54 protein-coding genes, 1 tRNA gene and 4 pseudogenes (1 of these 59 running past the window's edge) are annotated in these 57,671 nt (G+C 40.7%); 32 read left to right on the top strand and 27 right to left on the bottom strand.

Going from position 1 to position 57,671, the window contains the following annotated elements; translation table 11 throughout:
• The 4 genes in view from AAC855_RS17810 to AAC855_RS17795 are tightly spaced (at most 4 nt apart) and all read left to right on the top strand, a layout consistent with a single transcriptional unit that may run on beyond the window.
• Positions 1-335, top strand: partial view of an amidohydrolase family protein gene (locus AAC855_RS17810; protein WP_340611364.1) — the final stretch only. 634 nt of this gene lie to the left of the window's left edge; only the last 335 of its 969 coding nucleotides appear in the window; its start codon lies off the left edge, out of view; its stop codon occupies positions 333-335.
• Positions 283-1,311 carry an ABC transporter ATP-binding protein gene (locus AAC855_RS17805; protein ID WP_340611363.1) on the top strand — a complete coding sequence of 343 codons (1,029 nt, stop codon included), beginning with the start codon at positions 283-285 and terminating at the stop codon, positions 1,309-1,311. The genes AAC855_RS17810 and AAC855_RS17805 overlap by 53 nt, the downstream gene beginning before the upstream one ends.
• Entirely contained in the window at positions 1,295-2,101 is an 807-nt protein-coding gene (locus tag AAC855_RS17800) for an ABC transporter permease (RefSeq protein WP_340611362.1), read from the top strand. The genes AAC855_RS17805 and AAC855_RS17800 overlap by 17 nt, the downstream gene beginning before the upstream one ends.
• 4 nt (positions 2,102-2,105) lie before the next feature.
• Positions 2,106-2,888 carry an ABC transporter permease gene (locus AAC855_RS17795; RefSeq protein WP_340611361.1) on the top strand — a complete coding sequence of 261 codons (783 nt, stop codon included), beginning with the start codon at positions 2,106-2,108 and terminating at the stop codon, positions 2,886-2,888.
• A 275-nt stretch (positions 2,889-3,163) separates the two neighbouring features.
• Here AAC855_RS17795 and AAC855_RS17790 read toward each other — a convergent pair whose 3' ends face one another.
• From AAC855_RS17790 to AAC855_RS17775, 4 genes are all read right to left on the bottom strand, one after another.
• Positions 3,164-4,624, bottom strand: coding sequence for a carboxypeptidase M32 (locus AAC855_RS17790; RefSeq protein WP_340611360.1), 1,461 nt, complete (start codon positions 4,622-4,624; stop codon positions 3,164-3,166).
• A complete protein-coding gene (locus AAC855_RS17785) occupies positions 4,625-5,770 on the bottom strand; it encodes an outer membrane protein assembly factor BamB family protein (protein ID WP_340611358.1) in 1,146 nt (381 codons plus the stop codon).
• A 65-nt stretch (positions 5,771-5,835) separates the two neighbouring features.
• The gene (arsH, locus tag AAC855_RS17780) at positions 5,836-6,507 is read right to left on the bottom strand and encodes an arsenical resistance protein ArsH (RefSeq protein WP_340611357.1); all 672 of its coding nucleotides are present in this window, start codon (positions 6,505-6,507) and stop codon (positions 5,836-5,838) included.
• Positions 6,508-6,534: 27 nt separating this feature from the next.
• On the bottom strand, positions 6,535-7,914 hold the full coding sequence (locus tag AAC855_RS17775) for an amidase (protein ID WP_340611355.1): 1,380 nt from the start codon (positions 7,912-7,914) through the stop codon (positions 6,535-6,537).
• Between the two features lie 436 nt (positions 7,915-8,350).
• Here AAC855_RS17775 and AAC855_RS17770 point away from each other — a divergent pair, with 436 nt between their 5' ends.
• On the top strand, positions 8,351-9,535 hold the full coding sequence (locus AAC855_RS17770) for a Tle-like phospholipase domain-containing protein (protein WP_340611354.1): 1,185 nt from the start codon (positions 8,351-8,353) through the stop codon (positions 9,533-9,535).
• Positions 9,536-9,619: 84 nt separating this feature from the next.
• Here AAC855_RS17770 and srmB read toward each other — a convergent pair whose 3' ends face one another.
• A complete protein-coding gene (gene srmB / locus AAC855_RS17765; protein WP_340611384.1) occupies positions 9,620-10,960 on the bottom strand; it encodes an ATP-dependent RNA helicase SrmB in 1,341 nt (446 codons plus the stop codon).
• A gap of 160 nt (positions 10,961-11,120) precedes the next feature.
• Between srmB and trmN the strand changes: the two genes are divergently transcribed.
• From trmN to acpS, 12 genes are all read left to right on the top strand, one after another.
• Positions 11,121-11,861, top strand: coding sequence for a tRNA(1)(Val) (adenine(37)-N(6))-methyltransferase TrmN (trmN, locus tag AAC855_RS17760; RefSeq protein WP_340611352.1), 741 nt, complete (start codon positions 11,121-11,123; stop codon positions 11,859-11,861).
• A 289-nt stretch (positions 11,862-12,150) separates the two neighbouring features.
• Complete coding sequence (gene rpoE, locus AAC855_RS17755; RefSeq protein ID WP_099110645.1) at positions 12,151-12,726, top strand: RNA polymerase sigma factor RpoE; 576 nt, start codon at positions 12,151-12,153, stop codon at positions 12,724-12,726.
• A gap of 70 nt (positions 12,727-12,796) precedes the next feature.
• Positions 12,797-13,450 (top strand): anti-sigma-E factor RseA, encoded by a 654-nt coding sequence (gene rseA / locus AAC855_RS17750; protein WP_340611351.1) that lies wholly within the window; start codon positions 12,797-12,799, stop codon positions 13,448-13,450.
• Between the two features lie 4 nt (positions 13,451-13,454).
• Positions 13,455-14,411 (top strand): sigma-E factor regulatory protein RseB, encoded by a 957-nt coding sequence (gene rseB, locus AAC855_RS17745; protein WP_340611350.1) that lies wholly within the window; start codon positions 13,455-13,457, stop codon positions 14,409-14,411.
• Positions 14,411-14,875: a SoxR-reducing system protein RseC gene (gene rseC, locus AAC855_RS17740; protein ID WP_340611349.1), complete on the top strand. Its 465-nt coding sequence runs from the start codon at positions 14,411-14,413 to the stop codon at positions 14,873-14,875. Before rseB ends, rseC begins: the two co-directional genes overlap by 1 nt.
• Before the next feature lie 358 nt (positions 14,876-15,233).
• Entirely contained in the window at positions 15,234-17,027 is a 1,794-nt protein-coding gene (gene lepA, locus AAC855_RS17735; protein ID WP_340611348.1) for a translation elongation factor 4, read from the top strand.
• 24 nt (positions 17,028-17,051) lie between these two features.
• The gene (lepB, locus tag AAC855_RS17730; protein WP_340611346.1) at positions 17,052-18,026 is read left to right on the top strand and encodes a signal peptidase I; all 975 of its coding nucleotides are present in this window, start codon (positions 17,052-17,054) and stop codon (positions 18,024-18,026) included.
• A 335-nt stretch (positions 18,027-18,361) separates the two neighbouring features.
• Complete coding sequence (rnc, locus tag AAC855_RS17725; protein ID WP_340611344.1) at positions 18,362-19,042, top strand: ribonuclease III; 681 nt, start codon at positions 18,362-18,364, stop codon at positions 19,040-19,042.
• Positions 19,039-19,944, top strand: coding sequence for a GTPase Era (gene era / locus AAC855_RS17720; RefSeq protein WP_099121890.1), 906 nt, complete (start codon positions 19,039-19,041; stop codon positions 19,942-19,944). The genes rnc and era overlap by 4 nt, the downstream gene beginning before the upstream one ends.
• An 8-nt stretch (positions 19,945-19,952) precedes the next feature.
• On the top strand, positions 19,953-20,684 hold the full coding sequence (recO, locus tag AAC855_RS17715; RefSeq protein ID WP_340611342.1) for a DNA repair protein RecO: 732 nt from the start codon (positions 19,953-19,955) through the stop codon (positions 20,682-20,684).
• A 70-nt stretch (positions 20,685-20,754) separates the two neighbouring features.
• Positions 20,755-21,486 carry a pyridoxine 5'-phosphate synthase gene (pdxJ, locus tag AAC855_RS17710; RefSeq protein WP_340611341.1) on the top strand — a complete coding sequence of 244 codons (732 nt, stop codon included), beginning with the start codon at positions 20,755-20,757 and terminating at the stop codon, positions 21,484-21,486.
• Positions 21,486-21,866 carry a holo-ACP synthase gene (gene acpS / locus AAC855_RS17705; RefSeq protein ID WP_340611340.1) on the top strand — a complete coding sequence of 127 codons (381 nt, stop codon included), beginning with the start codon at positions 21,486-21,488 and terminating at the stop codon, positions 21,864-21,866. Before pdxJ ends, acpS begins: the two co-directional genes overlap by 1 nt.
• A gap of 80 nt (positions 21,867-21,946) precedes the next feature.
• Here acpS and AAC855_RS17700 read toward each other — a convergent pair whose 3' ends face one another.
• On the bottom strand, positions 21,947-22,207 hold the full coding sequence (locus AAC855_RS17700; protein WP_340611339.1) for a YfhL family 4Fe-4S dicluster ferredoxin: 261 nt from the start codon (positions 22,205-22,207) through the stop codon (positions 21,947-21,949).
• Positions 22,208-22,421: 214 nt separating this feature from the next.
• Here AAC855_RS17700 and AAC855_RS17695 point away from each other — a divergent pair, with 214 nt between their 5' ends.
• Both AAC855_RS17695 and AAC855_RS17690 read left to right on the top strand, forming a co-directional pair.
• Positions 22,422-23,819, top strand: coding sequence for a recombinase (locus AAC855_RS17695; RefSeq protein ID WP_340611338.1), 1,398 nt, complete (start codon positions 22,422-22,424; stop codon positions 23,817-23,819).
• 110 nt (positions 23,820-23,929) lie between these two features.
• The gene (locus AAC855_RS17690) at positions 23,930-24,970 is read left to right on the top strand and encodes an IS481 family transposase (RefSeq protein WP_340611337.1); all 1,041 of its coding nucleotides are present in this window, start codon (positions 23,930-23,932) and stop codon (positions 24,968-24,970) included.
• A gap of 197 nt (positions 24,971-25,167) precedes the next feature.
• Here the strand turns inward: AAC855_RS17690 and AAC855_RS17685 are convergent, their stop codons facing one another.
• The 8 genes and pseudogenes from AAC855_RS17685 to AAC855_RS17650 form a co-directional block, all read right to left on the bottom strand.
• A complete protein-coding gene (locus AAC855_RS17685; protein WP_340611336.1) occupies positions 25,168-25,374 on the bottom strand; it encodes a phage tail fiber protein in 207 nt (68 codons plus the stop codon).
• A 43-nt stretch (positions 25,375-25,417) separates the two neighbouring features.
• Positions 25,418-25,783, bottom strand: a pseudogene (locus AAC855_RS17680) (IS1 family transposase); the annotation flags it as partial.
• 230 nt (positions 25,784-26,013) lie between these two features.
• Positions 26,014-27,047, bottom strand: a pseudogene (locus AAC855_RS17675) (IS110 family RNA-guided transposase).
• Between the two features lie 88 nt (positions 27,048-27,135).
• A pseudogene (locus AAC855_RS17670) lies at positions 27,136-27,494 on the bottom strand (IS1-like element transposase); the annotation flags it as partial.
• A 44-nt stretch (positions 27,495-27,538) separates the two neighbouring features.
• Positions 27,539-28,722, bottom strand: a pseudogene (locus tag AAC855_RS17665) (tyrosine-type recombinase/integrase).
• A 150-nt stretch (positions 28,723-28,872) separates the two neighbouring features.
• Positions 28,873-28,947 (bottom strand) — tRNA-Arg (locus tag AAC855_RS17660).
• 301 nt (positions 28,948-29,248) lie between these two features.
• Entirely contained in the window at positions 29,249-29,797 is a 549-nt protein-coding gene (locus AAC855_RS17655) for a DUF7823 domain-containing protein (protein WP_340611335.1), read from the bottom strand.
• Positions 29,798-29,885: 88 nt separating this feature from the next.
• Positions 29,886-30,440, bottom strand: coding sequence for an AidA/PixA family protein (locus tag AAC855_RS17650; RefSeq protein WP_340611334.1), 555 nt, complete (start codon positions 30,438-30,440; stop codon positions 29,886-29,888).
• A gap of 597 nt (positions 30,441-31,037) precedes the next feature.
• Here AAC855_RS17650 and AAC855_RS17645 point away from each other — a divergent pair.
• The gene (locus AAC855_RS17645; protein ID WP_340611333.1) at positions 31,038-31,385 is read left to right on the top strand and encodes an SH3 domain-containing protein; all 348 of its coding nucleotides are present in this window, start codon (positions 31,038-31,040) and stop codon (positions 31,383-31,385) included.
• A gap of 3 nt (positions 31,386-31,388) precedes the next feature.
• A complete protein-coding gene (locus AAC855_RS17640) occupies positions 31,389-32,354 on the top strand; it encodes a threo-3-hydroxy-L-aspartate ammonia-lyase (RefSeq protein ID WP_340611331.1) in 966 nt (321 codons plus the stop codon).
• Positions 32,355-32,365: 11 nt separating this feature from the next.
• Here the strand turns inward: AAC855_RS17640 and prpR are convergent, their stop codons facing one another.
• A complete protein-coding gene (prpR, locus tag AAC855_RS17635) occupies positions 32,366-34,069 on the bottom strand; it encodes a propionate catabolism operon regulatory protein PrpR (RefSeq protein WP_340611330.1) in 1,704 nt (567 codons plus the stop codon).
• Between the two features lie 285 nt (positions 34,070-34,354).
• Between prpR and prpB the strand changes: the two genes are divergently transcribed.
• The 4 genes from prpB (at position 34,355) to AAC855_RS17615 (ending at position 39,896) form a co-directional block, all read left to right on the top strand.
• Positions 34,355-35,260 (top strand): methylisocitrate lyase, encoded by a 906-nt coding sequence (gene prpB / locus AAC855_RS17630; RefSeq protein ID WP_340611328.1) that lies wholly within the window; start codon positions 34,355-34,357, stop codon positions 35,258-35,260.
• Positions 35,253-36,401 carry a bifunctional 2-methylcitrate synthase/citrate synthase gene (prpC, locus tag AAC855_RS17625; protein ID WP_340611326.1) on the top strand — a complete coding sequence of 383 codons (1,149 nt, stop codon included), beginning with the start codon at positions 35,253-35,255 and terminating at the stop codon, positions 36,399-36,401. The genes prpB and prpC overlap by 8 nt, the downstream gene beginning before the upstream one ends.
• A gap of 89 nt (positions 36,402-36,490) precedes the next feature.
• On the top strand, positions 36,491-37,939 hold the full coding sequence (locus tag AAC855_RS17620) for a bifunctional 2-methylcitrate dehydratase/aconitate hydratase (RefSeq protein ID WP_340611383.1): 1,449 nt from the start codon (positions 36,491-36,493) through the stop codon (positions 37,937-37,939).
• A gap of 67 nt (positions 37,940-38,006) precedes the next feature.
• Entirely contained in the window at positions 38,007-39,896 is a 1,890-nt protein-coding gene (locus tag AAC855_RS17615; RefSeq protein ID WP_340611324.1) for a propionate--CoA ligase, read from the top strand.
• Positions 39,897-40,131: 235 nt separating this feature from the next.
• Here the strand turns inward: AAC855_RS17615 and AAC855_RS17610 are convergent, their stop codons facing one another.
• The gene (locus tag AAC855_RS17610; RefSeq protein WP_340611322.1) at positions 40,132-40,761 is read right to left on the bottom strand and encodes a glutathione S-transferase family protein; all 630 of its coding nucleotides are present in this window, start codon (positions 40,759-40,761) and stop codon (positions 40,132-40,134) included.
• Between the two features lie 326 nt (positions 40,762-41,087).
• Here AAC855_RS17610 and AAC855_RS17605 point away from each other — a divergent pair, with 326 nt between their 5' ends.
• From AAC855_RS17605 to AAC855_RS17585, 5 genes are all read left to right on the top strand, one after another.
• Positions 41,088-42,638 carry an AbgT family transporter gene (locus tag AAC855_RS17605; RefSeq protein ID WP_340611320.1) on the top strand — a complete coding sequence of 517 codons (1,551 nt, stop codon included), beginning with the start codon at positions 41,088-41,090 and terminating at the stop codon, positions 42,636-42,638.
• 34 nt (positions 42,639-42,672) lie between these two features.
• Complete coding sequence (gene pepT, locus AAC855_RS17600) at positions 42,673-43,905, top strand: peptidase T (RefSeq protein ID WP_340611318.1); 1,233 nt, start codon at positions 42,673-42,675, stop codon at positions 43,903-43,905.
• 558 nt (positions 43,906-44,463) lie between these two features.
• A complete protein-coding gene (locus AAC855_RS17595; RefSeq protein ID WP_340611316.1) occupies positions 44,464-45,024 on the top strand; it encodes a cytochrome b in 561 nt (186 codons plus the stop codon).
• A 16-nt stretch (positions 45,025-45,040) separates the two neighbouring features.
• Positions 45,041-45,616 (top strand): YceI family protein, encoded by a 576-nt coding sequence (locus AAC855_RS17590; RefSeq protein WP_340611315.1) that lies wholly within the window; start codon positions 45,041-45,043, stop codon positions 45,614-45,616.
• Between the two features lie 284 nt (positions 45,617-45,900).
• A complete protein-coding gene (locus AAC855_RS17585) occupies positions 45,901-46,488 on the top strand; it encodes an ATP-dependent Clp protease proteolytic subunit (protein WP_340611314.1) in 588 nt (195 codons plus the stop codon).
• Positions 46,489-46,527: 39 nt separating this feature from the next.
• Here the strand turns inward: AAC855_RS17585 and AAC855_RS17580 are convergent, their stop codons facing one another.
• Entirely contained in the window at positions 46,528-46,833 is a 306-nt protein-coding gene (locus AAC855_RS17580; RefSeq protein WP_340611313.1) for an antibiotic biosynthesis monooxygenase family protein, read from the bottom strand.
• 213 nt (positions 46,834-47,046) lie between these two features.
• On the opposite strand from AAC855_RS17580, the gene sigJ reads away from it, so the two are divergent.
• Positions 47,047-47,973, top strand: coding sequence for an RNA polymerase sigma factor SigJ (sigJ, locus tag AAC855_RS17575; RefSeq protein ID WP_340611312.1), 927 nt, complete (start codon positions 47,047-47,049; stop codon positions 47,971-47,973).
• A gap of 22 nt (positions 47,974-47,995) precedes the next feature.
• Here sigJ and AAC855_RS17570 read toward each other — a convergent pair whose 3' ends face one another.
• The 6 genes from AAC855_RS17570 to eco all read right to left on the bottom strand — a co-directional run bounded on the left by AAC855_RS17570 (position 47,996) and on the right by eco (position 52,993).
• Positions 47,996-48,433 (bottom strand): GNAT family N-acetyltransferase, encoded by a 438-nt coding sequence (locus AAC855_RS17570; RefSeq protein WP_340611311.1) that lies wholly within the window; start codon positions 48,431-48,433, stop codon positions 47,996-47,998.
• A gap of 25 nt (positions 48,434-48,458) precedes the next feature.
• Complete coding sequence (locus tag AAC855_RS17565; RefSeq protein ID WP_340611310.1) at positions 48,459-49,364, bottom strand: glycosyltransferase family 2 protein; 906 nt, start codon at positions 49,362-49,364, stop codon at positions 48,459-48,461.
• Between the two features lie 96 nt (positions 49,365-49,460).
• The gene (locus AAC855_RS17560; protein WP_340611309.1) at positions 49,461-50,459 is read right to left on the bottom strand and encodes a glycosyltransferase; all 999 of its coding nucleotides are present in this window, start codon (positions 50,457-50,459) and stop codon (positions 49,461-49,463) included.
• A 41-nt stretch (positions 50,460-50,500) separates the two neighbouring features.
• Positions 50,501-51,406 (bottom strand): ATP-grasp fold amidoligase family protein, encoded by a 906-nt coding sequence (locus AAC855_RS17555; RefSeq protein ID WP_340611307.1) that lies wholly within the window; start codon positions 51,404-51,406, stop codon positions 50,501-50,503.
• Positions 51,407-51,601: 195 nt separating this feature from the next.
• Positions 51,602-52,297, bottom strand: a complete 696-nt coding sequence (aqpZ, locus tag AAC855_RS17550) for an aquaporin Z (RefSeq protein WP_340611306.1) — start codon at positions 52,295-52,297, stop codon at positions 51,602-51,604.
• Positions 52,298-52,519: 222 nt separating this feature from the next.
• Positions 52,520-52,993 (bottom strand): serine protease inhibitor ecotin, encoded by a 474-nt coding sequence (gene eco, locus AAC855_RS17545; protein ID WP_340611305.1) that lies wholly within the window; start codon positions 52,991-52,993, stop codon positions 52,520-52,522.
• Positions 52,994-53,264: 271 nt separating this feature from the next.
• Here eco and AAC855_RS17540 point away from each other — a divergent pair, with 271 nt between their 5' ends.
• Positions 53,265-53,492: an HP1242/YdcH family protein gene (locus AAC855_RS17540; RefSeq protein ID WP_099121944.1), complete on the top strand. Its 228-nt coding sequence runs from the start codon at positions 53,265-53,267 to the stop codon at positions 53,490-53,492.
• A gap of 175 nt (positions 53,493-53,667) precedes the next feature.
• On the opposite strand, the gene AAC855_RS17535 is transcribed toward AAC855_RS17540, so the two are convergent.
• The 4 genes from AAC855_RS17535 to AAC855_RS17520 all read right to left on the bottom strand — a co-directional run.
• Positions 53,668-53,916 (bottom strand): ogr/Delta-like zinc finger family protein, encoded by a 249-nt coding sequence (locus AAC855_RS17535; protein ID WP_099121945.1) that lies wholly within the window; start codon positions 53,914-53,916, stop codon positions 53,668-53,670.
• A 99-nt stretch (positions 53,917-54,015) separates the two neighbouring features.
• Positions 54,016-55,473, bottom strand: coding sequence for a phage late control D family protein (locus AAC855_RS17530; RefSeq protein WP_340611304.1), 1,458 nt, complete (start codon positions 55,471-55,473; stop codon positions 54,016-54,018).
• Positions 55,470-55,976, bottom strand: coding sequence for a phage tail protein (locus tag AAC855_RS17525; protein ID WP_099121947.1), 507 nt, complete (start codon positions 55,974-55,976; stop codon positions 55,470-55,472). Before AAC855_RS17525 ends, AAC855_RS17530 begins: the two co-directional genes overlap by 4 nt.
• A partial coding sequence (locus AAC855_RS17520; RefSeq protein WP_479715143.1) for a phage tail protein occupies positions 55,976-57,671 on the bottom strand: 1,696 nt, incomplete at its 5' end. The genes AAC855_RS17520 and AAC855_RS17525, both read right to left, overlap by 1 nt.

The following is a 57,671-nucleotide window of genomic DNA, read 5'->3' as shown; positions in this document are numbered from 1 at the left end:
TTTTTCTGGAAGGTTCATCTTTGATTGACGGTGATACAAGAGCTTGTTCTGATGAACGGGCAAAAAGATTAATCTCAAATCCATTATCTTGGATCATAGATTATCTTGGCTCTTCAGAAAAATTACTTTTTGGTTCTGGTTGGCCTATGGTAGATTTAAAATCTTATATCGATATTTTCCGCCAGGGAATTCCTGAACAAGCTTGGAAAGATGTTTTTTGTGATAATGCCCTCAAATTATATGGATTGGTCATGGAAAAAGAATCTGATGGGAAATTAATATGTGTACCAAAATGCCAACGGAAAAATTCAAACAATGTCCATTGTTCAAGTTAATAATTTATGTAAGTCCTATGAGGTTTATACTAAAAACCCCGGGTTATTAGGTAGTCTTAAATCATTCATTAAAAGAGAATATGCAATAGTTGAAGCAGTGAAATCAGTCAATTTTTCCATTGAAGAAGGAGAGGTTGTGGGGTTCCTTGGCGCTAATGGGGCAGGTAAAACAACCACAATGAAAATGTTAACTGGTATTATTAAACCCTCTTCAGGAAGTGTTAATGTATTGGGTTATACGCCTTATGAACGTAAGAGCGAATATTTAAAGTCCATATCATTTGTGGCAGGGCAAAAACAGCAATTGGCGTGGGATCTCACCCCTAATGATTCTTTTATACTACATAAAGTTATTTATTCTATTAATGAAAAAGATTTTTTAAAATATCGTGACCAACTTGTGGAAATGCTTTGTCTTCATTCCATTATTGACAGGCCGGTTCGTCATTTATCATTAGGAGAAAGGATGAAATGTGAACTTGCTCTGTCATTATTACATAAACCATCCGTATTATTCTTAGATGAACCGACCATTGGTCTGGATGTCAATATGCAGCGTTCGGTTAGGGAATTTATCGCATATTATAATAAGGTAAATAATGCCACTATTCTTTTGACATCACATTATATGGCAGATGTTGAAGCGCTTGCTAAGCGGGTTATTATTATTAACTCTGGTGAGATTGTATACGATGGAAAACTATCACATTTAATAAAAAAACGATCACCCAAGAAAATTCTGAAGGCAACCATCTCTGGACCAATAAAACCAGAGTTAAGATCTTTGATTAATTCATCTTCCGATGATGGTCAGAACATTGAGTTAACGGTAGAACGTGATTTGCTGCCTTCTGTGGTTGGTAAACTGATGGAAGAAAAAGTAATACTTGATATTTCTATTCATGATGAACCAATCGAAAAAGTTTTAGCAAGATATTTATCTTCATACGGTGAAAATCATGTTGATGCGTGTTAGGAGAAGCCTGTTGTTATGGCGGGTACTTATTGGGCAGTCTTTTTCAAGAGTTATTGCATATCGTGCCCAATCCATCATTTGGTTATTAGGCGGTATTATGCCTATAGCTGTGATGTTTGTTTGGCTGGGTCTGGCAAAAGAGGGAGAGGTTGGAGGTTATACTGCAAGTGATTTTGCGGTTTATTTTCTTTCAATCTATCTTGTGCGCCAGCTTACGGCCATTTGGGTAATGCGACGTTTGGACAGTGACATCCGCAGAGGGGAATTATCGATGCTGTTGTTACGGCCGGTCTCTCCTCTCTATAGCTATATTTCTGATCATACAGGAGAAATGATGGTCAGAGGGCCGATTATTTCACTAGTTTTTATATCAGGTATTTTGCTAACAGGTAATTTTCATCGTTTAGATATTGGAAATTTACTGGTTTTTATCCCTGCACTTATTTTGGCGTGGATTATTATATTCCACCTTTATTATTGTCTTGGATTACTGGCATTTTGGATCAATAACTCGATGGCATTCGATCCATTGCTTTGGGCACTTTATACCATTTTAGGCGGCGTATTAATTCCACTCGATCTGTATCCGGAAAGCCTCGCCTCGTGGTTGAAGTTATTACCTTTTGCTTCAGCATTAGATTTTCCGGTTCAGATAATATTAGGAAAACTGAATAGTGTTCTCCTGCTGGTTGGATTTGGAGTGCAGCTATTCTGGGTGATTTTACTGACACTCATCAGGATATTATTATGGAATGCAGGATTAAAAAGGTATTCAGCATCTGGAGCTTAATGTAATGAGATACGTTTTATTATTTTTAGTCTTATTAAGACATTCTTTTTTATTGGAGTTTGAATTTCGTTTAAATGCGATAGTAAATTTAATTAACTCCAGCCTTTCTTGCCTGCTGGCACTATTAGTGCTGACTGGTTTTTTTGGGCAGGTATCTCAGGTCGGAGGCTGGACTTACTATCAGATGGTCGCTTTGTTGGGAGTGACACTTATTATCGAATCTTTTATTGATAGTTGGCTATTCCCAAGTGTTCATTCACTTTCTGAATATATCAGGCGCGGGGATCTGGACCTAATTATTATTCGTCCTGTTGATACTCAGTTTTTTATTAGTTTTCATCGTTTTAATGTTTGGGATGGCGCTAATTTTATTGTTGGTTATATAGTTGTGTTATTCGCAATGTATCAGCAGGATGCATTAACTGGATGGAATTTTTTACAATTTAATCTTGCTCTTCTATTAGGCTCTTGTGTTTTTTATTCCCTGTTTATGTGTTCAAATCTGATTGCTTTTTGGTTCACTAAAGTGTCAGATGTATGGGTTATTTGTTATTCACTAATGGATGTTGGGCGTTTTCCTGTCACTGCGTATCCAGGGGCTTTGCGATTTGCATTAAGTTTTTTATTGCCCGTTTTTTTTGTTAGTAATGTGCCTGCTCAGGCTGCATTAGGAATGTTAGACATGAAAACGTTATTGTTGGCATTTGTATATGCTATAGGTGCACTTATTTTTACTCGCTTATTCTGGCTGAAAGCCATTTCAAAATATAGTAGCGCAAGTAGTTAGTGTAATGATTGTTCTATACACTTCGCCTTTCAAGTTGCCTCTTTGTTGGCTGCACTCGTTCACTCCAGTCACATAGTTATCTATGCTCCTGAGAATGAACTCCCTTGCTGCCGCGTTGCATCTTGAAATCCATTATGTATATATAAAATGTCATGTTATTTTTAATATCACCCTGAAATAAAGTTAGGGTGATATTATATAATTTCTGACATTCTTATATGCTATTCACGTAAAAATAATTTATATAAAAAGTTATTTTGGTAAGTTATTTCACTTCATTCTAATCTTTTCTTTAAACTATTAATGAAGTCATCAGCATTTAATGGTTTCCCACAACTTGATATAATAAGATCTTCAAATTCAAAATAAGAGCTTTTTTTGTATATTTTATGGTTAAGCCATTTTTGTACCTTTTTAAACTTACCTTGGTTTATTTCATCTTTAATGAAAATTTCTTCTTGTGCTTTATTAAATAATTGAGAGGCAATCACGCTCCCAACTAAATAACATGGGAAATAGCCAAAATAGCCTATTACCCAGTGGATATCTTGCCAGGGGCCTTCATGAATAGATGGTGTTATTCCAAGATATAAGTTATATAATTCGCACCATCTATTATTTAAGTCTTTTACCGATAACTCACCGGAAATTAACGATTTTTCTATCTTATATCTAATAAGAATATGTGCTGGGTAAGTAAAATCGTCAGCGCTAACGCGTATGCCACTTCTTTTTATTGTATTGAAGTAACGAAGCAAATTTTCTTTATTGAAATGATTAAAATACCCAAATTGTTTTGTGAGTTTTTTTGATAGATACTCCAGATATTCGGTTGAATGACCAATTTGTTTTTCAAATAAAAGAGCAATCCCTTCGTGAATACACATTCCTCTTGAATCACTTACCGGCTGACCACTAAATTGTTTTGGTAACCGGCTTTCATAAGAGGCATGCCCCACTTCATGCATAATTGCTGAAATACTCAAGATAATATTATCTGGTTTGAAATAACTACCAATTCTAATATCACCGGCTATTCCTCCAGTAAAAGGATGGATGCTTTCATCAAATCTTCCTGTAGTGAAATCAAATTCCATTTCTGACATTAGCTGTTTTGCAAATTTTTTTTGCTGATCTTTAGGTATTTTCGGCCAGCTGTTTTTTTCATCTTTCAGGTTATTTCTTATCGATGTTAGATCGGTTGTGAATGATTCTATTTGATTGAATATAGGTTTAATTGAGTGATCTCTGAGCCCTGGCTGGTGTTGTTCTAACAGCGCATCATAAGCGCTTATACCTAAATTATCTCCAAGTGAATATGCCATTTCTCTTGTCAGTGAAATTAATTCTGCAAAGCTTTTTTCAAGAGATTTCTGCTCAGTCTGATTAGCTTGGGTATACCAAGCTTTTTCACATTTAATGGTTGCCTGTGCAAGCTGATTAACTAAGTTTACCGGTACTTTTGTTGCCATAGTGTGTAATCGGCATATTTCTCTTATATTGGCTTTTTGCCAATCATTAAGCATATTGGTATCAATGTAATTTAGCAGTTCAGTGATTTCCTCGCTTGCCAATATTTCATGTTGCATAGTACTGAGTAGCGATATTTGCTCTGCTCTTAATAGATGGCTGTGTTTAGGCATCATTGTTCTGCTATCCCAATGGAGGATCATGCTGGTGCCATACAGTAAGCTCCATTTTTCCATTAACTTTTCTAATTTTTTATAATATTTCATTTAGACATTATCCCATTTATATATATATACCTTGTTCCAATGCGAACCGGCAATTAAATATCTTTCTTCAATAATTAGTGGTGATGAATGTATTCCTGTGGGAGCTGTAATTTTCCAGCGGAACTCTCCATTTTGATAATTATGGCAATGTATTGATTCAGAAAAATGGTCAGGGTCTTCAGTCGTTCCCATAAATATCGGATCCCCATTGGGAAGAGAAGAAAACGGAGTATACACAAAACGAGTTCCTACATGGTATTTCCATAAAACTTCAGTGGTTAAAAGATCAATGCCATAAATATTTTTATCATCACTGCCTATTGTTGCTATATGATGATATCCAATAGACGGACAGGAAACGACAAATCCTCCTGTTTGATGTGTTGCGCGTATTTCACCTGTTGTAATATCAAAAATGATAATCTGACCATTTTCTTCCGTGCCTATGATACCTGTGTTAATGCTGTAATCTAGGGCTGCGCTACCTTCAAATCGTCCTTCATTAACAATTTCCCAAACGGTATTTCCGTATTGATCAAGGCAAATTAATGTCTTGTTAGTTCCAAAAATAATATTTCCTTCAGCATCTAAAGCCGGCGAACTATAAATATCATCAATAACGTCTTGTTCAAAATCTCGTTTCCATATTAATTCACCATTATTGATATCGATAGCATACATAGAATGATCATAACTTCCAGCATAAACAAGGCCATTTTTTTCATCTATTGTCGGTGTAGAATGAAAAGAATCATAAGCATTGAATTGCCATAGATAATCCCCGTAAGCGGAGATCATTTTCAAAGTAGAATCTTCTCCTCCGATAATAAAATCCCCGTCTTTTGTTACTGCCGGGGAACTATAAATAGGGGCATTTGTTTTTAATCGCCAAACCTGTTGTAATGTTTTTAGGTGATAACAATAAATATATCCGTCATAACAACTGACGATGAAATTATTATTTCCAACATCACCAGGTATGCTCCATATTCGTTCATTAAAATTTAACTCACCGCATAATTTAGGTGGCTTTGTATAATCATATAGGATGGCTGACCATTTTTTTTTAACACTCCTTAATGATTGTTTGTTTTTATACCATGTATTTTTTAGATGGAAGTTGAATTCAGTGTGGTTATATATCATTATTTTTCCTTATATGAGGATATTAACCTTATTCAAAGGGGATGGTGCTAAGTAATAATGCTTTATTATTTATAGCGTTCTGAATATCTATCTAAAAAATATTGACGTTTATCACGCAGTATTAAAGTAAATTTGAGTAGCTCTTCCATAACATCGACAAGCCTATCATAGTAAGGCGACGCTCTCATGCGGCTATTTTCTTCAAATTCTGAAAAAGCCTGAGGTACAGATAGATGATTAGGAATAGTAAACATTTTCATATATCTACCTATCGTTCTTAATTGATTAACCACGTTGAAAGATTGAGCTCCCCCGTTCACTTGCAGTACTGCTAATGTCTTACCTTGTGTGGGGCATAAAAGAGTTTCTTCCAGCGTTATCCAGTCTAATTGTGATTTGAATACGGCGCTGATAGAGCCATGATGTTCTGGAGAGCACCAGACTTGACCTTCTGACCATTGCATTAATTTTTGTAATTCAACGACCTTATAGTAGGAGTCAGTCGTCGTGTCAGGTAAGGGAAGGTGGTAGGGGGTAAAAATTTTGGTTTCTGCTCCCAGAGAATCGAGTAAAAGAGCTGCTTCCTGAATAAGTAAGCGACTGAAAGAAGGTGTTCTATTAGAGCCATATAGAAGTAAAATACGTGCTTTATGTGAAAATTTTTTTTGTTTATCCGAGAAAGATAAAGATGTGATATCGGGTAACTCATGGGTTAAACTTGGTAAAATATTTTCCATGTAATTTTTCCAAAAAATTTGATTGAATTAAATTTGTGGATTGAGCCTGTGCCAGTGAGTAACTTGCTGATAAGCCCAGCCAGCTTGTATCATCGTCATTTCATCAAAATGTGGCGCAACGATTTGAAACGCAACCGGCGTACCGAGTTCCGTTCTTCCGCAGGGTAATGTGATGGAAGGATGGCCGGTCAAATTGAATACACTGGTATAACGGGACATATCATCCCCTTGCCCTAAGATTTTCATTGTTTCACAGGTCAGCTCCGCAATTGCTATTACGGGCGAGAAGATAACGTCAACAGATTCGAAAATACCGTTGATATTTCCTCTAAGGTTTGCTCTATTCAGTCTCAATTTTTGATAATCCAGTGCATGAACACGGTGCCCCAGATCTAATAACTCCGCTAGGCCGGAGCCATGCTGCATTCTCATGGACGGAAAGGTTTTTTCATGGGCCACAACCGCTTCAATTGCACACATTGGATTCCAGTCATGTGCAACTTGATTAGTATCCGGCATTCTGATATTTACGATTTCCGCACCCAGTTCGGTAAAGTGGTTAAGTGCTTTGGTCAGCGCTATGCGGGTTGGGTTATCAATTTGGTCGAGAGCCCAGCGAGTATCGATGCCGATGCGCATGTTACGCACACCCCGGGTCATTAGTGCCAGATAATCTGGTACAGGGAGGGTACTGGATGTTGGATCTTTCGGATCACGTCCTGCAATAGCCTGTAGCATAGCGGCTGCATCGGCTACATTCCTGGTCATTGGACCAATGCTGTCCATCGAAGCAGCCAATTCAACTGCGCCATAACGACTGACGCGCCCCCAAGTGGGTTTTATGCCTGTAATGCCGTTGATAGCGGAAGGGAAACGAATGGAGCCCCCCGTATCCGTCCCGATAGAGCCATAGCAAAGCCCTGCCGCAGTTGCAACACCTGAACCACTGGAAGAAGCTCCGGACCAGAGTTGTTTGTTCCACGGATTAATGGGCGGCGTCACTTGTACATGGTGATCGAAAAGTGCGCCTTCAGTTTGAATAAGTTTGCCAAGCAGTACAGCCCCTGCCGTATGCAATCGTTCAACTACAGTGGCATTTTCCTTTGGGATAAATGGATTGAAAGGCATGCCGTTTGTGACTACTACATCTTTAGTCCATAGTAGATCCTTTACTGCAATGGGAACTCCGTGAAGTGGCCCACGAAACTCGCCGCGCGCAATTTCTTCGTCGGCAGTTTGCGCTTCCATTAGCGCGGATTCTTCCATCACAATAAAGTAACTATGAAGAGATTGATCAATATGAGTAATACGCTTAAGCAGTTTCCGCGTGACCTCTTTTGAAGAAACCTCTCGTGATTGAATACGTCGGCCTATTGTCAGTAGATCCTGGTAATGCAATTCATCCATATTAGATTCCTGTCTGATAGCTGCATTTTTATTTGTTTACTTTATTTATTCATTTTAGTTGCGTTAAGATTGACGGATAGCAGATCACATTAATTAATTTAAAGAATAATGCTAATTTTTCACGGTGAGACTGAGACAACCTGTAGTTCGATATATAGAAAAGGTGGTTGAAATACCATCATTTTTTTTATAATGGGGTATGTAAGATATGACAAATTGCATAAAACAAATACCCTCTAAGCATATCAGGACAGCCATTTTAGATTTTTAGTGGCGGAAGATATGATTGGACTGTGATTTTATGAAAGGATGCGATATAGAATAATCAATCAATTGTTAATAAAAAGATAATTTTGATATAAAAATGTTAATCATTCTGCCGATAGATGATCTAGGTCAGTCTGTTATGTCTAACTTAAATCGGTAGGAGTATTTTATGACTTTGGTGACAAATATCAGTTTATTGAGCAAGTTGGGGGCTATCCCTCTACAGGGAAATCAGGCAACTCTTCAGTCAACCTCTGCTGGCAGTACACTTCTGGATAAAGATAAACAACTTTCTTCCGCTATAACTTCCCGTTCAGAAAATACCAAACAAGCTGATTCGCTCTACCAATCATTGATAACGGCTTCTCAAAACAGAGTTATGGATACACCTGAATTAAAAGCTAATGATATTGCAGGAAAATATTCGAAACGGATTGATTATGAACTGGCTCAGGTGACTCGCGATGTTTACCGTCGAAATAGTTTTGGCATTGGGGACTATGTGCACGTGTCAGATGAAGAGCTGGTTAAGGCGGGTATTGATCCTGATACTTTGGATGATCGTTCCACCGGGTTTCAGGCAGGGGTCTACCGAAATAAGGGGTTGTATATTGTGTCATTTACCGGCTCAAACGAAATAAAGGATTTTATGGCGAGTATTCGTCAGGGGCTTGGATACAATGAAGCACAATATAATCAGGCGGTAGATCTGGCAAAATCAGCATTAAAAGCATTTGGTGAGAATGTTATTTTTACCGGGCATTCCATGGGGGGAGGGCTGGCATCAATGGCCGCACTGACAACAGGAAAGCCTGCGGTTACCTTTAATTCTGCCGGTGTTTCAGACTGGACATTGAAACGAATGGGGTGGTCGCCGGGAGCGGGTCGTGAAATAGCAGAACAGGGATTAATCCGGAATTATATTGTTGAACATGACTGGTTGGATAATTTACAAAAAGCACTACCCATTCCTCAGCCCATGGGAAATCAGATCCTTCTTGAATATGAATACGAGCCGGAAAATTTCATCGATTCGATTGTGCGCTATAGTTATGCGTTACATTCATTCAAGGCTCATTTTTTGGAAGCCGTACAGGAATTAATGGTTATTCATCAGCCGTGGCAAGGGAAAGAAGATAATAAAGAATATGGGAAAGAAAGTGTGATGATGGCTGCTGCGGGTAACGATATCAAAGATAATATCATCGCTTCAAATAACGCGTCATCACTGCAAACTTGGGCGGTAGATATGAGTGATGATGAACTGGGTGTTTTATTCAGCCAATCCTACCAACACACTAATTTACAGCCGCAATTAAATAAGGAAAAAGTGGAAAAATATTATTCAGCTTAATTGTTTGTCTTTTTATTAAGAATTAATGCGTTGAGAACAATATTGATAACAAGCGGGCAAATAGCCCGCTTATACCAAGATAGGTTAATTGTCAGTGGATTCTGGCAATTCTGGTCTCGGGTTTCCTGAAGGAGCGCGGCGTTTTCCGATGTTTTTGCTGTCACGATGACGCACTTTTACCCGGCTTTTCTTCGACTCTTCTGTTTTTTTCTTTTCTTTACGCTTTGCCAGTACTTTCTTGGATGGCTTATAGCTTTTACTCTCACTTGGCGCTTTGGTTTGTGGACGAAGTTCGTCAACAACCCGTACTTTCAGTGGCTCCTGAAGATAGCGACTGATTTTTCCAAGTAATGGATGGTCATGGGACTCAATCAGCGCAATTGCGGTTCCTTTGCGGCCAGCACGGGCAGTCCGGCCAATCCGGTGCAGGTAAACATCCGCTGTGCGTGGTAAATCAAAGTTAAAAACGTGGCTGATGTTTTCGATATCCAGCCCGCGGGAAGCAACATCGGTTGCAACCAGTACCTTAACCCGGCCATCATTCAGGCGCTTCACGGCGTCTGTTCGTTTAGCCTGAACCATTTCGCCTTCAAGGAAGCTGGACTGAATACCGGCCTGATGCAGCCATTCAACCAATTCGCGGACACGCTCCCGTTTACGCACAAAAACAATTGATTTTGTCACGTCTTCTTGTTTCAGCAGGTGGCATAACAAGGCTGTTTTGTGTGCCAGATTGTCAGCACGATAATAAAATTGCTGGATTTTCTTACGCTCACGACGTGAAGGTTCTGCATCGATCTCAACAGGATCTGTCAGCAGGCGTACCGCAAAATCACGAATACTTTCACCTTCCAGTGTTGCGGAAAATAACATGGTTTGTTTACGCCAGCGGGTTTCTCCGGCAATCGTCTCAACGTCATTGGCAAAACCCATATCCAACATGCGATCGGCTTCATCAAGGATGAGAGTTTCTACTGCACGACAGTCAAAGTTTTCTTCTTTGATATATTGCAGCAGACGCCCTGTAGTTGCGACGACAATGTCCTGATTCTCACTGAACACTTCTGCATGATTCATGTAGGCTACACCACCAGTGATTGTGGCAATATCCAGATGAGTATGCGCAGCCATCTCTTTGGCTTGTTCTGCAACCTGCATCGCCAGTTCACGGGTTGGTGTTAAAATCAAAATACGTGGTGGCCCTGATTTCTTACGTGGGAAATCCAGCAAATGCTGTATAGCCGGTAGCAGGTAGGCAGCTGTTTTGCCTGTCCCCGTTGGTGCAGAACCTAATACATCCCGCCCGTCCATGGCCGCAGGAATGGCTGCCGCCTGAATTGCGGTCGGGCGTTCATAGCCTTTATCATTTAATGCATCAAGCAGGCATTCATCAAGTTCGAATTCGGAAAAGTTTGTCGCAGTCATCATATACCTCTGTTTGGGGCGCTGATTATAAACAGGTTAGGCTGATTCTTCACCCTATAACATGCATCAGTGATAAAAGTATCAGGCGTGCGTGTGGCTTTTATCCTCGAGTCATAAGATTTATGCTATGAAGAACTTTGGTTTTCAATAGATATAATTCATGACGTTAATACACAAAACTACATTGCGGCGCGGTGGTTTCACATTCAAACAATTTTTTGTCGGGCATGATAAATGTGCCATGAAAGTCGGGACTGATGGCGTGTTACTGGGGGCATGGGCACCGGTAGATAATAGAAAAAATTGTCTGGATATCGGGTGTGGCAGTGGACTGATTGCACTGATGATAGCTCAGAGAGCCGGAAACGATACAGTTATTGATGCTGTGGAGCTGGACGAAGATGCTGCAATGCAGGCTATTGAAAATATCGATCAATCCCCGTGGCCTGACCGCATCAGGGTGTGGCGGCAGGATATTCATGATTTCGCTGAGAACAGTGAGCGCCGGTATGACTTGATTGTGAGTAACCCTCCCTATTTCGAACCTGCAATTGCCTGTCGTAATGAGGCCCGTAATCAGGCGCGTTATACCGAAGCACTGACTCATCAAGGGTTATTGGACTGTGTTGAACAACTAATTACCCCCGAAGGGTTATTTTGTGTAGTGCTTCCTTACGGGATTGGCGAGATCTTCGAAAAAATGGCGATAGAATGTGGTTGGTTTCCCCATTATCGGCTCAATATTCGTGATAGGCTGGATAAGCCGTTACATCGTTTATTGTTGGGATTATCCCGGCAGAGGCAGGAAGTACAGGTTAGTGAACTGATGATCCGTGCTGCTGATGGCGCATATTCAAACGAATTTCAGCAGTTAGTGAAAGATTTTTATCTTTATTATTGATAGGGTTATCGTTAATAAAAACCTTAAATTTTTTACGGAAGATTGGGATAAATCTTTCTGTTTTTCATAATCTAAAATCGAGTGAGCCACTGAATAGAGGCTATGATTTGTACTATAAATAAAAAGTGCAATGCAGAATAATCGGTGGTTGTAACACAAAATTACAATCAAAGTTGAACTTCACATGTAATGAACACTCAAAGGTGATGCTTGTTCGAGTAGCAAAGTGTCATGACTGGTGTAATGTAAGTGTAAATGTGGAGTTTTACCTCAGGAGAGTGAGCCTCGGATGAGCGAGCAGTTAACGGATCAAATGCTGGTCGAGCGAGTACAAAAAGGCGACCAAAAAGCGTTTAATTTGCTGGTAATCAGATACCAGCACAAAGTGGCGAGCTTAATTGCCCGTTACGTACCTCAAGGCGATGTTCCTGATGTTGCACAAGAGGTATTTATCAAAACCTATCGGGCACTGTCTTCTTTTCGGGGTGATAGTGCTTTTTATACGTGGTTGTACCGTATTGCCGTTAATACTGCGAAGAATTATTTAGTTGCTCAGGGGCGTCGTCCACCATCCAATGATCTGGATGCTAATGATGCAGAAAATTACGATACGTCAAGTTCATTAAAAGAAATTTCGAACCCTGAGAACTTAATGTTGTCTGAAGAATTAAAGAAAGTGGTATTTCGTACCATTGAATCACTGCCAGAAGATTTACGGATAGCAATTACGCTTCGGGAACTTGATGGCCTGAGCTATGAGGAAATAGCCGTCATTATGGATTGTCCTGTGGGTACTGTTCGTTCGCGAATCTTTCGTGCAAGGGAAGCCATCGACAATAAAGTTCAACCCCTGATCCAGCAGTAAGCAGTAGTGGAAGCACCAGCAGCAGTGGAAACAGTAGTAGTGGAACAAAATAATATTGAAGGGTACTGGCATGCAAAGAGAGAAACTTTCCGCGTTAATGGATGGAGAAGCTCTTGATAGTGAAATCGTTCGTTTAATCTCTGAAGATGCTGAAATGCAGAAACAGTGGGAAAGATATCACCTCATCCGGGATACATTACATGGTGATGTAGGTGAGGTGTTACATTTGGATATCGCTAGTCAAGTGGCACAGGCGCTTGAAAAAGAACCTGTCCATATCAATCCAGCAGCTGTTCCGGAATCTCAGCCAAAACCTGATACGTGGCAGAAATTGCCGTTCTGGCATAAACTCCGCCCGTTAGTGACCCGGCCTTGGGCTAGTCAGATCACTCAGGTTGGTGTTGCGGCTTGTGTGTCAATGGCAGTTATCATCGGTGTTCAGCAATATAATGGGTCTGACATTGATGCTCAGCTTGATAACCCGGTCTTCAATACATTACCGGTGATGGGTTCTGCTTCACCTGTTGGGTTATCGGTTCCCGCTGAACATGATGCTTTTGGTGGTGACTTGAGTACGCAGGTGCGGGAAAGTAATAAGCGTATTGATGCAATGTTGCAGCAATATGAACTTTTCCGGCGTATTAATGCAGAAAATGAACAAGGGTTGCCGGAGGTTAACGCAACACATTCAGGAGAACAAAGACCTGTAATCTCAAATAAGTAATAAAATGAAATACACTGTTTTTTTCATTTTCTTATTCGGGAGCTTCCTGAATTCCTCAAAAGCCTCGGTTCAGCAAAACAGCACCGAGGCTTTGTTACAGGGTATGGGGCATTCCGTACAGACTTTGCCTTATGAACTCGCTTTTATTAACCTGAGCCAACAATTTATTATTCCTCTGCGTTATCGTCACGTGATCATTGGTGATCAGCCCATCGCACAACTTATTCAAATGGATAATACGCGCCGTGAGATTATTCAGCGTGGTGATCAGATAAGCTATTACGAATCAGGTTTAGATTCATTTAGCTTGCGTGGTGATCATATCGTGGATTACCTGCCACCGATCATTTTTGCTGATTTTTCTCAAATACAGAAATTCTATAATTTCATTGATGCAGGTTCGACTCATGTTGGTGATCGTCCTGTCTATTTCGTGCGTATAATATCCAAAGATAACGATCGTTATAATTATAATTTATTGATAGACAAAAAAAGTTATCTGCCTTTGCTGATTGAGTTATTTGATCAGGAAAAAATGGTGGTTGTTGAACAGTTCCGTGTTATATCCTCAAGGGTGAATAACGATATAAAGCAGGAATTGAATGCCATTGTAGATTTGAAATTGCCACCGATGTTAGTTATTCCAAAAGCTGAAAAAGTGGAATTTAACTGGAAAGTTAGTAAGTTGCCTGAAGGTTTTCGGGAAGTTTCCCGTAACCGGAGTCGATTATCAAAGACAGAATTATTGGAATCCATTATGTACAGTGATGGGTTATTTAGTTTTTCTGTAAATGTGGTAAATACTGGCGTAAAAGCCGCTGATGAACCACTGTATCGACAGGGGCGACGAACAGTTTATACTGTGTCGAATGGCAGGCACTGCATTTCTGTTATTGGCGAATTACCCTTCGCCACAATTAAACAGATTGCCGGAAGTGTCACATTTACGGGGGATAACTGATGGTTAAAGAATGGGCAACGGTTGTCCGTTGGCAGCAAGGCCGGGCAGTATTGCGTTATGGCTCCTCTTCGGGTTGTGGCAGCTGTCAGGCAAAAACAGCTTGTGGGTCGTATTTGCTGGAAAAACTGGGGCCGGAAAATATCCACCAACTGGAGTTGGAGGTTGCTCAACCACTTCAGCCGGGGCAAAAAGTCGAAGTTGGTATTCCGGAAAGTAGTTTATTACGTTCCGCTATGCTGGTTTATTTAACCCCATTATTAGGTCTGTTTTTAGGTGGGTTGTTCTGTCAATACTGGACGGCTGAGCAGTTATGGGTATGTGTAGGTGGTATTGCTGGTGGTTTAGCCGGTTTTGCTTTCGCCCGTAAAATTGCTGCATATTGGGATAATCAGCAGGCGTATCAACCCGTTGTGTTACAAATTGGTTTACCTCCCGATACGATTAAGGTTCTACATCAGGAATAATCTGTTTTACCATAATCGCTTTCACGATTTATTACGAATATTTTCACTTTCTGGTCATACTGTATGGGTTATACCCAATAGATTTCAAGTTACATCGCGGCAGCAAGAGAATGAATCCTCAGAAGTATAGACAACTATATGACTGGGATGAATGAGCGTAGCCAACAAAGAGGCGGCTTGAAAGATGAAGGGTATAGGTTGAAAACCGTAGGCATGACTAGGTTTTCATAGTGTTGACATGTAGAATACGGCTTTTCAGGCCAATGGCCAAACCCGTATCTAATAAACGTCGCTTTATGTCCATCAGTGTGTCCATAGGCGAATGATTCAGAAATATTAAGGCAAAAAAGATTTAATAATGAAGCAAATAAGAAATTTCTCCATTATCGCCCACATTGACCATGGTAAGTCCACGCTATCTGACCGGATTATTCAAATCTGTGGTGGGTTATCAGACCGCGAAATGGCAGCGCAAGTACTGGATTCAATGGATCTTGAACGTGAGCGTGGTATCACTATTAAGGCGCAGAGTGTGACCCTTGATTATAAGGCACATGACGGAAACGTTTATCAATTAAACTTTATCGACACCCCGGGGCATGTTGACTTCTCCTATGAAGTTTCCCGCTCTTTGGCTGCCTGTGAAGGTGCTTTGCTGGTTGTGGATGCAGGGCAGGGTGTTGAAGCTCAGACGTTGGCTAACTGCTATACTGCGATGGAAATGGATCTGGAAGTGGTTCCGGTTCTGAACAAAATTGACCTGCCAGCCGCAGAGCCAGAGCGTGTGGCAGAAGAAATTGAAGATATCGTTGGCATTGATGCAACAGATGCCGTTCGTTGTTCTGCAAAAACCGGTGTGGGTGTACAGGATGTTATTGAGCGTTTGGTCAAGGAGATTCCAGCACCTGAAGGTGATCCTGAAGCCCCATTACAGGCATTGATTATCGACTCATGGTTCGATAACTATCTGGGCGTTGTCTCACTTGTGCGTATTAAGAATGGTACGCTGCGTAAAGGCGACAAAATCAAAGTAATGAGCACAGGTCAGGTTTATAACGCTGATCGTTTAGGTATTTTCACACCGAAGCGTATTGACCGTGATGTATTAAATTGCGGCGAAGTAGGCTGGTTGGTCTGTGCGATTAAAGATATCCTTGGTGCACCTGTCGGTGATACGTTAACAACCGCGCGTCATCCGGCAGAAAAAGCATTACCGGGTTTCAAAAAAGTCAAACCTCAGGTTTATGCGGGATTGTTCCCTATCAGCTCTGACGACTATGAAGCATTCCGGGATGCTTTGGGTAAACTGAGTCTGAACGATGCTTCTTTATTCTATGAGCCAGAAAGCTCTACTGCTTTGGGCTTTGGCTTCCGTTGTGGTTTCCTCGGCTTGTTGCACATGGAGATCATTCAGGAGCGTCTGGAGCGTGAATATAATCTGGATTTGATCACTACTGCACCAACAGTTGTTTATGAAGTCGAGACAACCAGTGATGAAGTCATTTATGTGGATAGCCCATCCAAGTTACCGCCATTAAACAATATTAAAGAACTGCGTGAACCTATTGCAGAATGTCACATGCTGTTGCCACAGGAATATCTCGGTAATGTCATTACACTCTGTATAGAAAAACGTGGTGTTCAGACCAATATGGTTTATCACGGTAATCAGGTTGCGCTGACATATGAAATCCCAATGGCTGAAGTCGTGCTGGATTTCTTTGACCGCCTGAAATCGACCTCACGTGGTTATGCGTCGCTGGACTATAACTTTGTTCGTTTCCAACATTCTGACATGGTACGTGTGGATGTGTTGATTAACGGTGAGCGTGTCGATGCTCTGGCGTTGATCACTCACCGTGATAACTCGCAATACCGTGGTCGTGAGCTGGTGGAAAAAATGAAGGAATTGATCCCTCGCCAGCAATTTGATATTGCAATTCAGGCAGCCATCGGCACCCATATTATCGCTCGTTCGACGGTTAAACAGTTACGTAAAAACGTATTGGCGAAATGTTATGGTGGTGATGTCAGCCGTAAGAAAAAGCTGTTGCAGAAACAGAAAGAAGGTAAAAAACGCATGAAGCAGGTTGGTAACGTTGAACTTCCTCAGGAAGCCTTCTTAGCAATTCTGCATGTCGGAAAAGATTAATTAACAAGGTCGTAAGGAGTCTAAATGGCTAACACTTTTGCCTTGATCTTAACGTTTGCAACGTTAATCACCGGGATTATCTGGTGTATAGATCGCTTTAAACTCGCCCCTGAGCGTAAGAGAAAACTGGCTCAGGCTCAGAAACAGGCTGCGGGCAACGAATCTCAGGAAGCTGCAATTAAAGAAATAAATAAGCCTACATGGGCTGAGACATTTGCATCTGTTTTTCCGGTGTTAGCCATTGTTTGGATCCTACGTTCATTTGTGTATGAACCTTTCCAGATCCCTTCCGGTTCAATGATGCCTACCCTGTTGATCGGGGATTTCATTCTGGTAGAAAAATTTGCCTATGGTTTGAAAGATCCGATCACACAAACCACCCTGATTAAAACCGGTGAGCCTAAACGTGGTGATATTGCTGTTTTCAAATATCCCGTAAACCCAAGTATCGATTTTGTAAAACGGGTGATTGGCTTACCCGGGGATAAGATTGTTTACAACTATTGGGATAAAGAACTTCAGATTTATCCCGGTTGTGGTTACGCTCAGAACTGTAAAGATATTCTCCCTATTACTTATGGGGATGTGTATCTCAGTGACTGGACTATCTCAGAAACGATAAAGAAAGACGGTACGATCGCTAATGAAGTGCATCAAATTCCTGTTGGGCAAACATTAGGCCCTCGCACTTTACGTCAAGGGGAGCGGGTTGAAACGTTGGGTGATGTTTCACACCATATTTTAACGCTTCCGCCACAACGTGAGCCGGAGTTTGTTCAGGAAGGTCAACCGGTAGGTACTTGGGTCGTCCCTAAAGGAGAGTATTTCATGATGGGTGATAATCGTGATAATAGCTCTGATAGCCGTTTCTGGGGATTTGTTCCGGAGAAGAATCTGGTCGGACGTGCAACCGCTATCTGGATTAGCTTTAATAAACAGGAAGGCGAGTGGCCAGACTGGCCGTGGGTACGTTTCAGCCGAATAGGCGGAATTCACTAATATTTATATATTAGCGAAGCATTAATTAATCTCTCAGTGTAGAATATTCTCTCAAACGAGATGACTGGCTTTCTGAAATGATTAACATTTTAGGAAGCCAGTGCAAACGCAACAGTTTTGTAAGGCATATCATTAAGATAGAAATCAAGTATACACAATGGATTTCAAGATACGTCGCGGCGGCAAGGGAGTAAATCCCCATGAGCATAGATAACTATGTGATTGAGGTAAACGAGCGCAGCCAACAAAGAGGCAACTTGAAAGACGCAGTGTATAGCCTCACAGGTCTGTTGCGTGTGCTTTTATTTGACGGATTCTAACTGAATTGGTAGCACATGAACTCCATAATAATGAACAGGTTACAGCGTAAGCTGGGATATACCTTTAAGCAGAATGATTTATTGCTTCAGGCGTTAACTCACCGTAGTGCCAGCAGTAAGCATAATGAACGTTTGGAATTTCTTGGCGACTCAATCCTGAGTTTTGTCATTGCTAACGCGCTTTATCACCGTTTTCCCCGGGTTGACGAAGGCGATATGAGCCGGATGCGTGCCACATTGGTGCGAGGTAATACACTGGCGGAACTTGCCAGAGAATTTGAACTGGGTGAATGTCTGCGTTTAGGGCCGGGCGAGTTAAAAAGTGGTGGTCATCGCCGTGAATCTATTTTAGCGGATAGCATTGAAGCCTTGATTGGCGGTATTTTTTTGGACAGCGATATTCAGACGGTTGAACAAATTGTACTGAATTGGTACGAAATTCGTCTGAATGAAATTAGTCCGGGTGATAAACAGAAAGATCCCAAAACGCGTTTACAGGAATATTTGCAAGGGCGCCATCTGCCGTTGCCATCATATCTGGTTGTTCAGGTTCGTGGGGAAGCACACGATCAGGAATTTACAATTCACTGTCAGGTCAGTGGATTTGAGCAGCCTGTCAGAGGAATAGGTTCCAGCCGTCGCAAGGCAGAACAGGCGGCTGCGGAACAAGCATTAAAACAACTGGAGCTTGAATGAGCAAAGAAAAAAACTATTGCGGATTCGTTGCAATAGTCGGACGACCCAACGTCGGTAAATCGACTTTATTGAATCAGTTACTGGGTCAAAAAGTCTCCATTACTTCCCGTAAACCTCAGACGACACGCCATCGTATTATGGGGATCCATACGGAAGGGGCTTATCAGACTATTTATGTTGATACCCCCGGTCTTCATATCGAAGAAAAGCGAGCAATTAACCGCCTGATGAACCGTGCTGCAAGCAGTTCAATCGGTGATGTAGAACTGGTCATTTTTGTTGTGGAAGGTACTCACTGGACACCGGATGACGAAATGGTTGTGAATAAACTGCGTGACCTGCGCTGCCCGGTTATGCTGGTTATCAATAAAGTGGATAACGTTACGGATAAAACCATTTTACTTCCGCATATCGGTTTTCTCAGTCAGCAAATGAATTTCATTGATGTTGTACCGATTAGTGCAGAAAAAGGCACGAATGTTGATACCATCGCTAAAATTGTGCGTGAGCGCATGCCGGAAGCGGAACACCATTTCCCCGAAGATTACATTACTGATCGCTCACAGCGTTTCATGGCATCCGAAATTATCCGTGAAAAACTGATGCGTTTTCTGGGTGAGGAATTGCCTTATTCCGTTACAGTTGAAATTGAACAATTTGTCACTAATGAGCGTGGAGGTTATACGATCCACGGCCTGATTCTGGTAGAGCGTGATGGCCAGAAAAAAATGGTCATTGGTAACAAAGGCAGCAAAATCAAAACAATCGGAACAGAAGCCCGTCAGGATATGGAAAAGCTGTTTGATGTTAAAGTGCATTTAGAACTTTGGGTCAAAGTGAAAGCGGGTTGGGCAGATGATGAGCGTGCTCTGCGTAGCCTTGGCTATATTGACGATTTATAAGGTTAATTGTGGACGGCTGGCAGAGAGCCTTCGTGCTTCATGGGCGCCCTTACAGTGAGACCAGTTTATTACTGGATTTTTTTACTGAACATGAAGGTCGAGTGCGTGTTTTAGCAAAGGGAGCACGTAGCCGCCGTTCTAATCTTAAAGGTTGTCTTCAGCCTTTTACCCCGCTACTGGTTCGCTGGAGTGGGCGGGGTGAAATCAAAACATTACGGGATGCCGAACCCGTCTCGTTAGCTCTTCCTTTAACCGGTAGCGTGTTATACAGCGGCCTGTACGTTAATGAGCTCTTATCCAGAGTCCTTGAACAGGGAACCGCCTATCCTGCTCTTTTCTTTGACTATCTCCAATGCTTGCAAGTCCTAGCTGCAAGTGAATTCACACCCGAATACGCCCTGCGCCGTTTTGAATTATCGGTGCTCAATAACATGGGGTATGGCGTGGATTACCTCCATTGTGCCGGCAGCGGTGAGCCTGTCACAGACACGATGACATACCGCTATCGAGAAGAAAAAGGGTTTATTGCCAGTCTGGTTGTTGATCACTACAGCTTTACTGGCAATGAATTAAAGGCACTGGCTGCGCGTGAATTTCCTGATCCGGCTACATTGAAGGCCGCCAAGCGATTTACTCGCATTGCCTTACAGCCTTATCTCGGGGGAAAACCGTTAAAGAGCCGTGAATTATTTCATCAATTTGTGCGCAGAAATACAGGTAACACAAACCAGAAAAATTAAAATGGGTTCGCTCTCAATAATGGGGAGTGAGTACGTTGTTTTATCTAATATATAATTGCAGGAGCTAAAAATGGCTGAGGTATTGTTAGGCATCAACATTGACCATATTGCAACAGTGCGTAATGCCCGCGGAACGCAATATCCTGATCCTGTACAGGCTGCATTTGTTGCTGAACAGGCTGGTGCTGATGGGATAACAGTTCACTTGCGTGAAGATCGTCGCCACATTACAGACAGAGATGTTCAGTTATTAGCAAAAACCATCCAGACACGTATGAATCTGGAAATGGCTGTGACTGATGAGATGGTAGATATAGCCTGCCAAATCAAACCTGCTTTTTGTTGTTTAGTCCCTGAAAAGCGTGAAGAAGTCACAACAGAAGGGGGATTGGATGTCTTCGGGCAGAAAGCACATGTTGGCGCAGCCGTTAAGCGTTTATCAGATGCGGGTATTCTTGTTTCCCTGTTTATTGATGCCGATCATCAACAGATTGATGCTGCGGCTGAAGTGGGAGCACCTTATATTGAAATCCATACTGGTGCGTATGCTGATGCAGAAAATGATGCGCAACAGGAAAAAGAATTTCAGCGTATTAAAGACGCTGTAACTTATGCTGCCGCTAAAGGTATAAAAGTTAACGCAGGCCACGGGCTGACTTATCACAATGTACAGCGCATTGCAGCATTACCGGAGATCTATGAACTGAATATCGGCCATGCCATTATCGGGCGGGCATTATTTAGTGGTTTATCTGCTGCGGTTTCTGATATGAAAACCTTGTTGCGTGAAGCCCGCCGTTAATGGCCATTATCGGATTGGGCACAGATATTGTTGAAATTCTCCGTATAGAGGAGATTGTCGGGCGTTCTGGCGAACGCCTGGCAAAACGTATCCTGAGTGATAATGAGTGGCAACAATATCAGCAGCATAACCAGCCAATTCGTTTTCTGGCAAAACGCTTTGCTGTCAAAGAAGCCGCTGCTAAGGCACTCGGAACAGGTATCCGTAACGGATTAGCGTTTAATCAGTTTGAAGTGATTAATGATGCTCTAGGGAAACCAACATTAAAACTTCATGGCGAAGCAAAAACACTAGCGAGCCAACTGTATGTGAAATCCATGCATGTCACACTGGCAGATGAACGGCGTTATGCCTGTGCAACGGTGATATTGGAGAGTTAGAAAAAATATTATGAACCCTCGTTCTATGTGGACGAGGTATCCGTAGAAAAGCTATTTTGAATGCCATGAACAATCTGAACTCAAATTTTATCAGCATGATGTAAGAGCACAAATTTATCCCATAGCTGCTCTTCTGTTTCTTTATGCTCGGGGTCGATAATAATAGTGTTTGTTATCGGGCAAACAGACTGGCAGGTCGGTTTTTCATAATGCCCTATGCACTCAGTACAGCGCTCCGGAGCAATTTCATAGATTTCAGCCCCCATTGTAATGGCCTGATTAGGGCATTCAGGTTCACACATATCACAATTGATGCAGCGTTTGGTAATTAGTAGTGACATTTCAATCTCTTGTAAATATTTTATCTAAAAATCAATCTATTAACTAAATTCCGTATTCGTTACTTTTAGCCGTTTCTTGTATTTTTGTACAGTGTGTTTTACATTTAAAAACGATATTCCGTAACACAAAACCGCAACACATAGCTATTTTATGCATCTAAAATATAGTAATGTGTGAGCTAAATATCAACGTTATGATATACGGTGGTTTTTAATGAAAAGCATAGCAACACAATCAATTAATGAGCCTAAAACAGACGGCTATTTAGCTGCATTGACTAACTGGGAGTCTTGTAAGCCCCCTTACACTAGCTCACACATGAAGGTCTGTGTTACGGCGGCAAAAATTATATTAAAACATTTAGGGAAGCCGCGTCGATCTAAGTATGAAAAAGAAAACTACTTGAGGTTAGATTTTAGCAAGGCAGGTAAGGTTACTATATATGCTGAATACCCTAAAAGCATGGGGCTAAAAGGACGCAAGTTGGGCGAGTGGCCGGAACTGACTTTACCTATAGCTCGTGAAAAAGCTCAAGAGTTAGCTCAAGAAGGATTAACAGCTGAATCAGTGCATCAGGTGCTTGATTCATACGAGAGTGATCTATGGGCTAAGGTTGAACGTAAAAAACTCGGAGAGCATAGTTTTTATACTTATAGTTGTAGGATAAAACAGTTGCGTGAATCTTTCGAGCGGCGTGAGGTGTTTAGTGATATCACGTATCAGCGATTAATTGATGTTCTGGATTTGTGGATCGAAACAAAATCCAACAATCAGTCATTTGAACTATTTGGTGAGTTGCGTAGATTTTGGAAATTTGCAGCACCTTTACATTGTGGTGGGAAAAACATAGCCGCTAGCATTCCTGATGATTACATTTCTTCCCGCGTTCAGCGTCCTACTCCAACTCGGAGGTTTACAGATATAGAATCTATTGCTCATCTATGGATTAATGTTGCAGCTTGCACTTCCGTTCATCAAAAAAATGCTATGCGTTACATGATATTGACGGGGGTTAGGCCTATAAATGTATCAAATTTACGATGGGAGTATGTAGATGCTGCTGCGGGGGAAATTGTTTACCCTGCGGGACTAACGGGTATGCGAGGAGCAATGAAGACGCAAAAGGAGTTTCGGTTACCAATTACACCGATGCTTAAGATAATTCTTGATGAGCAAGGAGCATGGCGTGATTCTGTGGATGGGTGCAACCGGGACTATGTATTTTTACAACCTAGAAATATAACAGAGCCATTTTCAAAACGTTCTTTGGATAAACTGATAAAAACCTATAGTCCTGATAATGCGTTAAAAGGAGTGGTTCATGAGGGAACGGTTAAAGGTAAATCTAGTGCATTTAATACAATGTGCAGGAAATTTCTGAAAAGTAATATTATCGCCCAAATGAGAGCACGTGGGTACTCTCGTTCAGATACCAGAGAAATTAGCCAATTATGCATGCATCACTCTGATAATCGCGCTGATCCTATGGGCGAACATTACGATTTCTCTGATGAAATATTACAAGAAGAAATCTCCTTAAAACGCCAAGCATTCGAAGCGCATGAAAACAGTATTATGACCCAAGCGACATTGCTGAGACGGAAGGGTTAATTATGTATTAGTTCAGATGAGATCTGACACTTCGATTTGAAAAGAAGAGAGTTACCCGCTTTGATTAAAGGTGCTGAATCTTAAATCAAAGAAACTAAGAGGTAACTCTCATGCTACATACTAGCAATCCCATCATTAAACACAAAGCAGGTCTTCTCAATCTTGCCAGGGAGCTGGGCAATGTTTCCCAAGCCTGCAAAGTCATGGGCGTATCACGAGACACGTTTTACCGTTATCAAGAATTGGTTGAAGCCGGTGGTATTGATGCCCTTATCAACCACAGTAGAAGAACACCCAACCTCAAAAACAGGGTCGATCCAGAAACAGAGCAAGCGGTGGTCAAATATGCGATTGATTACCCAGCATACGGACAAGTGAGAACCAGTAACGAACTGCGTAAAGTCGGGATATTTGTTTCACCCAGCGGGGTGCGTTCTATTTGGCTCAGGCACGATCTTGAAAACTTTAAAAAGCGCTTACCGGCGCTCGAAAAGCACGTGGCTGAGACCGGGTTTATCCTGACAGAAGCCCAAGTGGTGGCTCTGGAGAGAAAGAAACTGGATGATGAAGTCTGCGGTGAAATCGATACTGTTCATCCTGGCTATCTGGGGTCTCAAGATACGTTCTATGTGGGGACGTTGAAAGGCATAGGTCGGATTTACCAGCAGACGTTTGTCGATACCTACAGTAAGGTGGCGTTTGCCAAACTCTATACGACCAAGACACCAATTACGGCGGCAGATATACTGAATGACAAAGTGCTGCCGTTCTTTGAATCGCATCAATTACCGATGCTAAGAATTTTGACAGATAGGGGTACAGAATATTGTGGGCGTGTCGAATATCACGACTATCAGCTTTATTTAGCCGTCAATGATATCGACCACACAAAAACAAAGGCCCGCTCCCCCCAGACAAACGGCATCTGTGAACGTTTCCATAAGAGCATTTTGAACGAGTTTTACCAAATCACCTTCAGAAAGAAACTGTACATGTCACTCAATGAGTTGCAAACGGATCTGGATGAATGGATAGATGACTACAATTATCATCGCACTCATCAAGGGAAAATATGTTGTGGTCGCACACCAATAGAGACATTATTGGAAGGAAAAACAATTTGGGCTGAAAAAAATTTAACCCGAATTTAATCTGACACGCACTAAATCAAAATGGGTGACTGTCAGATCAAGTTTGAACTACTACATGTAACCCGCCCCCGTAACGTAGCTTTCAATTACATCGTCAGAGCCGCTTAATTCTGAGTACAACTTAACCCGCAATTTTCTGCGGGTTAATCATACCCTTACTCTACCTGAACACTATCAGTGACAACCTCTGCCACCCTCTACCTCACATTCCACACCGAATTCGCCGGCATCTGGACACGGACATCCAAACGACAGCCTTCCGGAATATCGCACGGTTCTCCGTCCTGATAATAAACCTTTTCCCCGTTAACAATTTCTTTTATCCGCTTATTCTGAAAGCGTGCCGGTAAGTGGCTATGCTGACGGTGGAAGGTCTCAATCGTGATACTGCCGTCCTTATTCATCTTGTTGTTCTTCGGCGGGTCATGACTCCAATAGTTAGATCTGTTATGAAATATAGTATTCACGCTCAATGAACGTACCGACCACTTTGTCATGCATCTCTTCGGATTTGGAATAACCTATTGTCTTTCTATTCAGCCTCTTTATCCGGATACGAAGCGTAAGATTCTTTCTCTCGATACGTTGGGTAAATTTCTTTCCCGTGAAGCGTTTTTTCTTAGGCAGGCAATCGTAAACGGCATAATCATCTGTACAGTAAAACCGGATAGTAAAATGAGACAGGAGTGCCAGCAGCTTTTTCAACGTTTTCCTGCTGCGATCCCCAAACACATATGCCACTACCCGTTTCCTATTCGGCTCCCAGGCATACCAGAGCCAGCGCTGATTTTTCTTATTACCGACGAATGACCATATATGGACGCCCCCGGTTATGCAAGCATTGAGTCGATACGGTTTGCTGCCATATATCCGGCGTCATAATGAACTCACTTGTTCGCGCCATGATGTCATCCGCACCCTGCTTCCTTATCACTGCTCGGGCATATTATTGCCTTGGTCATTCTCAGGCTATGACAGGGACGGTAGCCGTTTTCTCATCAGTGTTTGCAAACTCGATAATGCGTCTATTTTTTGTTGCTCAATTAATTGATAGTAAAAATTTTTTGCATATTAAAATCCACGTCATCCCGCAGAACACGCCAAATAATCCGGGTCAGTTTGTTGGCTAAAGCCACCGTGGCTTTCATGAACCCGCACCGGTCAATCAGTTTTCTCAGCCATTCGCCCAGATAATCATCCCGTCTTTGAACACAACGCATCACGGCACGAGCGCCGTGAATGATTAACGTTCGGAGATGACGATTGCCATTTTTGCTCAAGGAAGACAGACGGTTTTTTCCTCCTGAACTGTGTTGCCGGGGAACCAATCCACACCAGGCAGACAGTTGTCGTCCATTGGCAAATTGGGATGCACTGACGTCACTCACGAAGGCGGCCGCGATAAGAGGACCAACGCCAGGAATAGTGAGCAAATGCTCATAACCCGTTTGCTGACGGGAAAGTGCCACTATTTCGTTATCCATGTCATGAATACAGGTGTTCAAATTCCGCATCTCTTCCCATAAGGTCTGCAATAAACGACGCAGCACATAAGACAGGTGATTGCTGTCATCTTCCAGAATATCAGGGAGATGCTGTTGAAGCTTTTGAATGCCAGCAGGCACAATCAGTCCCGATTCAGCGAGAAAAGCCCGCATTTGGTTAGCAAGTGCGGTACGCTGTTCCACCATAAGTTGCCGGGCACTACGCAGTGCCTTGATATCTTGCTGTTCCACGGTCTTGACGGGAACAAAATGAAGACCTGGACGACAGGTCGTTTCACAAATAGCCAGCGCATCATTGGCATCGTTTTTTTGATGATGGCTGAAGGCCTTGACGTGTTGAGTCGGGACTAACCTGACGGTATATCCCATCGCTTGCAGCGTTCGCCCCCAGTAGTGAGTGTTGCACAAGCTTCCATCGCAATGACCGTGCCGGACGGAAAAGAGCGCACGGTATCAAGCAATTTTTGCCGTGAGATTTTTCGGTTCGAGGCGACAGAACCGTCCGCCATCCAGACACAGACTTGAAAAACGTTTTTGGCGAGGTCAATGCCAACGACTTTGATCGTATTCATGATAGGTTCTCTCCCGAAAAACTCAGTGCATCGGAAAGAAAGATGGCACTATTTGCCGCTGAAAAAGGGGACGTCCATCACATCAATGCTCGTCTATTTCACAGATAATATGAATCTCACTGCCCGCCAGCGGCAGCGTGGTTACTTGTCTTGGTGTGAGTTTTTTAATGTGCGAATGACCGTGTTAATGCCGACTTTCAAAACCTGAGCCGTGTCCCTGACACCGGCGTTATTCATGGGCATATCAATAATTCGCTCTTTCATGCCGGGATGGCAGGCTTGATAGGTATAGTTCAGTTGGAAGGTTTTACGGCAAGCATAGCAGTGATAGCGGGAGCAGTGATAGCGGGAGCAGTGATAGCGGGGATGCCCAGTACGCCCTTTTCCATGCCCTTTAACCTCGTCTGTTTTATCACAGTAACGACAAATCACATCAACTTTAGCAATATCTCACCCAGAATAAAAAGTAGGGAGTTTATCATAAGATCTAATCATTGGGAGCATGACCTGATTCCTGATATTTTATCAATATAATTAGCAAACCATTGCATCATCTCTCGGCGTGAATCTAAATATTGTGCGTGGTTATATACACCCCTGATATTATTGCTATCAACATGAGCTAATTGCTTCTCAATAACATCATGATCAAACTTATGCTCATTAAGGATAGTACTGAACTGATGGCGAAATCCTGACCACTAGCAATACCGTCATAACCTATTCTTCGAATCACTAGCAGAACAGCATTTTCACTAATAGATTTTCTCTTGTCATTTCTTCCGGGAAATACAAATTCTGAAATAGATGAAGTTATAGGTTTTAGGTTTTGAAGTAACTTAAAAACCTGCTCTGACATAGGTACGATATGTATTCTACGACCTTTCATTATTGAAGGGTCAATGGTTATAATTCGGTTATCAAAATCAACGTTCGTCCATAGCATGCTTCGCATTTCTTTAGTTCTTAATGCTGTGTATTGCAAGATTTGAGTTGCAGTTTTGGATATAACGCTACCGGAGTATGCTGATAACGCTTGATTAAATGAAGGTATTTGATCAATAGTAAGAAATGGGTAGTGCTCTTTGCGATATCCAGTCATAGCATCAGCCAAATCTGGAGCGGGATTATATTTCGCTCTGCCAGTCACTATTGCATATCTGAATACTTCTCCGCATCTACGTCTCGCCTTGCTTGCTCTTTCCATAGCACCACGTTCTTCAAACTGACGGATCACCTTGAGTAGAACCATTGGTTCTATTTCGTCCATTGTCATATGGCCGATGCTAGGTAGAATATCGGTCTGAAACATGCTTTGTAGTTCTTTCACATATCTTTCAGACCAGACAGCTTGTTTGAATTGATACCACTCATTATAGATAACAGCAAAAGTATCAGGGGATTGATTATCTTTCTGTTTTGGTGTCGCTGATTCAAGGTCTCCACCATTAGCAAGGACAGACTTAGCCTCTGCGTGTTTTAATCGAGCGGTAACCAGTGGAACTTCTGGATACGCGCCAATCACATAAGTTTGTTCTTTCCCATTTTTACGATACCTAAAACGCCAAATCTTATTTCCTGTTTTCGATACAAAAAGAAATAAACCTCCTCCATCAGCAAGGCGATAAGCTTTGTCTTTAGGTTTAGCTGACTCAATCTGCTTTATCGTTAACATGTGGGCATCCTAAGTGGGTATATGACAGATGCCCACACTTCACTGGTGTAGTCAAGTTATACAGGGTAACGGTAGGTAACGATAAAACTACTTTAAATTAGTTTTTTTAAGTAGTTAGGTTATGTTGGGTAATGCGAGGTAACTTGACTCTGGCGCCCTCTGCAGGAATCGAACCTACAACTAGCCCTTAGGAGGGGCTCGTTATATCCATTTAACTAAGAGGGCATTTTACTACTTGTTTCAGGCCGTCTCTGAAACGGCTCGTATCTTATCTCTTTCTGCCTGTTTTAATCAAGTTTTTTGCATTTGTTTGTTCCACCCTATCCTCTTTAGTTTTCTGTTATAGTCAACTCATCACTTACTATTGTGTACAGATTGAGTACATAATCGCACTTCATTTTTTGAACGTTTTATAACCATAACATTGAGTGTTATTAGCAGCTGATTTTGGTGACAAAATAAAGATTAAAGTTAACAATAAATATTGGCCACTTGTTATAAAATATATCTCGTTAATCTAGATCACTTAATTATCACACCATCTGAAGCAAAAACGTTTAGTTTCTCCAGTCTCCTTCAATACATCCCCTAATTTTTTCGCGTCAGGGATCGACTGAGCAATATAGTCGTACGTAATATTGTAATCATGTACCACTGAAACTCCGACTATAATTTTTGAATATTTCCCAAGGTGGTAAGTTACACCATCAACTGTTACATAAAGAAATTTATTATAAAATAGGTCCAACATATCTCTAAAGCTTTGCTGTTTTTTATAAGAATGTGCATTGAATAAAAGAAAACCACCGGACAATCCTGCAAATAACCTTTCTGACCAATAGAAAAAACCTATTTTATCTGCATCAATAGGTGTGTTATTTTCGATAATAGATAATTTACCAAAAGACGGCCTATTCTGGCTTGATTGTGCTTCGCTATTGTATCCCCAATGCATGTTTTCTGATTCTATTTCCGCATCGGAAAAATTAAATTTCCCAGCACCGAGGTTAATATCAAGTTCCAATTTATATTCTGTCTCTGGTGTATCAATTTTTGATTTATTATTATCGACCATGGTCTTCTCACTTATTATTTATCTAAGATAAATAAGGCCGCGCATTGCACGGCCCGGAAGATTTATTCAGTAGCTCTATTTTAAATATTTATCTCTTATCCAGTATAAGAGCTGGCTCTGCAGCAACATAACCCTGTAAAATACCTTCTTTATAAATTCCTACAATGCACTCATAGTACATTGTACGCATAGTGCCATTTGCAGGCATCATATTAACTTTGCTCATCCAGTAGTAACTTCTTATTGCCTGCATATCCACATCTAATGGATTTCTTACATCAACAACCGGAACATATTCTATGCCCTGTACAACTTTGTGAGGTTCCATCATTGTCATCATGTCATCCGGCATGACTGTCATCATTGGATCCAGTTTTATCAGCGCAACTGAATAGTCTAAATTCATATTTAATGTCATTACTTTTACGCGCAGCATATCACCCGCATCGCATTTAATGACTAAACTACCAGAACTATTAACAGACGCAAGTTTTTCATCCTCAGGGATATAGGTGATATATTTTTTAAAAATACCCTCAGACCAAAGTGAAACAGGATTGTTAATATCTTTGCTAAGTTTGCCAAAATCATTCATAATATCTTCGGTTCTGATACCAACTAATATATCAATCATTTTAGACATTATAGTACCCTCATTTATTTATGGTATTGGTCTATTTTATTACACAAAAAACATAACACTCTGGCTGAGTTTATTTTACAAGCTACTTTCGGAATACATAATAGCAAAACAATATAAAGTAAAAACCTCAAAAAACACTTATATTCGAGATTTTTTTATCACAATAAAAAGGTTAAACTGTATTTTACATAAATCATTTTTCAGCATTAAAGACTCAACTAAAAACCAAATTACACTTTAATTCAGAAACAATGACAAATATAAACACCCTTGTGTTATCAACATCTTTATTGAATTCATTCATAAAAAGAAATTTACTAAGAAATAATAAACAAACAGTATTAATGATGTTGTTATAAAACCAGATAAGCAACTCCTGATTTTTATTTTTTATATTACCTCTAAAGTTAAATAGATATACAATTTACTCCAATGTATAATATTAACTATTACTTCAGCTACTACATTAACTTTTACTCTTCGTCTTTCAAGTTACTTCTTTGTTGCCCGCAACACACCTTGAAATCCATTGAGTATATATCTTATGAATTTTTAGTCATCGCCTGAAAAATGGCAAATATAAATTCAGGAGAAAGTATGTTTGGTAAAGGTACTGTAATCAAGAACTACACCAGCGCTTATCCCACTCCGATCCGGTTGCAGTCAGGTGATATCGTTTCAGTCAGCTACTGTGATATAGAGTATCCTTATTGGGTATGGACGACGGATAAATCAGAATTAAGTGGCTGGGTTCCCCAACAAATTTTGCGTTTTACTCAGGTTAATCAGGCAATCTGTATGGAAAACTATATTGCACATGAATTAACTGTAAAAGCCGGTGAATTACTCTATCTGGAAAATTTATTGAATGGTTGGTTCTGGGCCCACAAAGAATGTGGCGAAACAGGCTGGATACCACAGGATTATATAACTCAGGAGATTTAAGTAATGAAGTTTGTACCCGATTATCGTGATGTTTCAGAAGCCCACGCCCGCATTAAAAACTATATCCACAAAACTCCGGTATTTACCTCAAATACGGTTAATCAGATATTCGACGCTGAAGTCTATTTCAAATGTGAAAACTACCAACGAATGGGAGCATTTAAATTTCGCGGCGCAATGAATGCGTTATCCCAGTTTAGTGATGAACAGAAAAAAAACGGGGTTGTTGCTTTCTCTTCCGGTAATCATGCTCAGGCTATTGCCTTAGCTGCTAAGATGCTCAATATTCCAGCCACAATCGTGATGCCACATGATGCCCCTAAAGCCAAAATTGAAGCAACAAAAGGTTATGGTGGCAAAATTGTTTTTTATGACAGATACACTGAAGATAACAAGGCCATAAGCCACAATCTGGCAGAAAAACACGGGTTGACTTTAATCCCGCCTTACGATCATCCACACATTATTGCAGGGCAAGGCACTGTAGCCAAAGAACTCTTTGAGGAAATCGGCGAACTGGATAGGCTGTTTGTGCCGCTCGGTGGCGGTGGTCTGTTATCCGGTTCCGCATTATCTGCTTCTCAGTTATCCCCGAAATGTCAGGTTTTGGGTGTCGAACCTGAGGAGGGGAATGACGGGCAACAATCTTTCAGAAAAGGTGAGATTGTCTATATTGATACTCCAAAAACCATTGCTGATGGCGCACAAACACCACATCTGGGTCAGCATAATTTTGACATTATTCGCCACCTTGTAACAGATATCCTGACAGCCTCAGATAAAGAGCTGGTTGATGCAATGTATTTTCTGGCAGAGCGAATGAAAACGGTTGTTGAGCCAACAGGCTGTTTAGGTTTTGCTGCGGCAAGAGCGATGCGCGAACAGTTGCAGGGCAAGCGTATCGGTATTATCTTAAGCGGAGGCAATATCGATATGCAACGATACTCCCAGTTACTGGCAAATAAATAAGCCAGTAGATTTTACAGATCCTGTCCTCTATTCGTTGAGGCAGGATTTTTTAGGTTATTTTGCTGCTCCTGTTTTAATCTCCGCCATAGTGTCGTGCGGCTGATCCCCAGATATTCCGCAGCCGCCTGCCGGTTACCGGAAAAATGCGCCACAATATCACTCAGTGAAATATCATGCTCCAAAGGTAATTCTTCTGTGAAAGAATGAGATGTCGTTTTTACTACTTTCATATTATTCATTACACCAACTTCAACCTGACGCTCAGGAGAAAGTGACAATATTAGCGCAGGAGTTAATATCTGTTCAGGATTAACACTCGTATAAAGAGCGATTCGTTCCATTAGATTACGCAGCTCTCTCACATTACCCGGCCAGTGATAAGACCGTAATACTTCATCACACTGAGACAGCTCACGCATTCTTAAAGGCGAAACACGCAAATTAAGCGCGGCACATGCCCGCCGGAAATACTCCTGAGCCAGCATACTGATATCGTTTTCCCGCTCCCGCAACGCCGGAAGATTAATACGTAACACATTTAAACGATAAAACAGATCAACACGGAAGCGCCCTTCCCTTACCCACTGATCCAAATCAACATGAGTTGCACAAATAATACGGACATCAACAGCAATCGGACGATATCCCCCAACCCTGACAACCGATTTTTCTTCCAGAACTCTCAATAACCGAGTCTGTAGCGGCAATGGCATTTCACCAATTTCATCCAGAAATAACGTTCCCCTGTGAGCAACCTCAAATAATCCCGCCCGTCCGCCGCGTCGTGAACCTGTAAATGCCCCTTCTTCGTAGCCAAACAATTCTGCCTCTAATAACGATTCGGCGATTGCACCACAATTAACAGCCACGAATGGCCGGGAATGTTTTCTTTTTAACTGCCCATAGCGAAGGGTATATTCATGATGAATAGCCTGTGCAACCAACTCCTTTCCTGTACCACTTTCTCCCTGAATCAATACGGTCGCTGTCGAACGGGCATATAACGTAATTGTGCTTCGTACACGCTCCATTGCCGCAGAATTGCCCCGAATATCATTGATTGTGTGCCGGATACGCAGTTTATCTTCAGTAGGATAAGGTGAAATTACTGCCTGATTAAGTCTGGCCATCTTAGCCATATCCAAAGCATCATGAAATGCCCGCCGGATAGAATCAGCAGAATAGACAAAAACACCCACCAGCCCCGCTTCATACGCCAAATCAGTGATAAGCCCGGCTCCTACAATCACCTGAATGCCAACTGCTTTCAGTGCATTAATCTGTGTTCTGGCATCCTCTGCTGTTACATAGCTTCGTTGTTCAATACGCAAATGAAAACATTGCTGAAATTCCTCCAGCGCAGGTAAGGTGTTTTGGTAGGAGATGACGCCAATACGGGAACTGATTTGCCGGGCGCGAGCCAATGCCTGCATGAAATCAAAGCCACTGGCTTTGGCTATGATCACCGGTACTGACAACCTGCTTTTCAGATAAGCGCCATTAGAACCCGCACATATGACGGCATCACAATGTTCGTTCTCCAAGCGCTTACGGATATATTGCACCGCCTGTTCAAAACCAAGGTGGATCGGTGTGATATCAGCCAGATGATCAAACTCCGGTGTAATGTCGCGAAAAAGGTCAAAAAGGCGGGAGATAGAGACTGTCCAGATAACAGGCTTATTGCTGTCACGCTCTGAGGCATGTATTGGCATGATATATCTCCTTTTCTCTTTTCTGCTCATTTTTTATTACGTTTCACTTAAACAAAATGAAACAAAATTGTTCAAAATTGAAACAAGTATATATTATCATCAGCAGAAAGTCAGAAACGACATCACAGCAAAAAAATATTTACCCATTTGATTATTAAATAAAAATAAAAAAAAACCCTTATCTATCTCCTATCCTTTCCTCTCATTTCTGCTTTTTGGCATAAGCCTTGCTTTATTAATAAGTTAGTACAAATAAGTTTCATTTTTATACTAATGGAGTTGCATATGGGATTTTATTCTGCCGGTTTGACTTTTCGTCAGGCAATAAAAGACGAGTCTCCGTTACAGGTGGTAGGCGCGATCAATGCAAACCACGCCCTGTTGGCAAAGCGAGCAGGTTATAAGGCTATTTATCTTTCCGGCGGCGGTGTTTCAGCGGGTTCACTAGGTTTGCCGGATTTGGGTATTTCAACACTGGATGATGTATTAACCGATACCCGGCGCATCACTGATGTGTGCGATTTACCCCTGCTGGTAGATGCGGATATCGGATTCGGTTCCTCCGCATTTAATGTGGCCCGCACAGTTCGGTCTATTATTAAAGCAGGAGCTGCCGGACTGCATATTGAAGATCAGGTCGGTGCAAAACGTTGTGGTCATCGGCCAAATAAAGAGATTGTCTCCAAAGAGGAGATGGTAGATCGCATTAAAGCAGCCGTTGATGCTCGTAATGATGAAAATTTTGTCATTATGGCACGTACTGATGCGCTGGCTGTAGAAGGATTGAATGCTGCCCTTGACAGAGCCGAAGCTTATAGAGAAGCAGGAGCAGATATGCTGTTTCCGGAAGCCATCACAGAGCTACTAATGTATAAAACCTTCGCCGAAAAAACACAGATTCCAATACTTGCAAACATTACCGAATTCGGAGCCACTCCACTTTTTACCCTTGAAGAACTCAAAAGTGCGGATGTCTCTATCGCTCTTTATCCCCTATCTGCATTTCGCGCCATGAACAAGGCTGCTGAGCAAGTCTATACCGCCCTCCGGCGCGATGGTACGCAAAAAAATGTGCTCCATATGATGCAAACCCGTAATGAGCTTTACGAGAGTATCAACTATTACGATTTTGAGCAGAGGTTGGATGCTCTGTTTTCCCAAAAAAACAATCGAGGTGATACACATGAATGAACAAATTATAGGGATTAAACCGAAAAAATCTGTTGCTCTGTCAGGTGTTACAGCGGGTAATACCGCGCTTTGTACCGTTGGGAAAAACGGCAAGGAATTGCATTACCGGGGTTATAATATTTTTGATTTGGCCTCTCACTGCGAATTTGAAGAAGTTGCCTATCTGTTAGTCCATGAAAAACTGCCTTCCCGTGCCGAACTCTCTGCCTATAAGACCAAACTGAAAGCATTAAGAGGTTTGCCGAGCAGCGTTAAATCCGCACTGGAAGCACTGCCCGCAGTTGCACATCCAATGGATGTGATGCGTACAGGAGTCTCCGTTCTTGGTTGTACATTACCGGAAAAAGAGGATCATAATCCTGCTGGTGCCCGCGATATTGCTGACCGTCTACTCGCTTCCCTCAGCTCGATATTACTTTATTGGTATCACTATAGTTATAACGGACGTCGCATCGATGTAGAAACTGATGATGATTCTATCGGAGGTCACTTCCTGCATCTTTTACACGGGCAAAAACCACGGGCATCATGGGAAAAAGCAATGCATACTTCCCTTATCCTGTATGCAGAACATGAATTCAATGCATCGACTTTTACCAGTCGGGTCATTGCCGGGACAAATTCCGATATTTACTCTGCCATTATCGGGGGGATCGGGGCGCTGCGAGGTTCAAAACATGGTGGTGCCAATGAAGCTTCATTTGATATTCAACAGCGTTATGATACACCTGATGAAGCAGAAACTGACATTCTCCGCCGTCTGGAGAAAAAAGAAGTGATCATTGGCTTCGGGCATCCGGTTTATACCATTTCTGATCCACGCCACAAAGTCATCAAAGAGGTTGCGCAGACGCTCTCCGAAGAAGCCGGCACACTGCAAATGTTTAATATTGCCGATCGCATTGAATCTGTGATGCAGGATAAGAGAAAAATGTTCCCGAATCTCGACTGGTTTGCGGCTGTATCGTATCACATGTTGGGGGTTCCTACCGCTATGTTTACGCCACTGTTTGTGATTGCCCGTACTTCCGGCTGGGCGGCGCACATTATTGAACAGCGTATTGATAATAAAATTATCCGTCCTACTGCTAATTATACCGGCCCGGAAAATCTGCCGTTTGTCCCGATTGAAAAGCGCTGAGAGCCGCTAATTAATAGCTTGATAAACAGTACATTAATGCAATTTTTCCAAAAGGATTGATTATGTCTACCTCCATTCCTGTCTCTGCACTGTCTTTCGTTGTCAATAACCGGCCTGAATACGACCAAGTGATTGTAGATATCGTGGATTACGTCATGGACTACATCATCGTTTCCCCCATTGCCTATGTCACCGCCCAACACACATTCTTAGACGCCTTAGGCTGTGGTTTAGAAGCGCTGGAATACCCCGCCTGTACTAAATTACTGGGGCCGATTGTACCGGGAACCGTTGTTCCCAATGGAGTACGAGTACCGGGAACGCAATTCGAACTCGATCCCATACAGGCTGCATTCAATATCGGCACACTCATCCGCTGGCTGGATTTTAACGATACCTGGCTTGCTGCGGAATGGGGGCATCCGTCTGATAATTTAGGCGGGATCCTTGCTGTCGCGGACTGGTTGTCAAGAAATGCTGTCGCCCGTGGGGAAGAACCACTGACCATGTGGGATGTCTTTGCAGCCATGATTAAGGCATACGAAATTCAGGGTTGTCTGGCACTGGAGAACTCGTTCAATAAAGTCGGTCTGGATCACGTCGTTTTGGTAAAAGTTGCTTCAACCGCTGTGGTTGCACAAATGATGGGTCTGGATCGTGAACAGATATTAAGCGCCGTGTCACTCGCGTGGGTAGATGGCCAGTCTTTGCGGACATATCGCCATTCGCCCAATACAGGCTCCCGTAAATCCTGGGCAGCGGGCGATGCCACTTCCCGCGCCGTTCGTCTGGCGCTGATGGCAAAACAGGGTGAAATGGGCTATCCCTCCGTATTAACTGCCGAAAACTGGGGCTTTTATGATGTTCTCTTTAGGGGCGAATCTTTTCAGTTTCAGCGTCCTTATGGCAGTTATGTGATGGAAAACATTTTGTTCAAAGTTTCTTTCCCTGCTGAATTTCATGCTCAGACTGCGGTTGAAGCGGCCATGCAGCTACATCAACAACTGAAAGCACAGGGAAAAACTGTTGAAGATATCGCTCAAATCACTATTCGCACCCATCAGGCCTGTATCCGCATTATTGATAAAAAAGGCCCGCTGCATAATCCGGCAGACCGGGATCACTGCATTCAGTATATGGTTGCCATTCCATTACTGTTTGGGCGTCTCACTGCGGCAGATTATGAAGATGATGTTGCCAGAGATCCGCGTATTGATATTCTGCGGGAAAAAATAACCTGTGTTGAAGATGCTGATTTCACACAGGATTACCTTGACCCCAAAAAACGTTCTATTGCTAATGCCCTGACCATGACTTTTAATGATGGCAGCCAGCTTGATGAAGTCATCATCGAGTTCCCAATCGGGCACAGACGCCGCCGTGCCGACGGTGTTCCGGCACTGCTGGAAAAATTCAGAACCAATCTGGCAAGGCGTTTCACCGAAGAACAACAACAAAAAATTCTGTCAGTCTCCCTTGAACTTAACGATATAAAAGACATCCCTGTAAACGAATACCTTGATTTATACCGTATTTAATCTGCAATTTATTGACATCACATCAGGAAAATATTACGTCAGGAAAAATATCTCGTTAGGAGAAATTATGTCATTTCAAGATTTTTACCGGCGTTCGATTGATGACCCCAGTGATTTCTGGGCAGAACAAGCCAGACGGATTTATTGGCAACATCCTTTTGAACAAACGCTGGATCACAGTGATCCTCCCTTTGCCCGCTGGTTCTGTGGCGGAAAAACTAACCTATGCTACAACGCATTAGATCGCTGGCTGGAAAGCCAGCCTGATGCCAAGGCGTTAATTGCGGTTTCAACAGAAACCAATACCGAGCAAGTCTTCACCTATCGGGAGTTATATCAGGAAGTCAATCAGGCAGCCGCGATTATGCTATCTCTCGGTGTCAAAAAAGGCGACCGTGTCGTGGTATATATGCCGATGGTAGCAGAAGCTCTGTTTATCCTGCTTGCCTGTGCCCGCATTGGTGCCATCCATTCTGTTGTTTTTGGCGGGTTTGCTGCCCATAGCCTTGCTACCCGATTAGATAATGCAGAGCCGGCACTGGTCGTTTCCGCTGATGCAGGATCCCGGGGAGGAAAAATCATCCCCTACAAACCATTATTAGATGAAGCCATTGAACTGGCAGCACATACCCCACGTCATGTATTGATGATAAACCGTGGGTTGAGTGAAATAAATTGGGTCAAAAACCGGGATCTGGATTTCGCCACATTACGACAGGCACATTTGGGAGCTGAAGTTCCTGTAACATGGCTCGAATCCAATGACGTTTCCTGTGTGCTCTACACGTCCGGGACAACAGGAACACCCAAAGGTGTACAACGGGATGTTGGTGGTTATGCCGTTGCTCTGGCAACATCTATGGATATTATTTTTGGCGGCAAACCCGGCGGGACATTTTTCTGCACATCAGATATTGGCTGGATTGTAGGACATTCCTATATTGTTTATGCCCCGCTGATTGCCGGAATGGCAACCGTCATGTATGAGGGACTGCCCATCCGACCGGATGCCGGGATCTGGTGGCGGATTGTGGAAAAATATCACGTTACCAGAATGTTTTCTGCACCAACAGCCATTCGTGTCCTGAAAAAATACCCGACAGACAATATTGCTCAATATGATATTTCCTCTCTTGAAACGCTCTATCTGGCAGGTGAACCACTCGACGAACATACCGCGCGCTGGATTACTGAAACCATTAATGTCCCTGTGATAGACAATTACTGGCAAACTGAAACTGGCTGGCCAATTATGGCAATCGCACGAGCACTGGATGACAGACCCGGTCATTTTGGTAGCACCGGCTTCCCGATGTACGGTTTTAATGTCAGATTAATTAATGAGCTAACCGGACAAGAATGTGGTGATAACGAAAAAGGAATGTTAGTTATCAAAGGCCCCTTACCCCCGGGATGTATCCAGACTATTTATGGTGATAATCGCCGTTTTGTGAATACCTACTGGAAACACTTCGAGCAACAGGTTTATTCGACTTTTGACTGGGGTATTCGTGATAGTGAGGGTTACTACTTTATTTTGGGGCGTTCGGATGATGTGATTAATGTTTCGGGCCATCGTCTGGGAACACGGGAAATAGAGGAGTGTATTGCAAGCCATCAAGATGTTGCTGAAGTTGCCGTTATCGGTATTAAAGACGATGTCAAAGGGCAAGCCGCTGTTTCCTTTGTCGTCCTCAAAGAAGGAAAAGAAATTCAGAGTGCTGACCACTTTGCAACGTTGGAAAAATCGCTGATGGATCTGGTCGATAAAAAGATGGGTAGTGTCGGGCGTCCGGCACGTATTTATTTTGTCACACAATTACCTAAAACCCGTTCAGGGAAAATGTTACGCCGTACTATGCAGGCAATTTGTGAGGGCCGAGATCCCAGTGATATTGCGCTGATAGAAAACCCAGCGTCACTGGATGTGATACGTGATGCGGTTTATCATCATTAATGCTAACGGATTACAGTATTCTCGCACCTATTTAAACGGTGTTTAGCAGGAGGGTATTACTATACAACTGTACTACATTTTCCCAGCTACTTTTACCCATTCCTGCTCCGTGCCAATGCGGAGCTTTTTTTTATTTCTAATGAATTGCATGATGGCGTATGATCTGAAATCAGAGCGCTTTTATTGCGCTCTTCAATGAATTTGTTGCTTTTTAGCGGGAATGAAAAGCAATATATTAATGCGCGATTTCAGGTTCTTTTTGCGCTGCTTCCAACCATTCCACCATTGCCGGATGTTTTAGAATCCTATCAATCCATGCCTGACTCACAGGTGTAAATTTCAATCCGTAAGTTCTGGCTCGGAAAGCTACCGGCGCAAAAAATGCATCCACTGCTGTGAAAGAACTTCCTGCCAGCCATTCACCGCCAAATCGGCTTAACCCTTCAGACCAAAGTTCATCAAGCCGAGAAAGATCGCTCTGTAATTCAGGGGATATCTCAGCTAATACCACTGTTTTTGTGCAATTCATTGAACAAATCTGGCGTAATGCAGTAAAACTAGAATGCATTTCTGCTGCCGCACTTCTTGCCCACGCTCTGGCAGTACGATCTTTTGGCCATATCTGAGCATGTTCCTCTGCAACATATTCAGTAATAGCCAGTGTATCCCAAACTGTAATATCACCATCTACCAGACAAGGGACAAGACCCGTTGGTGAGAATGCCTTAAATTTCTCATGGCTACTTTTACCATCTTCAAAGTAACTTAACTGCTCGTTGAAAGGAATATTCAGCGCTTTGAGTAAAATCCACGGACGCAACGACCAGGAAGAGTAATTTTTATTCGCTATCCACAATGTATACATCGTATTTCTCTCTGTTAGTCCCTTTATATTTGAATATGCTGCTTTACTGACTACCATCCGAAATATATTGGGTATGATGGTGAATATTGATACATGAGAACATTATAGTTTTTTTCTACCAGAGTAAATACATATATATCAAACTGACTTTTGACATTGACATCAGTCCTACAGCACCTATAGTTTTTTTATCCAAAGTCTTAAATGCTTTAGGCTATAGACCTATTAAAGATGCGGAAAAAATTAATAAAAAAGTGATATTCTTTTAATAAACAATTAACTGCGGTGTGATCGTATTATTCTAATAACATGAGTAAATTGCAAATATGACAACAAATATTTATCCCCAAAGAAAAGGGTTTTTAAACCGTGTCGAACGTATAGGTAATGTTATGCCCGGCGTAACAATGTTATTTGTTTATGCCCTGATAATATGTTGGCTTTTATCGTTTTTACTTTCTTTCGTAAATTTTGATTATTATCATCCCATTTCGAAAGAGAAAATATCTATCGTTAATTTATTTCAATATGAGGAAATTATATTATTCGTGACAGGGGCAGTGAAAAACTTTATTAATTTCCCGCCATTCGGAATTACAATCGTTTCAACGTTAGGAATTGGAATTGCAGAAAGTAGTGGTTTTATAAAAACAGCATTGAAAAAAATGCTTTCTTTCATTACCCCCAAAATGCTCACCCCAACCGTTGCTTTTGTCGGTATTGTTTCTCATCTGGCATCGGATTCCGCTTATGTTATCTTAATGCCGGTTTCCGCCATGATGTTTTATGCCTGTGGCAGGCATCCTCTTGCGGGTATTGCTACCGCATTTGCCGGCCTTGCCGGTGGTTTCACTGCAAGCTATACGCCTTCTATCATTGACCCTATCATGCAGAGCTTCACACAGGATGCGGCTCAGATGATGGCGCCCGGTTACCATGTGAATGTGCTCTGTAACTACTTTTTCAGCCTTGGGGCGACATTTGGCGTTATTTTAATCTGTTGGTTCATCACAGAAAAAGTCGTAGAACCTTGGTTGAACAAGAACTGCCCTGTTTCAGCCGGTATTGAAACAGATACTGAAAAGGATCTGGAAAAAATTACACCTGAAGAAAATCGTGCATTTCGCATTGCAGGATCTACCGTGTTATTACTGGGTATAGGTCTTATCGCCTTATTATGGCCGGAAACATCCCCAATGCGAGCACCGGATGGCAGCATGACCAGCCCGAAAGCTCCTATTATGCAGATAGTTGTCCCGCTTTTATTCCTGTTTTTCGCTGTGCCGGGTATTGTGTATGGCTATTTAACTAAATCCTTTACCTCAAGCCGTGATGTCATTAAATCAATGGAAAACATCACGCAGTCATTAATCCCGTTTATTGTTTTTGTGTTTTTTGCCGCTCAGTTTTTGTACTCATTTCATCACTCAAATCTTGGTACATTATTAGCCTTATCCGGTGCGGAGCTGCTACGTACACTCGAAATGCCATCCGGTCTGACCGTATTCGGTGTGATCATATTAACGGCTATCATTAATATTATGATCACATCAGCAACCTCGAAATGGGCAATTATGGCGCCAGTACTTGTGCCGATGCTAATGGCCGTCGGTATTTCCCCTGAATTAACACAAGCTGCTTTTCGGGTTAGTGATTCAGCAATGAACGTCAGTACGCCGATGTTTCCGTTCTATCCTTTGATCCTCATGTATTGCCAGAAATACTATAAAAATGCCGGTATCGGCACCTTATGCTCAATGATGCTCCCATTCACCATTGGCTTGCTGATTATTTTAACGGCAACACTTTATGTGTTCTGGGCATTTGATATTCCGATTGGTTTCGACAGTGGTTACACATGGCACCCTGCACAATAGAGCTTCATGTATTGAATACAGAAAGGAAGAAAAAATGAATGAATTAGGTCAACAGCTTGAACAACGTTTCTACCGCTATTTAGCTATTGAAAGCCAGAGTGATGCCACCAGCATTATTGTACCGAGTACCGAAGGGCAACGTAAGCTGGCAGAATTATTGGCGAAAGAGCTGGAAAGTTATGGTCTTGATGATATTTATATTGATGAGTACGCTATTCTTTATGCTGTGCGTCGTGGCAATAAACCATCCGCCCCAAAAATTGGTTTTGTGGCCCATCTGGACACCGTTGATGTCGGGTTGTCGGCAGTCATAAAACCGCAGACCTTACTTTATGAGGGAAAAGATTTATGCCTGAACAGTCAAGAAGATATCTGGTTTAAAACAAGCGAACACCCCGAAGCAGCCCCTTATATTGGTGAGCCAATCATTTTCAGCGACGGAACCAGCGTTCTTGGTGCAGATAACAAAGCTGCGGTTACCGTTATCATGGAGCTGATGGATAAATTACAGCAGGCGGAATTTGACTGTGGTGATATTTCTGTGGCTTTTGTTCCTGATGAAGAAATTGGGCTACGTGGCTCCAAATTGATGGATTTATCCCGTTTCAATGTTGATTTCGCTTATACAATTGACTGTTGTGCGCTGGGGGAAGTCATCTATGAAACTTTCAATGCAGCCTCTGTCGAAATTACAATCAAAGGCATTAGCACACATCCTATGTCTGCAAAGAATGTATTGTTAAACCCAATCAGAGTTGCATATGATTTTATCGGCTGTTTTGATAAATATGATACACCCGAGCATACTGAGCACCGTGAAGGTTATTTTTATTTTACGAACTTAATCGCCAATCCAGATAACGCAAAAATCAAAATGGCCATTCGTGATTTTGACCGTAATAGCTATAAAGAGCGTAAAGCTTATATTACTCAGTCAATTGAACTTATCCGGGCCCGTCACCCCCGGGCAAAAATAGATTATAAGATTGAAGATGTCTACAGCAATATCAGCGACTCATTAGGTGACGACCGTACCGCAATTGATCTGATTCTTGAAGCACTCAAAATTCAAGGAATTACTGCTAATATCATTCCGATGCGTGGAGGCACAGATGGCTCGGCTTTATCGGCAAGAGGTATTTTCACACCAAATTACTTTACCGGAGCATTGAATTTCCATTCTCGTTTTGAATTTTTGCCGATGAGCGCATTTGAAAAAAGCTATCTGGTCACGGAAACGATTTGTCGCCTCGTTGGGGAAAAATAAAAAACTGACTTAATTAAATGCATAATAAATAGCCAGCTACCAAGTGGGTGGCTATTTAACAACAAGAGTAAATAATTTTATCAATTAACAGTAATTATATTCACAACAGAAATAATCACAAATGATATATATTTAATAACAATTTTAATTAATAATCCAAACTCATAAATATGCCACCCATCTTAATTAATTAAACTTATTTTTATATATCTAAGATGAATATATTTATTCCATTTTATTTTATCTAACTCGAAAAGGAGAACATTAAATTCATTATTGATAAATTTTGATATTCTTAAACAAATTATTTGTCTGAAATTCACAGAAATAATGTCAGACTTTCATCTATTATAATGCTTGGGATTTTCACTTATGTTTATGCCCTTCGTCTTTCAGACTGCCTCTTTGTTGGCTGTACTTATTCATTCCGGTCACATAGTTATCTATGCTCCCGAGGATGAATTTTTTTGCCGCCGCGATAAAGCTTGAAATTCTTTGGGTATATAACCTGTGTTAGTAGACTATATTTTTTAAAGTGATCAAAAATAAGGAAACGATATGCTGTTAAAAAACACTTCCAAACAATTTGGTCATGTCTCTGTTTTGATCCACTGGTTAATTGCTCTCGCTGTTTATGGAATGTTCATGCTGGGGTTATGGATGGTGACATTAAGCTATTATGATAGCTGGTATCACCGTGCACCTGAATTGCATAAAAGCATTGGGTTCATGATTTTTATCGTCATGGTCATTCGTGTTATCTGGCGATTTATATCTCCCCCGCCAAAACCTCTGAGCAGTTACAGCCAACTTACACGGATCAGCGCAAAACTGGCTCATCTTACCCTTTATATTGTCCTGTTTGGCATTTTATTCAGCGGATACTTTATTTCCACCGCTGATGGTCAACCCATCAGTGTTTTTGGCTGGTTTGAAATCCCTGCCACACTCGTAAGACAAGGGATACAAGCAGATACCGCAGGTATTATCCATTTATATCTTGCCTGGCTGATTGTTGTATTTTCCCTTTTGCATGGGCTTGCTGCATTAAAGCATCACTTTATTGATCGTGATAGTACGCTAAAAAGAATGTTTGGTTTCCCACCAGACACAAAATAAATTTTGGAGAATCATTATGTTGAAAAAGACGTTAATCGGCCTGACTGCGGGTGTTTTATTGATGGGGGCAAGCTCAGCAATGGCATCCAACTATAAAATTGATACTGCTGGCCAACACGCCTTTATCGAGTTCCGTATTCAGCATTTAGGTATGAGCTGGGTTTATGGTAATTTCAAAAAATTTGATGGTGATTTTACCTTCGATAGCCAAAACCCGACCGCTGATAAAGTCAGTGTCGTCATTAAAACTGACAGTATCGATACCAACCATGCTGAACGTGATAAACACTTACGTAGTGCTGACTTTTTAAACACTGCAAAATACCCAGAAGCCAAATTTACCTCAACTAAAGTGGAAAAAGAGGGTGAACAGTACAAAGTTATCGGTGAACTGACACTCAATGGTGTAACCAAACCAGTCACACTGCAAGCGAAGCTGATGGGAGAAGGTAAAGATCCGTGGGGCGGTTATCGCGCCGGGTTTGAAGCGAACGGCAAAATTAAATTGAAAGATTTCAATATCAAAGCCGACTTGGGGCCAAAATCGCAGGAAGTTGAGTTAATCATTTCTGTAGAAGGGGTTAAGGAATAAGTTTAGTATTCTTCTGTGTTAGACAGAGACCATAACTATTCCCTCATACCATAACAAATTTAATTTCCGCCGGATGATTAGGTATTAAAAATCATACGGCGGTTATTCAATCATTCCCAAACTTATTCCACTGAAAATCAAGTCTTAAATAATTAGATAATCCGTTAAATTCACAAAAAATACATTTCAATCAATTAAAATGTCAATGAAAAAATAAACTTTCAGGAAAAATTTTTAGGGCTATATTTTTTATAATAAAGAAAAATTTTCAAGTGAGAATACAAATGACAAACAACAGCCCAGAAAAAAATAGCCTCATCACACCTCTTTTTCAGGATAAACTCTTTCAATCACGTTCTATAATTATTTCCGGAGAAATCAACCAACAATTAGTTGAGAAAGTGATAACTCAGCTTCTTCTACTACAGGAACTCAATAATAATCCCATAAAAGTTTTCGTTAACAGTCAGGGGGGACACGTCGAATCCGGGGATACTCTGCATGATATGTTCAAATTTATTAAGCCAGAAGTGTTTATGATAGGTACTGGCTGGGTCGCCAGTGCGGGCATCACTCTCTTCCTTGCAGCCAAAAAAGAACATCGCTATTGCCTTCCTAATACCCGATTTATGATCCACCAGCCTTTGGGTGGCGTTCAGGGAAGAGCCACCGACATTGAAATTGAAACAAAAGAAATATTAAAAATGCGTGGTCGCATAAACCAGCTTATCAGTGAAGCCACCGGTCACCCTATAGATAAAGTGGCAAAAGACACCGACCGTAATTTCTGGATGGGGCCGGAAGAAGCCCGTGATTATGGCATCGTCGGGAAAATTATCAGCCACTGGAGTGAGTTGAAAGAAAAAGCCTGATTTTACTCAGGCCTTAAAAGAAAGCTTCCAATTATAATTTCAAGCTGAATACTGCCCGACAATTTTATAAATCCCTGGATTGGGCTTAGCAAGCGCTAAAACGCGCTTTGCAAATTCAGCTGATTCAGGGTCTGACTGTGTTGCCTGAATGTCAGCGATACTTTTCCATTTTGCTATATTCACAACACTGCTACCGTCACCACTTGCCAGCAATGTGACTGAAATAAATCCTGGGCGTTTGCTAATAACTAATTCGGTTCCTTCTTGCAATAGTTTGATAACTTCAGTCTGATTCTTTGGATCGACTTCAATAATATTGATAAATATAACTTCAGATTCGGACATTACATATCTCCTTAGTGAGTACATCTGTTACCTTCAAGTTACCGCTTGATCGACGGCAAATTTCGTAGAGTCTGATATAAAGACGAATCCCCATAACAAAATGTCAGACTTTTAAATGTATTTTTTTAACTATTATCAAATGAGGATGCCTGACATTTTCATCTAGTATCTCGTCATATAATTTGGACCATTTCAATATTGGAGAATGTAAAAGTGAATAACAGGAAACTAATTAAGAATAAGTGTCATAACGAATCAGAGAAAGTGTATTCTAAACGCACCAAGCTTGAATTGATGGCGTACAAGTTTTTGGGAACCATCCCAGATGCTGAAGATGCCGTACAGGAAACCTATTTACGATGGTATAAACTTACATCAGTTGAACGTGAGCAAATCATTTCTCCCATAGCCTGGCAAAGAACAGCGCTAACCCGAATCTGCTTGGATAAGCTTAAGTCAGCCAAATCAAAACGTGAAATTTATATTGGTGAATGGCTACCTGAACCAGCTTTAGAAAGTGAAAGTTGGGGGGCTGCGGCTGAACTGAGTAAAGGAACTGACCCTGCCGATCATCTTATCTTTGCGCACTCAGTTTCTATGGCACTAATGGTTGTCCTTGATAAAATGACTCCTGCTGAACGAGTCAGTTTTATTCTTCATGATGTATTTCAATATTCTTTCGAAGAAATTAGTGAGATTGTAGGCAGAACACCACAAGCGTGCCGACAACTAGCCTCATCTGGGCGAAAAAGGGTTAACCAGAAAAGGCAATTATCCTCCTCTAAGGCAGTACATGCTCGAGTAAATGCTGCTTTCCGGATGGCATGGCTTACAGGTAATATACAGGAATTAGTTACTATTCTAGACGAACGAGTTAATGCTATTACTGATGGGGGTGGTTTTGTCAGTGCTTCGACCATACCACTGATTGGCCGGGATGCAGTTATTGATTTTTTCCTTTCCGCTTTCACACGCCAAAATGATCTCCAACTCGAGGAAAGTTTTGTTAATGGAGAACCAGGGCTAATTGGAAAAGCCGCTGGTCGAATTATTTCAGTTATTTCAATCTCTGTCAGAGAAGGTCGTATTTCTGATATCTGGGTAATGCGCAATCCGGAAAAATTGACTGACTGGAATTAACAAATTAGATTGAATAAAGTGACTACTTTTGCCTTTTCTCTAGTGTCCAGACGAAATCTTGCTCTGTAACAGGTTTAAATCCCAGTTTCTGATAAAGCCAGCTTGCTGAAGAAGTTACCAGTGTTACATGATCTACATCGGTAACGGCTGGATGCTGTAAAACGCACTCCATCAACCAGCGCCCTAATCCTTTCTTTTGATACTCATCAATAATAAACACATCTACGACATAAGAAAATGTCGAAAAATCAGTTATTAACCTAGCGAATCCAATTTTTTTATCTTGATGGGATAATAAAAAGCATAAACTATTTTCTACCGCAGTTTTAACTTTTTCAAATTCAATTCCTCGAGCCCAAAATAATTTAGTGAGGTTATTATGTACAAAGTTGATATCAATCTTACTCTTATCTGTTGTAATCCAATAATCATCACGTTTCCATTGCATAACTTGCTTCATATTATTCCCCTTTAAGTGTATCAAATTACAGCTTTAATATTTTTCGCTTAAAGCTGAATCTTACATTGGGATCCAAAAAATATGAAACCTTATTCACTGCTTTTATCATTCCTTCTAGGTAACCTTTCTTTTCATCTGATAATAAATTTTTTCTTTTTAAAAGATGCTCTACAGCATGAGTAATAATAATGTTTTTATATTTATCACTAAAGACATTATTCATGTTTATAATCACATCAGCCATAATATTAGCTTTATCAGGATTAATATCATTTGATAAACTATTACTCCGTTTTATATAATTATAAAACACAGAGCCTGTTATAAAAATATCTTTACTTATTAATAATATATCAGGAAATATAAGTGCATCTTCATAACAGATAACTTCGGGTATTTTTATACCTTCAAATAACTTTCGATTAAAAAACTTCCCACAAAAATGGGCCTGAAATTTTTTATGCTTCAAAAAAGCTCTAACTGCTTCATCTTGTGTTAATTTTAATGGCAAGATGAAGTTAGACTTATAAATACAATCAGAATTATTATAGACATCATTAATTTTAGATATCAAAATATCAACTTCGTTAGAAACCAAAAAATCCAATACCATATCAAGATCGAATAAAGGAATTACGTCATCACCATCTATGAACGTTATATATTTACCCAAGCTATTCTGAATCGAAAAATTCCTTACCTTACCAATATTGCCAAACTCCGTTCTAAAATATTTAGCATTGTTATTTCCTTGCTCCTTAAAAAACATCATAATTTCAGGTGTTTTATCAGTGGATTTATCATCAATTAATATAATTTCAATTTCACGATTTTCATTAACACCAATACACCTTTCTATACTTATTAAACAATTATGAATAAAATTCTCAAAATTATGTGCTGTAACAATGATGGATAATATAGGCACCATATTAATCTCGACATATAGATAATTATTTATTATGTTTTTTTACGTACTTCAAGAATTTTTTATCTTATTTCGACTTATTACTTAAAGAGAAAAAAGTTATAAAAATAATTTTATTTTTTTCCTGTTGGAAAAGTAAATAAATCTGGAGTATATTTTTAATAAAAACCCAATTACGTTAGTTGTTTTAGACCTAGAATACAATTTATATTGCTTGGCTATTAATATATCATGTACATATCCCCTATCTTCCTGAGCCAATAACAACATTATCCCCATTGCTATTTGTTTCAATATTCTATTTAGCTTAATAATTTCATAACCAGATAGTTTATCTCTCAAGTTGATTTTTACCAAACTATTTAAATCCACTTCAATACCTAAATAAGGTATTAATTTAAATTGGGATTCAGCTGAATAAAGCAATTGCTCATTATAATCATCGTCCCTTACCTTTTCAGGATGAACCCTGTATTTTAATAAAACATCTGGAAGATTAATAAACCTATACCCTTTACCAATTGTTAACAAAAATAAACTAACCCATAATCCATAATCTTGTGCCCTTTTATAATTTTCAGGATAAGAAACTCCTAATTTCAGGAAGGTTTCTTTTCTTATCATTACAGTAGGATGATAGAAAGGACAGTCAAATGCAATGCGGGATATTATGTTTTCATGGCTTAAAGGTGGGATTTTATTATTACCCGGTTCTTCATAGATACTCATAGCTGTACCACAAACAATAACATCAGTATGCTCAACCATAAAATCATATTGTTTTTTGAGCCTGTCTGGAAATGAATAATCATCAGCATCCATTCTTGCTATGAACTCTCCTCTGGATAAAGATATTGCCATATTCAAAGATTTAGCAAGACCCATATTATAGGCATTAGTTATAATTTTAATTCTGCTATCTCTCTTCTGAAACTCAGAGAGTACCTGACTTGTATTATCCGTTGAGTCATCATTAACTATGATAAATTCATAATCATAGAACGATTGATTGAGAATTGACTCCACAGCTTCAGACAAAAATTCATAACCATTGAAAACGGACATTATTACAGAAATCTTAGGAACACCTTCATTCATGAAACAAATCCTTATATTAATTTATCACTTTGAATCTAAATTTAACTTCTATTATCAAAATCCAATTCAATAAGAGCACCAATAATTTCATCTACATTTTTATTTACTTTACTGTTTAACTCATTATCTATACCAGCAGAATGGATAAAAGTTAACTCACCAAAATTTATTATCCTATCATTTAGATATAGATCAACCCTGACAAATGGAAATGGTTGCGCTAATTTTTCAGCATAGAAAAATAATTTTTCAAAATTTTCTGGTTTTATCAGACAACCAACATCATTATCCATATAATCGATACCATAAGGTAATACTTCCCAATTTCTATCTATAAAATAAAATTTTGGATTTCCTGATTCTCTATCAGCACATACCATGACGAACATGGCTTTTCCATTGAAACAAAACATTTTGTAATCGTAAGGTAATAACCCATCTTTTGTTTCAATTAATTTTTCACATATAATTTTCTTAGGTATATTTTTATATACCATTTCCACAGATTTACGCCAATAATCTTCTCTCATCCAACGATTTAACTTTTTAACTTCATCAACAATATTAAGATTTTTTTTGTCTCTGCATATAATGTTATAACATGCACCATGGTTGCACTTCATAACAAATTTATCAGGAAGATTATCCCAACCGATATCGCTGGCTTTATCCCAAGAGCCATAAAGGGGGATCAGTATTTCTTCACACCCTCTATCTTTCACATAACCTCTAACAGATAATTTATCAGAACACTGAGTAACTAACTTATTGTTATTATATGTATTGAGTTTTAACCATTGTAATTTTTCATTAAATGTAGTGGGCGTTACCAGATTTAGTTTTTTATTTAATCTCTCTTTGTAAATTGATTTTGTAACAAATTCAGGGAATAATTCACATATATGGTAGAAAAGTTTATTCCTTAGCATCTTAAGATATTTATTCATATAGAAATTCTTTATCATAGATTGAGATTTACAACCAACTTTAACATCTAATGAAATTTCCATATTAAGATTGTTGTATATACTACCATAACATTCTTAAACGTTTACTCTATAAGCGCTAATTAATATTCCTTACCCACTTAGAAAAATGCCACACTATCGTATGGCATTTAATAACATAACAACATTTGTCATTTACTCATTTTTTTGTAATAACCATCTGTATATCAAGCCACCAATAACTCCACCAATCAAGGGAGTTAGCCAGAATAACCATAACTGTTCTATCGCCCAAGTTCCTTGAAAAATAGCTACTCCTGTGCTCCTTGCAGGGTTAACTGATGTATTTGTTACAGGTATACTAATTAGGTGAATCAGGGTTAACGCCAAACCAATCGCCAATGGCGCAAACTTAGTTGATGCATTCTTATCTGTAGCTCCAAAAATAACAATCAGAAAAAATGCACTTAATACCAACTCAATGATAATAGCAGATTGTAATGAAAATCCTCCGGGAGAATGTTCCCCATACCCATTGGAAGCAAAACCGCTTTCCGTTGCATCAAAATCACTCTGACCACTCGCTATTAAATACAATATCGCTGCGGCCGCAATTCCTCCAATCACCTGAACAATAATATAAGGAATGACATCTTTGGCTGGAATACGTCCACCAACAAATAAACCTAATGTGACAGCCGGATTAAAATGCCCCCCTGAAATATGGCCGACAGCGTATGCCATAGTCACAACCGTTAAACCAAAAGCCAGTGATACTCCCACAAAACCAATCCCAAGCAGTGGGAATGCCGCCGCTAAAACAGCACTTCCACACCCTCCGAACACTAACCAAAAAGTTCCTAAGAACTCTGCCGATAATTTTTTAAACATTCTATGATTCCTCAACGATACCTGCATGAATGCAAAAGAATCCAAACAAAGTTTAGTTAGTATTTTTAAATATGTGCAAGGATCCGTCAGCAGAAAATAGATGATGAGAAAATAAGGAGAGTAATAATTTCAGTAATTAGAGAGGATGTATTTATTTAATCAACATAACAACCTGAGTTTATTGATATTAAACTCAGGTTGTTGAGTTACTTAATGAGTAATTTATTTCTGTACTGATGTATTGACCTTATCTGATGCCTGCCAAATACGGTATTTAACTTTTATTGTCTTCGGTGTATATACTACGATTGGTAATTTACTGTTATAACGTACAAATGCATCCTTATCTAAATTCACTGTCACAAACTTCATGACTTTTTTCTGATCTACACAGGCCATTTTAGTTGACATTGGGCCAACCACTTTATCCAACTCATAGTAATTGTATCCCCAACCATCGATATTTTTGGTTTCGAGCTTCCCACCAAACCAGTGATGATTACAATCTACCATCATACTTTTACCAATCATCAATTCGACCATGTAATTATTTTCGTCCTTTTCAGATGCTAGCGTAATTACATTGCGAACCATGCCCTCTGAAGGTTCAGGAAATGGAGCCAGATCATTCGTTTTATCAGCCTGAGCATAAACAGAAACGCTCATAGCAGCTAAAGCAAGCAGATACTTTTTCATTTTTTCACCTCTTGGTATGTTTAACAACGCAAGAGAATCATAACAGCGAAAATTCAGTAATAAATTATGCTTTTTTGGCAACGCACTGATTTTTACCACTATTATTTTGAAAGAAAATAACAGCCCCTTCATTGGAGAATAAATTTACATTAACAATCATAGGGATATGCCATTTTTATAAAATATTTTTTATGTGATATCTCTCAAATCTGGTATTACAATGGGCTGCTACACTCATAGTGTGGTAGTAAACTTCGTAATTGGAGGTCCCATGTTTCCAGAATTTGCAGAAGATCGTGATTTAGTATCCAACCTGAAAGACTCCCACCCTCGTTTCCAATCCTTGTTTGAAAAACATAACCGCCTTGACCATGAAATATCGCAGCTTGAAGGCCCGAATGGGGCTGGCTATAACGAAAAAGTCGTGCGATTAAAAAAAGAAAAACTCCATATAAAGGATGAGATGCAAAGGATTTTACAGGCGGAATCTCAGAAGTAATCCTGCCATAGACTGACGCCTGCTACGCTGAAAAGCGGGCGTCTCATGAAGACATAGATTTTTGAGCCTCAGTCATAAGGTTCTCTTATTGAGAACTTTTCATTATCAATATCCATAAAAAAAGCCACCATAAAGGTGGCAAAAACTGGAGCAAGGTTTTTTTCATTATTTATATTTATTGGGTTACAGCAGCTTGTGGCGCAGCTTTCTGACGAGGTTGTCTCTTAGTTTTTGCCCTCGGATGCGGCGTAACACTTTCAACATCACCTGGCTTAGAAATGAAGCGCACAAACGTTTCATGGCTGACGAACGTTGCCCCACAATTGATATTCTGGCATTGGTTATAGCGCTCTTTTGTTTGGCTGGAATGCTCAAAGCTACTACGGGTATGCGCTGATTGATTACAAAGAGGACACTTGATCATAATTGTTCACCTTTCTTGAAAGCATTGTTCTTGGGATAACAGTCTTGAAATAACACCATCTCGTATGGTGAACAATATATCAAAGATCTCATATCGAGATCAAGCATTTATTTTGGGATCTTTTGCTTCTGGTTTGATTTCAACCTCATCAAGTTTAACCTCAAGATCCAGTGACGTAGTGAATCCACTGTCACTAAGATTGTGAGTGACTTTAACGATTGTCCAGTCAGTGCCATCGATTTCTTTTTTAAATCCCTCAATATGCACTGGCATTTCAGGGTAAAGCTCAGCACGCCCTTTCGCTAAAGTAATAGAGAACTGTGCTACACCTCGCTGTAATTTTTTCCAAGCTGCTTCGGCTGCGCGTCCTGCCTCTTCTTTGCTGGAATATATACGAGAAAGAGTCAGAACATTTTCATTTGAACCTTGCAAATATTGCTTGGATTTTTGTTGCTCAGTGGTTGTTTGTTCATATTCAACCACAGACTCTTGTTGTTCTTCATAAGAAAAACTTCCATCAACGCTGAAGCTCTTGTCACTTCGCTTTTCCCCTTTACGAACGGGCTGAACATAAGAAGGTTTATGCTTTTTTGATCCGCTTTTTGCCAGATCTACCCTCCCCGATTTATGTTTAGACTTTCCTTTCTCCTTTTCCGGAGATTTTTTGTTTTTAGAACCTCCATCTTTTTTAGGTGACTCTTTATTTGATGGCTTATCTTTTGTCGTATCCGGTTTAGTACTTTCATATTGAACTGATACTTCAACCTTAGTATTTTGGGATTCTTTCCGCTTATACTCTACCGTCTGTTTAGCCGTTGTGCGTGTATCCAGCCACTGCGCTATTACTCCGGTGTAAGACTCACGATCTGATAGTGTAAATCTGTGATTATCGCCAGAATTACGGATAATTTTGACCGGAGGAATAGGCGTACCACTGCCTGTTTCATTCTCTCCTTGACGAATAAACAACAATTCGCCATTTTTGACCGATGCAATCGCCCCTTCCTGCTTCGCTACTCTAGTCAAAAAGCTTACGTCAGATTCATTAGTCTGATCGATATGCACAGTGATGTTTTTTAAAGTATCACTAACCTTAAAGTTCAATTGATTTCTTATCGCGACCGTACTAACTATAGTTTCTAACGTGTGTTGATGGTAAGACAACTCGCGCTTAACGTTCATATAACCACGTAAATCAACACTGCGGGCACGTATGGTTACTCGATCAGGAGCACCAACATGTTCAATTTCATCAACAACGAATTTTCCTTTTGGGGTTAAAGGGTAGCCATGCCACCCCAATTCCAATGTCAAAATATTGCCTCTTGATGGCAGTTTGAGTTCACCATTTGCATCATCCAGTTCAATATCAAGCTGATCTGATTCCCCTCCTCTATTATCCGTCAGAGATAAAGACATTAAACGTGACTGTATTTTTCCGGTAATATCCTTATTATCGATTTCTAAGCGAAAAGCTGGTGCTCCCTCTTTGCCTGTAATCAAATCGAATTGAGGTATCCAACCTGTATTTGGTACCCACTGTTTGAAATCGATCATGAGAAGAACTCCTTAACTGTCTTTATACCGTCATCCTTCAGTTTCGAAAGCTCATCCCATGAGTTAGGCATTTTGCCTTTAATATCCGTCAGCTGTTGCTGCAAATCGCCCAACATCTCCAACAGATTGTTATCAACACGCCGTAGTGTTAGCGTAAAGCTGATTTTACGGGGCGCACCACCTGACATAAATTCCGTTTTTGTTTGATCAATGCTTTCAATAACAAACATGCCATAAATTGCGCCACTACCATCAATCAAAGACCATGCTTTGCCACTATCAGCCATCAATTTCAATGCTATTAGCGACAAGGAGCCACCTGTCAGTTCAGGATAAAGATCTCCAGATAACGTTACTGTATCGTTATCCGGACCCACAAATTGCCATGCAGGCCGTGCTCCCACACGGCTATTGAAGGCATGTCTCCAACTTTGTTTATGTTGAAAACTTTGGTATGGCGTGGTTTTCAGCATAAAAACAAATAAACCAAGTGCTGCCATCATCAGAAATCTTCTCCTCTGTCAGAAAGTGAGCTACGCATACGGGCTTGCTGCATACGTTCCCGTTGTTCCAGTTCCTGCCTGACCATTCGGGCGATATCCTGCGCGGACTGTCCCTGAGAGCCATAGACATAAATGTTATATTGCGGTGCTACACCACTAAATTGCTGTGGCTGGCTTCGCCCCTGTTTTGCCTGAACTTCCTCATAGGCATGAGCAGGCAGACTTTGTGCATGTAACGGTGCGTCCTGCGCTGCAACAGGTAATGACATAGCGCTGATGGCAACGCCCACGGCTGCATACTTCGCCGTATCTAAACGACTAGTAACACTTGCCCCGCCACTAACAAGTTCAGGACCGCGTTCTCCAACAATGGCTGTTTTTCCAGCAGGGACATAGCCACCTTTATCGTATAGGGGCGGCTGTACTTGTTTAGCCTGCTGAGCCGTTTCATTTTTAGTAATTTCCTCTGTTTTCTTTAGTGCAACTTCCTTTTTCTCATCGCCTTTCCACCATGATGTGAAGACGTCAGTAATAGCAGAAATCTTACCTTTCAGTGCTTCCCATTTTTCCTGAATACCAGTCAACAGATTATCGATCATATCCGAACCGGCAGTTTTTAATTTCTCTGGAATAGCCTGAACATCGGCAACAATTTCATCCCATTTATCTGAGATTGATTTTTTGACACTTTCCCAAATTTCAGATGTATTCTGTTTAACTGACTCCCAGGCACCACTGATTGTTGACTTGACCCATTCCCAGGCTTCCGAAGCACTTTGTTTAATCGTGTCCCAGTTATTGTAGATAATGCCAATTAAGCCACCATCCATGAAAAAGCTCTTAATACCTTCCCACGCTATATTGACAAGGTTTTTAATTCCCTCCCAGGCACCACTGAAGATATTTTTCACACTATCCCATAAAGCCATAAATTTCGGCCCCAATGACTCCCAATTCTGCCAAATATAAATAGCAGCCATTGAAATGACACCAATAATGGCAAGGATTGGATTCGCCATCATAACGCGTCCGACAACCATTATTGCCCGTCCAATACCACTAAATGCATTACCTAAAAGGCCTAAACCTTTTGTGCCAATATTTGACAGAATATTTATGCTATTGCCTAAAAATCCAAAAACCTTTTGACCAATATTACCTAATGCACCTATATCTCGCCTTGGTTGCCCAAATGCATCGTTTTTCCCGCCTTTATTAAATAATGTTCCGAAGGCAGTTCCAAGAAATCCGAAAACTCTTGCACCAATACTACCCAGAATATTCAAGCTCATTCCTAAAGAAGCAAATATTCTTACACCTATCTGACCAAAGATATTTAAGCTAAACCTTAACGAAGCAAAGATTCTAATTCCTAATTGTCCAAATATATTTACTCCAATCCTTAAAGAACCGAAGATTCTAATTCCCAGCTGACCAAATATATTCAAACCTATTCGCAACGAGCCAAATATTCGTAGACCTAATTGTCCAAAGATACTCAGTCCAACCCTTAAAGAACCGAAGATTCTAATTCCCAGCTGACCAAATATATTCAAACCTATTCGCAACGAGCCAAATATTCGTAGACCTAATTGTCCAAAGATACTCAGTCCAATCTTTAAAGAGCCGAAGGTTCTAATTCCCAGCTGACCAAATATATTCAGACTTATTCGCAACGAACCAAATATTCGTAGA

The organism is Xenorhabdus bharatensis, from assembly GCF_037996705.1.
Lineage (GTDB): Bacteria > Pseudomonadota > Gammaproteobacteria > Enterobacterales > Enterobacteriaceae > Xenorhabdus > Xenorhabdus bharatensis.
The sequence above is the reverse complement of the archived record's forward strand: the minus strand, read 5'-3'. Positions and strand labels throughout refer to the sequence as shown.

What these genes read in the sequence shown, in the direction of transcription:
- AAC855_RS17585 (WP_340611314.1), top strand. Translation starts at nt 45,901, where the DNA reads ATGACAAACAACAGCCCAGAAAAAAATAGCCTCATCACACCTCTTTTT.
- prpR (WP_340611330.1), bottom strand. Translation starts at nt 34,069, where the DNA reads ATGCCAATACATGCCTCAGAGCGTGACAGCAATAAGCCTGTTATCTGG.
- AAC855_RS17605 (WP_340611320.1), top strand. Translation starts at nt 41,088, where the DNA reads ATGACAACAAATATTTATCCCCAAAGAAAAGGGTTTTTAAACCGTGTC.
- AAC855_RS17615 (WP_340611324.1), top strand. Translation starts at nt 38,007, where the DNA reads ATGTCATTTCAAGATTTTTACCGGCGTTCGATTGATGACCCCAGTGAT.
- aqpZ (WP_340611306.1), bottom strand. Translation starts at nt 52,297, where the DNA reads ATGTTTAAAAAATTATCGGCAGAGTTCTTAGGAACTTTTTGGTTAGTG.
- AAC855_RS17645 (WP_340611333.1), top strand. Translation starts at nt 31,038, where the DNA reads ATGTTTGGTAAAGGTACTGTAATCAAGAACTACACCAGCGCTTATCCC.
- srmB (WP_340611384.1), bottom strand. Translation starts at nt 10,960, where the DNA reads ATGACTGCGACAAACTTTTCCGAATTCGAACTTGATGAATGCCTGCTT.
- era (WP_099121890.1), top strand. Translation starts at nt 19,039, where the DNA reads ATGAGCAAAGAAAAAAACTATTGCGGATTCGTTGCAATAGTCGGACGA.
- AAC855_RS17580 (WP_340611313.1), bottom strand. Translation starts at nt 46,833, where the DNA reads ATGTCCGAATCTGAAGTTATATTTATCAATATTATTGAAGTCGATCCA.
- eco (WP_340611305.1), bottom strand. Translation starts at nt 52,993, where the DNA reads ATGAAAAAGTATCTGCTTGCTTTAGCTGCTATGAGCGTTTCTGTTTAT.
- AAC855_RS17775 (WP_340611355.1), bottom strand. Translation starts at nt 7,914, where the DNA reads ATGGATGAATTGCATTACCAGGATCTACTGACAATAGGCCGACGTATT.
- AAC855_RS17590 (WP_340611315.1), top strand. Translation starts at nt 45,041, where the DNA reads ATGTTGAAAAAGACGTTAATCGGCCTGACTGCGGGTGTTTTATTGATG.
- AAC855_RS17770 (WP_340611354.1), top strand. Translation starts at nt 8,351, where the DNA reads ATGACTTTGGTGACAAATATCAGTTTATTGAGCAAGTTGGGGGCTATC.
- AAC855_RS17650 (WP_340611334.1), bottom strand. Translation starts at nt 30,440, where the DNA reads ATGTCTAAAATGATTGATATATTAGTTGGTATCAGAACCGAAGATATT.
- rseB (WP_340611350.1), top strand. Translation starts at nt 13,455, where the DNA reads ATGAAATACACTGTTTTTTTCATTTTCTTATTCGGGAGCTTCCTGAAT.
- rnc (WP_340611344.1), top strand. Translation starts at nt 18,362, where the DNA reads ATGAACTCCATAATAATGAACAGGTTACAGCGTAAGCTGGGATATACC.
- AAC855_RS17640 (WP_340611331.1), top strand. Translation starts at nt 31,389, where the DNA reads ATGAAGTTTGTACCCGATTATCGTGATGTTTCAGAAGCCCACGCCCGC.
- trmN (WP_340611352.1), top strand. Translation starts at nt 11,121, where the DNA reads ATGACGTTAATACACAAAACTACATTGCGGCGCGGTGGTTTCACATTC.
- prpB (WP_340611328.1), top strand. Translation starts at nt 34,355, where the DNA reads ATGGGATTTTATTCTGCCGGTTTGACTTTTCGTCAGGCAATAAAAGAC.
- AAC855_RS17655 (WP_340611335.1), bottom strand. Translation starts at nt 29,797, where the DNA reads ATGGTCGATAATAATAAATCAAAAATTGATACACCAGAGACAGAATAT.
- AAC855_RS17685 (WP_340611336.1), bottom strand. Translation starts at nt 25,374, where the DNA reads ATGAATAAGGACGGCAGTATCACGATTGAGACCTTCCACCGTCAGCAT.
- arsH (WP_340611357.1), bottom strand. Translation starts at nt 6,507, where the DNA reads ATGGAAAATATTTTACCAAGTTTAACCCATGAGTTACCCGATATCACA.
- AAC855_RS17610 (WP_340611322.1), bottom strand. Translation starts at nt 40,761, where the DNA reads ATGTATACATTGTGGATAGCGAATAAAAATTACTCTTCCTGGTCGTTG.
- AAC855_RS17800 (WP_340611362.1), top strand. Translation starts at nt 1,295, where the DNA reads ATGTTGATGCGTGTTAGGAGAAGCCTGTTGTTATGGCGGGTACTTATT.
- AAC855_RS17695 (WP_340611338.1), top strand. Translation starts at nt 22,422, where the DNA reads ATGAAAAGCATAGCAACACAATCAATTAATGAGCCTAAAACAGACGGC.
- prpC (WP_340611326.1), top strand. Translation starts at nt 35,253, where the DNA reads ATGAATGAACAAATTATAGGGATTAAACCGAAAAAATCTGTTGCTCTG.
- AAC855_RS17700 (WP_340611339.1), bottom strand. Translation starts at nt 22,207, where the DNA reads ATGTCACTACTAATTACCAAACGCTGCATCAATTGTGATATGTGTGAA.
- AAC855_RS17555 (WP_340611307.1), bottom strand. Translation starts at nt 51,406, where the DNA reads ATGAATAAATATCTTAAGATGCTAAGGAATAAACTTTTCTACCATATA.
- AAC855_RS17530 (WP_340611304.1), bottom strand. Translation starts at nt 55,473, where the DNA reads ATGATCGATTTCAAACAGTGGGTACCAAATACAGGTTGGATACCTCAA.
- AAC855_RS17540 (WP_099121944.1), top strand. Translation starts at nt 53,265, where the DNA reads ATGTTTCCAGAATTTGCAGAAGATCGTGATTTAGTATCCAACCTGAAA.
- AAC855_RS17785 (WP_340611358.1), bottom strand. Translation starts at nt 5,770, where the DNA reads ATGATATATAACCACACTGAATTCAACTTCCATCTAAAAAATACATGG.
- AAC855_RS17565 (WP_340611310.1), bottom strand. Translation starts at nt 49,364, where the DNA reads ATGGTGCCTATATTATCCATCATTGTTACAGCACATAATTTTGAGAAT.
- AAC855_RS17795 (WP_340611361.1), top strand. Translation starts at nt 2,106, where the DNA reads ATGAGATACGTTTTATTATTTTTAGTCTTATTAAGACATTCTTTTTTA.
- AAC855_RS17535 (WP_099121945.1), bottom strand. Translation starts at nt 53,916, where the DNA reads ATGATCAAGTGTCCTCTTTGTAATCAATCAGCGCATACCCGTAGTAGC.
- AAC855_RS17690 (WP_340611337.1), top strand. Translation starts at nt 23,930, where the DNA reads ATGCTACATACTAGCAATCCCATCATTAAACACAAAGCAGGTCTTCTC.
- AAC855_RS17560 (WP_340611309.1), bottom strand. Translation starts at nt 50,459, where the DNA reads ATGAATGAAGGTGTTCCTAAGATTTCTGTAATAATGTCCGTTTTCAAT.
- lepA (WP_340611348.1), top strand. Translation starts at nt 15,234, where the DNA reads ATGAAGCAAATAAGAAATTTCTCCATTATCGCCCACATTGACCATGGT.
- rpoE (WP_099110645.1), top strand. Translation starts at nt 12,151, where the DNA reads ATGAGCGAGCAGTTAACGGATCAAATGCTGGTCGAGCGAGTACAAAAA.
- AAC855_RS17570 (WP_340611311.1), bottom strand. Translation starts at nt 48,433, where the DNA reads ATGAAGCAAGTTATGCAATGGAAACGTGATGATTATTGGATTACAACA.
- acpS (WP_340611340.1), top strand. Translation starts at nt 21,486, where the DNA reads ATGGCCATTATCGGATTGGGCACAGATATTGTTGAAATTCTCCGTATA.
- pepT (WP_340611318.1), top strand. Translation starts at nt 42,673, where the DNA reads ATGAATGAATTAGGTCAACAGCTTGAACAACGTTTCTACCGCTATTTA.
- pdxJ (WP_340611341.1), top strand. Translation starts at nt 20,755, where the DNA reads ATGGCTGAGGTATTGTTAGGCATCAACATTGACCATATTGCAACAGTG.
- lepB (WP_340611346.1), top strand. Translation starts at nt 17,052, where the DNA reads ATGGCTAACACTTTTGCCTTGATCTTAACGTTTGCAACGTTAATCACC.
- AAC855_RS17525 (WP_099121947.1), bottom strand. Translation starts at nt 55,976, where the DNA reads ATGATGGCAGCACTTGGTTTATTTGTTTTTATGCTGAAAACCACGCCA.
- rseC (WP_340611349.1), top strand. Translation starts at nt 14,411, where the DNA reads ATGGTTAAAGAATGGGCAACGGTTGTCCGTTGGCAGCAAGGCCGGGCA.
- rseA (WP_340611351.1), top strand. Translation starts at nt 12,797, where the DNA reads ATGCAAAGAGAGAAACTTTCCGCGTTAATGGATGGAGAAGCTCTTGAT.
- AAC855_RS17595 (WP_340611316.1), top strand. Translation starts at nt 44,464, where the DNA reads ATGCTGTTAAAAAACACTTCCAAACAATTTGGTCATGTCTCTGTTTTG.
- AAC855_RS17790 (WP_340611360.1), bottom strand. Translation starts at nt 4,624, where the DNA reads ATGAAATATTATAAAAAATTAGAAAAGTTAATGGAAAAATGGAGCTTA.